Annotated in this window: 40 protein-coding genes, 3 tRNA genes and 2 pseudogenes (2 of these 45 cut by a window edge); 24 read left to right on the top strand and 21 right to left on the bottom strand. The window is 62.2% G+C overall.

What is annotated here, in order from left to right; genetic code table 11:
• The 3 genes from ACERK3_11000 to ACERK3_10990 all read left to right on the top strand — a co-directional run.
• On the top strand, window positions 1-627 hold the 3' portion of the coding sequence (locus ACERK3_11000; GenBank protein ID MFA9478820.1) for a type II secretion system protein. The gene continues 135 nt to the left of window position 1, outside the view; only the last 627 of its 762 coding nucleotides appear in the window; its start codon lies beyond the left edge, outside the window; its stop codon occupies window positions 625-627.
• A 134-nt stretch (window positions 628-761) separates the two neighbouring features.
• On the top strand, window positions 762-4001 hold the full coding sequence (locus ACERK3_10995; protein ID MFA9478819.1) for a DUF4838 domain-containing protein: 3240 nt from the start codon (window positions 762-764) through the stop codon (window positions 3999-4001).
• A gap of 2 nt (window positions 4002-4003) precedes the next feature.
• Complete coding sequence (locus tag ACERK3_10990; GenBank protein ID MFA9478818.1) at window positions 4004-4243, top strand: helix-turn-helix transcriptional regulator; 240 nt, start codon at window positions 4004-4006, stop codon at window positions 4241-4243.
• 203 nt (window positions 4244-4446) lie between these two features.
• Here ACERK3_10990 and ACERK3_10985 read toward each other — a convergent pair whose 3' ends face one another.
• On the bottom strand, window positions 4447-5115 hold the full coding sequence (locus ACERK3_10985; protein ID MFA9478817.1) for an NAD-dependent epimerase/dehydratase family protein: 669 nt from the start codon (window positions 5113-5115) through the stop codon (window positions 4447-4449).
• A 33-nt stretch (window positions 5116-5148) separates the two neighbouring features.
• Entirely contained in the window at window positions 5149-6165 is a 1017-nt protein-coding gene (locus ACERK3_10980) for a zinc-binding dehydrogenase (protein ID MFA9478816.1), read from the bottom strand.
• On the opposite strand from ACERK3_10980, the pseudogene ACERK3_10975 reads away from it, so the two are divergent.
• Window positions 6080-6565, top strand: a pseudogene (locus ACERK3_10975) (transposase). The gene ACERK3_10980 and the pseudogene ACERK3_10975 sit on opposite strands and share 86 nt — an antisense overlap.
• A 13-nt stretch (window positions 6566-6578) precedes the next feature.
• Here ACERK3_10975 and ACERK3_10970 read toward each other — a convergent pair.
• The 10 genes and pseudogenes from ACERK3_10970 to ACERK3_10925 all read right to left on the bottom strand — a co-directional run bounded on the left by ACERK3_10970 (window position 6579) and on the right by ACERK3_10925 (window position 19498).
• Window positions 6579-7289, bottom strand: coding sequence for an RraA family protein (locus tag ACERK3_10970; GenBank protein ID MFA9478815.1), 711 nt, complete (start codon window positions 7287-7289; stop codon window positions 6579-6581).
• Window positions 7290-7298: 9 nt separating this feature from the next.
• The gene (locus ACERK3_10965; GenBank protein MFA9478814.1) at window positions 7299-10172 is read right to left on the bottom strand and encodes a hypothetical protein; all 2874 of its coding nucleotides are present in this window, start codon (window positions 10170-10172) and stop codon (window positions 7299-7301) included.
• Window positions 10173-10196: 24 nt separating this feature from the next.
• Window positions 10197-11363: a hypothetical protein gene (locus ACERK3_10960; protein MFA9478813.1), complete on the bottom strand. Its 1167-nt coding sequence runs from the start codon at window positions 11361-11363 to the stop codon at window positions 10197-10199.
• Window positions 11364-11876: 513 nt separating this feature from the next.
• Window positions 11877-13025, bottom strand: a pseudogene (locus ACERK3_10955) (IS3 family transposase).
• 174 nt (window positions 13026-13199) lie between these two features.
• Window positions 13200-14501 (bottom strand): FAD-dependent oxidoreductase, encoded by a 1302-nt coding sequence (locus ACERK3_10950; protein ID MFA9478812.1) that lies wholly within the window; start codon window positions 14499-14501, stop codon window positions 13200-13202.
• Between the two features lie 415 nt (window positions 14502-14916).
• On the bottom strand, window positions 14917-15579 hold the full coding sequence (locus ACERK3_10945) for a type II secretion system protein (protein ID MFA9478811.1): 663 nt from the start codon (window positions 15577-15579) through the stop codon (window positions 14917-14919).
• A 78-nt stretch (window positions 15580-15657) separates the two neighbouring features.
• Window positions 15658-17010, bottom strand: a complete 1353-nt coding sequence (locus ACERK3_10940; GenBank protein ID MFA9478810.1) for a hypothetical protein — start codon at window positions 17008-17010, stop codon at window positions 15658-15660.
• 133 nt (window positions 17011-17143) lie between these two features.
• Entirely contained in the window at window positions 17144-17887 is a 744-nt protein-coding gene (locus ACERK3_10935) for a PEP-CTERM sorting domain-containing protein (GenBank protein MFA9478809.1), read from the bottom strand.
• Between the two features lie 99 nt (window positions 17888-17986).
• A complete protein-coding gene (locus tag ACERK3_10930; GenBank protein MFA9478808.1) occupies window positions 17987-19165 on the bottom strand; it encodes a LacI family DNA-binding transcriptional regulator in 1179 nt (392 codons plus the stop codon).
• Between the two features lie 260 nt (window positions 19166-19425).
• Window positions 19426-19498 (bottom strand) — tRNA-Ala (locus tag ACERK3_10925).
• Window positions 19499-19629: 131 nt separating this feature from the next.
• Here ACERK3_10925 and hpnE point away from each other — a divergent pair.
• Window positions 19630-21120, top strand: a complete 1491-nt coding sequence (hpnE, locus tag ACERK3_10920) for a hydroxysqualene dehydroxylase HpnE (GenBank protein MFA9478807.1) — start codon at window positions 19630-19632, stop codon at window positions 21118-21120.
• A gap of 62 nt (window positions 21121-21182) precedes the next feature.
• Here the strand turns inward: hpnE and murJ are convergent, their stop codons facing one another.
• Both murJ and ACERK3_10910 read right to left on the bottom strand, forming a co-directional pair.
• Entirely contained in the window at window positions 21183-22853 is a 1671-nt protein-coding gene (gene murJ, locus ACERK3_10915; protein MFA9478806.1) for a murein biosynthesis integral membrane protein MurJ, read from the bottom strand.
• Window positions 22850-23812 (bottom strand): VanZ family protein, encoded by a 963-nt coding sequence (locus ACERK3_10910; protein ID MFA9478805.1) that lies wholly within the window; start codon window positions 23810-23812, stop codon window positions 22850-22852. The genes murJ and ACERK3_10910 overlap by 4 nt, the downstream gene beginning before the upstream one ends.
• Before the next feature lie 165 nt (window positions 23813-23977).
• On the opposite strand from ACERK3_10910, the gene ACERK3_10905 reads away from it, so the two are divergent.
• Window positions 23978-24050: transfer RNA gene (locus ACERK3_10905), tRNA-Lys, on the top strand.
• 138 nt (window positions 24051-24188) lie between these two features.
• Complete coding sequence (locus ACERK3_10900) at window positions 24189-26045, top strand: ABC-F family ATP-binding cassette domain-containing protein (protein ID MFA9478804.1); 1857 nt, start codon at window positions 24189-24191, stop codon at window positions 26043-26045.
• A 68-nt stretch (window positions 26046-26113) separates the two neighbouring features.
• Here the strand turns inward: ACERK3_10900 and ACERK3_10895 are convergent, their stop codons facing one another.
• Window positions 26114-27154: a HEAT repeat domain-containing protein gene (locus ACERK3_10895; GenBank protein MFA9478803.1), complete on the bottom strand. Its 1041-nt coding sequence runs from the start codon at window positions 27152-27154 to the stop codon at window positions 26114-26116.
• 284 nt (window positions 27155-27438) lie between these two features.
• Between ACERK3_10895 and ACERK3_10890 the strand changes: the two genes are divergently transcribed.
• Window positions 27439-29004 carry a M17 family metallopeptidase gene (locus ACERK3_10890; GenBank protein ID MFA9478802.1) on the top strand — a complete coding sequence of 522 codons (1566 nt, stop codon included), beginning with the start codon at window positions 27439-27441 and terminating at the stop codon, window positions 29002-29004.
• A 42-nt stretch (window positions 29005-29046) separates the two neighbouring features.
• Here the strand turns inward: ACERK3_10890 and ACERK3_10885 are convergent, their stop codons facing one another.
• Window positions 29047-29586: a hypothetical protein gene (locus ACERK3_10885; GenBank protein ID MFA9478801.1), complete on the bottom strand. Its 540-nt coding sequence runs from the start codon at window positions 29584-29586 to the stop codon at window positions 29047-29049.
• A gap of 197 nt (window positions 29587-29783) precedes the next feature.
• On the opposite strand from ACERK3_10885, the gene ACERK3_10880 reads away from it, so the two are divergent.
• The 4 genes from ACERK3_10880 (at window position 29784) to ACERK3_10865 (ending at window position 34445) form a co-directional block, all read left to right on the top strand.
• A complete protein-coding gene (locus ACERK3_10880; protein ID MFA9478800.1) occupies window positions 29784-31424 on the top strand; it encodes a sigma 54-interacting transcriptional regulator in 1641 nt (546 codons plus the stop codon).
• A 468-nt stretch (window positions 31425-31892) separates the two neighbouring features.
• Window positions 31893-32072, top strand: coding sequence for a hypothetical protein (locus ACERK3_10875; GenBank protein MFA9478799.1), 180 nt, complete (start codon window positions 31893-31895; stop codon window positions 32070-32072).
• 630 nt (window positions 32073-32702) lie between these two features.
• Window positions 32703-33845 (top strand): hypothetical protein, encoded by a 1143-nt coding sequence (locus ACERK3_10870; GenBank protein ID MFA9478798.1) that lies wholly within the window; start codon window positions 32703-32705, stop codon window positions 33843-33845.
• 60 nt (window positions 33846-33905) lie between these two features.
• The gene (locus tag ACERK3_10865) at window positions 33906-34445 is read left to right on the top strand and encodes a hypothetical protein (GenBank protein MFA9478797.1); all 540 of its coding nucleotides are present in this window, start codon (window positions 33906-33908) and stop codon (window positions 34443-34445) included.
• Between the two features lie 35 nt (window positions 34446-34480).
• On the opposite strand, the gene ACERK3_10860 is transcribed toward ACERK3_10865, so the two are convergent.
• The 3 genes from ACERK3_10860 to ACERK3_10850 form a co-directional block, all read right to left on the bottom strand.
• Window positions 34481-35005 carry a shikimate kinase gene (locus tag ACERK3_10860; protein MFA9478796.1) on the bottom strand — a complete coding sequence of 175 codons (525 nt, stop codon included), beginning with the start codon at window positions 35003-35005 and terminating at the stop codon, window positions 34481-34483.
• 29 nt (window positions 35006-35034) lie between these two features.
• Entirely contained in the window at window positions 35035-35412 is a 378-nt protein-coding gene (locus ACERK3_10855) for a DUF721 domain-containing protein (protein MFA9478795.1), read from the bottom strand.
• A 94-nt stretch (window positions 35413-35506) separates the two neighbouring features.
• Window positions 35507-37279 (bottom strand): SLC13 family permease, encoded by a 1773-nt coding sequence (locus ACERK3_10850; GenBank protein MFA9478794.1) that lies wholly within the window; start codon window positions 37277-37279, stop codon window positions 35507-35509.
• Window positions 37280-37477: 198 nt separating this feature from the next.
• Here ACERK3_10850 and ACERK3_10845 point away from each other — a divergent pair, with 198 nt between their 5' ends.
• The 9 genes from ACERK3_10845 (at window position 37478) to ACERK3_10805 (ending at window position 52608) form a co-directional block, all read left to right on the top strand.
• On the top strand, window positions 37478-38938 hold the full coding sequence (locus ACERK3_10845) for a sodium/glutamate symporter (GenBank protein MFA9478793.1): 1461 nt from the start codon (window positions 37478-37480) through the stop codon (window positions 38936-38938).
• A 33-nt stretch (window positions 38939-38971) separates the two neighbouring features.
• Window positions 38972-39850 (top strand): TSUP family transporter, encoded by an 879-nt coding sequence (locus ACERK3_10840; protein ID MFA9478792.1) that lies wholly within the window; start codon window positions 38972-38974, stop codon window positions 39848-39850.
• Window positions 39851-40024: 174 nt separating this feature from the next.
• On the top strand, window positions 40025-40888 hold the full coding sequence (locus ACERK3_10835) for a zinc metalloprotease HtpX (protein ID MFA9478791.1): 864 nt from the start codon (window positions 40025-40027) through the stop codon (window positions 40886-40888).
• A 289-nt stretch (window positions 40889-41177) separates the two neighbouring features.
• A complete protein-coding gene (locus ACERK3_10830; protein ID MFA9478790.1) occupies window positions 41178-42320 on the top strand; it encodes a type IV pilus twitching motility protein PilT in 1143 nt (380 codons plus the stop codon).
• An 84-nt stretch (window positions 42321-42404) separates the two neighbouring features.
• Window positions 42405-44129 (top strand): GspE/PulE family protein, encoded by a 1725-nt coding sequence (locus ACERK3_10825; protein ID MFA9478789.1) that lies wholly within the window; start codon window positions 42405-42407, stop codon window positions 44127-44129.
• A gap of 112 nt (window positions 44130-44241) precedes the next feature.
• Entirely contained in the window at window positions 44242-45912 is a 1671-nt protein-coding gene (locus ACERK3_10820; GenBank protein ID MFA9478788.1) for a CvpA family protein, read from the top strand.
• Window positions 45913-45984: 72 nt separating this feature from the next.
• Complete coding sequence (gene murD / locus ACERK3_10815; GenBank protein MFA9478787.1) at window positions 45985-47490, top strand: UDP-N-acetylmuramoyl-L-alanine--D-glutamate ligase; 1506 nt, start codon at window positions 45985-45987, stop codon at window positions 47488-47490.
• Window positions 47491-47764: 274 nt separating this feature from the next.
• Window positions 47765-49495 carry a hypothetical protein gene (locus ACERK3_10810; protein ID MFA9478786.1) on the top strand — a complete coding sequence of 577 codons (1731 nt, stop codon included), beginning with the start codon at window positions 47765-47767 and terminating at the stop codon, window positions 49493-49495.
• A gap of 278 nt (window positions 49496-49773) precedes the next feature.
• Complete coding sequence (locus ACERK3_10805; GenBank protein ID MFA9478785.1) at window positions 49774-52608, top strand: PAS domain S-box protein; 2835 nt, start codon at window positions 49774-49776, stop codon at window positions 52606-52608.
• On the opposite strand, the gene ACERK3_10800 is transcribed toward ACERK3_10805, so the two are convergent.
• Window positions 52543-53139 carry a hypothetical protein gene (locus ACERK3_10800; protein ID MFA9478784.1) on the bottom strand — a complete coding sequence of 199 codons (597 nt, stop codon included), beginning with the start codon at window positions 53137-53139 and terminating at the stop codon, window positions 52543-52545. The genes ACERK3_10805 and ACERK3_10800 overlap by 66 nt on opposite strands.
• A 630-nt stretch (window positions 53140-53769) precedes the next feature.
• Here ACERK3_10800 and ACERK3_10795 point away from each other — a divergent pair.
• The 3 genes from ACERK3_10795 to ACERK3_10785 all read left to right on the top strand — a co-directional run bounded on the left by ACERK3_10795 (window position 53770) and on the right by ACERK3_10785 (window position 54931).
• Window positions 53770-53841: transfer RNA gene (locus ACERK3_10795), tRNA-Gly, on the top strand.
• 383 nt (window positions 53842-54224) lie between these two features.
• A complete protein-coding gene (locus ACERK3_10790) occupies window positions 54225-54512 on the top strand; it encodes a type II toxin-antitoxin system Phd/YefM family antitoxin (protein MFA9478783.1) in 288 nt (95 codons plus the stop codon).
• Window positions 54509-54931 (top strand): putative toxin-antitoxin system toxin component, PIN family, encoded by a 423-nt coding sequence (locus tag ACERK3_10785; GenBank protein MFA9478782.1) that lies wholly within the window; start codon window positions 54509-54511, stop codon window positions 54929-54931. Before ACERK3_10790 ends, ACERK3_10785 begins: the two co-directional genes overlap by 4 nt.
• A 281-nt stretch (window positions 54932-55212) precedes the next feature.
• On the opposite strand, the gene ACERK3_10780 is transcribed toward ACERK3_10785, so the two are convergent.
• Window positions 55213-57671, bottom strand: the 3' portion of a protein-coding gene (locus tag ACERK3_10780; protein ID MFA9478781.1) for an autotransporter domain-containing protein. Its footprint extends 1297 nt past the window's final position; only the last 2459 of its 3756 coding nucleotides appear in the window; its start codon lies beyond the right edge, outside the window; it ends in the stop codon at window positions 55213-55215.

Genomic DNA, 57671 nt, shown 5'->3' with positions numbered 1-57671 from the left:
CAATCCGCGGTCTGCATGAGCAACCTACGACAGATGACGCTTGGCACGTTGATGTACGCGGAAGACAATCAGAGACAAAAGCCTCACTTCGCCAGCGAGCACGGACATCCCGGGCCGTGGCTGACCTATGAAGGCGGCTATATCACAACCTCCATCATGCATTGCCCGTCAATCCTTCAAAGCGCCCCTGAGGATTTCGACGTACAGATGCGGGAAACGTACGGCATTCCGCACCATCACAATGCCGGCTTTCGCGACCCGAATGTTCAGCAGGAAGTGCAGGATCTGCTGGTCAATCATTACACCCCGAGTGGTGCAGGCATCTTGTTACGAACCATTGACTTGAACAGACTTGAGCAACTGCAGGATGCAAGCCGATTCATGTTCTTTGTTGACACGGTCAATGCTGCTTCCGGTCGACAGTCTTACCAGTGGTCGCGAAACACCTTTGATTCCGGATTCTTTTACCGTGGCATTCACCTTCGGCACGGTGGTGCCGCGAATGCGGCATTTCACGACGGTCGGGCTGAAAGCATGACGCCGGATCGCCTCTTGAGGTTCAGGCGAATCAACGTCAACTTGTTCAGCGTCCGGGACGACTCACTGAATATTGTTGTCCTGCCTTAAACGGCTGATGGACAACATACGTGGATCGCGCGCCACGGATACGCCTCGGGCTCGCCTGGGCGTGCTCAAACGACGATTTTATAAATATCTCGGCCTTCCCATGAAGGCATGCTATTTTAAGAAGGATCATATCTATGTCGACTCGGTTATTGCGCAAGCCAGGGATTGCCAGCATGATGATCTGTTGGATGATCTGTTCAAATGCGATCGATGCATCGGTTGATGGCGGCGACCTGTTGACGCTTGTTCAGGATGGACGTTCCGAGGCGACGATCGTGATCGCCGATCAGCCGCTTGTGATGGGGCCCTCGGATCAGCCCCAGTTGATCGTCCGGGAGGCGGATTCGAGACATACGCAACGGGTCGCGGCTGAGAAACTTCAGACATATATCAGCAAGGCAAGCGGCGCGACAATCCCGATCGTATTAGCTTCGGAGGCGCCGGCGGAAGGGACTTTGATCCTGGTCGGCCGAAGCGAGTTGACCGAGCGATACGACATACAGCCACCGAGCGAAACAGAAGGCGTCCGGATCAAAACGTTTCCACGCGGCGTTGCCCTGGTCGGCGAGGTCGCCCCGGTTGGTACGAACAACCTGGACTTCGAGCACGACCGCGGAACGATGCACGCGGTTACGATTTTTCTTGAAAAATACCTCGACTTCGGGTTCTACTTTGACAAGGAAGTCGATGGCGACGAAGACTTCGGCGTGGTGATTCCCCAATCCACAACGATGACAGCCCCAGCGTCAATCGATCATCAGGATGCGCCGGCATATAGCCATCGGTTCACATACGGGTTCTTCGGTTCGGAAATCAAGATGGGTAACCCTCGGCTGATGCCCATCGGGCATACCGACGACGGCTGGCGGCTCCGGTACCGGGAAAGCAACCCGGAGTATTTTCGCCTGAGGCCGGATGGAACGCGCGATTTCCGGTTTCTGTGTTACAGCGAGCCGGGCGTCATCGACCAGCGCATGGCTGATTATGCCGCCTGGTATGAAGAGGGGAAAGCACCACTGGGACATAACCCCAGCGCACATTACATTTCAGTATCACCTGCCGACAATCTGGCAGATTGCCATTGCGAACGGTGCAAGGAACTGAGTAAGTCGGAATTTAACCCGGTACAACGGTTTTCGCATCAGCCGCAAGGTTGGGGCAGGCAGTCGAACGTCTACTTCAAGCATATCAAGGACCTGGCATTGCGAGTGAAGGAGCAGTGGCCTGAGCGACGAGTGGTGACGCTGGCTTATCAGGGCTATACGCTTCCACCCGAGTTTGATTTGCCCGAGAACGTGGACATTGTGCTTGCCGTGCTCGCTCCGAGCCACATTTACAAGGAGCCGGAGTCGCGGCCGATCAATGATGAACTGATCAAATCATGGAGCGCGAAACTCGGCGGTGACCGGGATCGGCTTCTTATCTGGGATTACCCGGTCTGGCCTGGCCTCTGGACGGCGGCGCCGATCATCTACCCACATGTCAAGCAACAGTGGCTGCACGACTACAGTGAGTATGTTTCGGGCGAGTACCTCAACAGCAGAGGACGTTCGCCTCAGGAAGCTCACTGGTTCATCAATGTATGGTTTCGGATGCTCTGGAACCCGGACCTGAATGTCGATGAACACCTGACCGATTACTGCAAGCGATTCTTTGGCCCGGCAGCCGAGCCGATGGAGAAGTTTTATCGACTTGCGATAGACCGCTACCAGAATGTCAGGTGGTCGGAGAACGCGATTGATTACTCGGCTGGGCTTTTCAAAGGGCTGTATGGCGAAACCTATACGCCGGAGGTGCTTGATCAGCTTGAGAGTTACTTTCACGAAGCAATGGTGGCCGTCAATGCTTCGCGCGGCAGCACGCTGAGAGAAATCAAGCCTGAAGACGGGTGGGTGCATACCAACACCCTGGCCACGGACACCCAGTACGGCATCGAGATCAAAGCCAAGGGCTCTCCCGTCAACAACCCAACCATTCGTTGGGGCGATGGTGAAATTCGCTACCGGGGCGAACTGTACAACGGGCTCCGCCTTGTCGTTGAGCCAGGCATCGATGGCCCTCGCGCCCGGCTTTATCCGGTCAATCTCATTTCATCCGAGATGTCGGCTGACAACCCCCAAGGCGGAAACACGGGATACCGCCAGGCATCGAAATGGCTGCGCAACTATGCCAGCCCCGGAGCTGATTACCGAGTAACATTGACCGGGCGAACGGCTGATGACGGAAATCCCATGGTGGTCCTTTACTATGGTCTTACAGGCGATGGTAGACATGGCAACCAGTTCTTTAGCGGTCGACGCGTCTTTCCTTCGGACGGACAGTGGGCGACCGTCACGGATGTGTTCACCGTGCCAGATGACGTCGAAGGTTTCAATCGCATCGATTTCTTTCGACGGGATGGCGAGGTCTGGTTTGCAGATGTATCCATGCATCCGGACCTGCCCGAAGATGGCCTTGATGTAACTGATCGGATTGAAGGTTCGTTGCCGATGCTGAAGGCTGGTGAAACAGCATCATTTCAATTTACGGGTGACGCAAGCAATGATGATGCATCGGTACGCATCGCGTTGGATGTGCCTGAGCGAAATGCCGTACAGGATGACATCTACAAACGGCGTGTGTACTGGATGCGGGAATGGCTGGAAAACTTTTCGCCAGATCCGCTTCAACGTCGTGGAAGGATGGGCTTTTTTGTGGAAGCTCGACAAGCTCACCGATGGGTCGATCGCAACCGTGTTTATCATGCTGTTCGCGTTGATCAAAGTCCTGAAGCCGACTTTCAAGCATCGCAATGGCGCGAGGCGGCATCAACCCATCTCGTACAAGGCAAGGATGATCTTCGTGCCGGGCGAGATCCGTATGACCGACTTGGTTTCACGGCTGACTTTCCAACAAGGGTTCAAATCGTACACGACAACGAGCATGTGTATCTAGCCTTCCGTTGCAGTCAAACCCACGCTCCCACTTCAGAGGACGCGGTGGCCATGGCTTTCTATAACAATGACAAACTGCTATTTGAGGCCACCATCCACGCAGACAACAGCTTGGCGAGCGACACCTCGACGATCAGGTCAGAAACCGTGGCTGGTCAAGGGTGGTGGGGAGCGTTTGTGACGGTTCCCGCCGAATTGCTCTCGACAAATGGTCGTTTGGATCGCGTGCGGGCCAGTTTCACCCGAACCCGGACCCAGGCGCCGGATGAAGCTGGTCGTGCGACCGGTCAGGACGTCGTCGAATTACCCTTGCCGGTTGGAGCAGAATCGCCGAGCACCAGCGATGACATCATTTCCTACACATGGTCGCCACTTGTCGAAGGCAATCTCGGTTGGCGGGGCTACCCTTGGCATCGCCGCGGGACGGTGATATTCGAATAATCATGTGGCCAAGCAAGATTCTGCAGCAAGTGCCGCGGACATGGTCACCCCCACATCGCTGGCTCGAAGAGCGGCGTATCGAACTGGCAGCGCGTCACCTCCTGCACACGAACCTGCCCATCGCGGTTGTAGCACAGGAGGCGGGTTACGCTGACCAGTATCACTTTAGTCGCGTCTTCAAGCGTGTCACCGGCTATGCCCCGGCTCGATATCGCCGCACCATGCGCAACAGCGAAAAGTGAAGATCACACCCTCATTGGGCGCGACCCACGCATGCGTTGGCACCGAACTCCCTATGGGCAACCCGCCGGCCACCTATTCCAGAACCGCCCGCTTCACAACACATTACCACTTCCCCACTGGACACCACTCGCCGGCCAGGCGGGTCTTGTGCTTGAGCCAGCAGCCGCAGCGATCGCACTTGCAGTAGCGCTCCGGGTTTGCTTTACATGGCACCGCGTGCTCGCACGCCCGGCAGATCACGCGGCGCTGCTCGATGGTTAAACACATCGACCGCGTCGCGCAGACTCATTTGTGTCAGGCCTGCCAGCGCCCATGGCCCGGGCGTGCAGTCGGGTTCGGTCTCAGGCGGCTTGCCATCTGGATAGATCGCCGCCAGCCGAAGGTTCGTGGCGTCAATCTGCGGGTTTTGGCGATGGAAATAGCGTGTGACTTCTTCCATGAGATACTTTGAGAAGCCGTAGCCGTGGCGGTCATCGCAGGGATGCTCGTCGGCGATGGGAAAGCTGCGCGGGCGAAAGTCCGGCGACTGCAGGCCGACCGCCGCGATCGAACTGGCAAGGACGAACCGTCGGCAACCCCGGTCGATCAGGTATCGCATCAGGCAGCGCGTGCCCTCGACGTTGACGGCCATCGCGTCATGCTCACTGCAACCGCCGGTCACCGCGCCGAGGTGAACCACTGCTTCAATCTCATAGCGGTCCAGTTGCCGCAGGTCTTCAAAGCGGGCAAAGTCACCTTGCACGGAAGCGACATCGAGGTCGGCCCCCCGTCGGCTCATGGCCAACGGCGTGGTCCCACCGTTGGCGTTAAGCGAGGTCGACAACGCACGGCCGATCAAACCGCTGGCGCCGGTGATCAGGGTATAAGGCATGGTCTGCTCCTTGATGCGATGGCCGGTGCCGACTTACGCGTCGCTCCATTTGATGACCGCGCTCACGAGGTCGGCAGCCTGGTCCTTGAGCATTCGATGGTAAAGAGCCACCGCCTCGGTTGGCTCAACGCGGTGCGTGATGGTGTGCTGCCAGGGCAATGCGCCGACGGCCATATTCTTGAGTACCGCCTGCCGGCAAGGCGGGCCGCCATCGTCGCAAGGAAAGTACATCGTCAGTCGGCGAGCGTGCGGTTCGAGGAAGCGCATCTGGATGGGATGTTCGCCATAGTTGCCTTGCCAGACGAACGTGCCATACGGCCGACACAGGCGAATGGCCGGGTCGATGCACTGGGGGAGACCCGTCGATTCAAACACCACGTCTGCGCCGTTCGTCCCATCGGGCAGCAGATCGGCGATCTGTTCCTCGGCGGGGCGTTGCGAGCTGTTGATGAGATGGTCGGCTCCAAGCGCGCTTGCCCGTTCGAGACGATCGTCGTCGATATCGACCGCGATCACCCGGCAACCGCGATGAGCACATGCCGCCACGACGCCAAGGCCGATCGGCCCGCAGCCGTGGACGACGACGACGTCGCCCATGCGCGGGTTGGCCATGTCCACGCCCGCCAGTCCCACCGCCGGCATCACGAACAGGCTCGCCGTCGCCGGGTCGACGCCATCGGGAAGTCGTGTCACGCCCGCCTTGCCCGGCTGCACGACCGCGTGGCTGCAATGCGTACCGGAAACGGCAGAGATCGCGTCGCCCCTGTCAGACATCATGCCCACGTTGCTGCGATAGTACACGCGTTGGCCCGGCGCAAACGCCGATACGTTGTCGCCCACCGCTTCGATCACCCCCACCGCCTGGTAGCCGGTGCACAGTGGATAGGGACCCCACCTGATTTTGTTTTGCAACAGCGCCAGTTCCGTACCCGGACTCACTCCGCTATAGACCGTGCGGATCACGATGTCCTCGGCCGTGGGGGCAGGCAGACGCACGCGCGTCAGTGACAGGTTCTGTTGGGCATCGCAGACGATGGCGTTGGCGTCCATGAGCGATCCTGGGCGGTACAGGTTTTTCTGCGACAACGAACCATGCCGGTGGAAAACGTTCGCCGAACGGCTGCCGGAAGTGACGGCGGTGCGGTCGCGACGAATCCAGCGGCTGGGCGAAGCTGACCAGTGGATTGCGCTGGCCAATGGCGGCGAGGCGGGTTCGCGTCTGGCGGGTCGGCTGGGGATGCCGACCAGTCCTGACACGTTGCTGCGTGGTCTTCGAAGTCTGCCCGATCCACCGCAGGCTCCGCCGCGAATCATCGGCGTGGACGACTGGGCGCTGCGGCGCGGCCAGCGCTACGGCATGATCGTGTGCGATCTGCAACATCACCGGCCGATCGACCTGCTGCCGGAGCGATCGACTCAAGCGGTGCGTGACTGGCTGGACGAGCACCCGAGCGTGCGGTTGATCAGCCGTGATCGCGGTGAGACATACAGGAAAGCCGCGAAATCCCATACTTCTGGAACGCTTCCGTGCTGCTCATGCCGTTCTCGATCGCGTGGCGCACCGTCTTCTCGCCACGTGCTTTTTCCAGAGCCTTTTCGATCACCTCGGCTTCCACCTGCTGCGGGATCACGACGACGCCGTCGAGGTCGCCGAAGACCAGGTCGCCCGGCTGCACCGTCACCTGCCCCACCTCGATCGGCACGCGATAGTCGACCACCTGCGTCCGCACAGACGAATCCTGCGCGAACCGCCCTCGGCTGAACACCGGCCATTCCTGCTCAGGCACCTGCGGCGTGTCGCGATGAAAGCCGTTGACCACCGCGCCGACCGCGCCGCGCTGCCGCGCTGTGGCGGTAAGGATCTCACCCCAGTAGGCACAGCGCATCTCGCCGCCCGACGCCAGATACACCTCGCCCGGCTGAAGTTGATCGAGCGCTTCGGTGAGCTTGCCGAAGGGTTGCTTCTGCGGGCCGTAGACATCGATCATCAGCGCTGGCATCGCCCGCCCAACCAGCTTCATGCCTTCGCGCATCGGCTGAATCGGCTGCGGCAGGAACTGGTGCACGTATCCCAGCGTGTCGAGAATGTCGCCCACCACGGGCGTGTAAAGCTCCCGGCGGATTTCGGACAGCCATGCGTCGTCCTGCTGTTTGGGAGGTTGCGTTTGGGTCATGTGTTGGCCTTACCATGATTTTAGCTGCGCCCGCTCATCAAAGCCCTCGTCGGTGCCGACGAGCGCCTGGCGGGTGGGCCGGTTGTGCATCAGCGCTTTCAACGTGCTCGGCTCCAGGGCCCGAACGGGGGCGAACTCCTTGGAACACGCGTAGGCGATGCAGCCGGTCAACAGATGCGCGGCGGCGGGATCGTCCGGCTTCAGCCCCAGCGAACACACCAGCAGCCGCCCCTCGCCCACGCGCACCTCGAACAGCGCCGCCTGCTGCCTGGCATCCTTGAACGAGCTGACCACCTCCACGATCGGCTGCACCGGCGCGTCCAGCTCATCAAGCTCATCAAGCTGCACGGCCGCGCCGCCATCGATCATCTGCTGAAAGTCCCAGTCGCAAAAGCCGGTGTGCGGCAGTCGGCGGGTGATCGGATGATCCGCGATGCACGTGGCCACGTTCCCCTCCGCCCGGCCGGCACAGGCGACCTGGTAGACCGTCACTTGCGACGGGAAAGGCCCGGCCCCCAACAGCAACACCCGCCCCCCACGCACCAGCGCCTCGAGATCCGCTTCCGACAGATCGCTGACCACGCGCAGCGGTTCGCCTTCTTCGGCGCTTGATGCCGCAGCTTCGCGCAGGGCAGGCCATGCGTCGGCCACCGCGGTGTCGGCCGTGATCGGCTGATCCACCGCACGCATCGACGGATAGACCCACAGCGGCCAGCGATTGTCCAGTTGCAGTGTTTCGCCGGTCAGCCGTACTTCCAGCACCAGCGCCGCCGGCTCGGCCAGTTGCGGGGCGCTGAACGCGATCGTGCCCAGTTCACTGAGCTGCCCGTTGGCCAGTGGCGCAACCGGCCACGCCCCCTGCTTGTGAATGTGTCCCGTCTCATCGCGCAAGCACCACTGCACCTGCGCCGCATCGACGGCCGCTTGCTCGAACAGCGAGACGCTGAGCGTGGCGGCCCAGGATTCCCCGGCCGTGCACACCCAGCGATTGTCATGATCCAGCAGTAGCACGCTGGCGCCGTTATATCGGCGGACGTCCTCGGCCGTCTCGCCGGGCTTCATCTCGTAAAACTCGTTCATGATGCCGCACGGGTAGCCGGTGCGGTGCCAGTGGTGATCGACCGCGCCGAGCAGGTCGTAGCCAGCCACCCGCTGGCACCGCCGAACACCTTCCACAGTGTGCTTGCGCAACCGGCGCATCCACGCGCAGGAGTTGACGTAGTATTCGGCCGCACGATGTTCCAGACCGCGCTCGCGCAGATGTTCCCGTACGGCCGCATATAGCTGTGTGCCGATGCGCGTGCCCTGGTAACGGTGTTCGAGGTCCAGATCGATGTAGCTGCCGTGGATGCAGATTTCGTGCGACAGGCAGGGGCGCTCGTAGCTGCCCAGCCGATCGTCGATGAGCGCCGGGTCGCTGTCCGTACTACGGTAGCTGTGCAGGCCCCAGGCGAACTGGCCGATGCAGTCGCTGAAGGTCTTGAGCCGTTCCAGCCGGCGGGGGTTGTGCAGGTAAGGTTCTTGCTGCGCGTCGTCGCCGAGGTCTTCATCATTCCAGCCATACTCGATGCCGCGCAGCGCTTCGTGCGGGTTGAACATCGCCTCGGGCGCTAGCTCGCGCCGTATGGTCGCCCACTGCTCCAGTTGATCGAGCTTGGCTTCGTCGAGCAGTTCTTCGTTGCCGGCGCAGTAGATGACTACGCTGGGATGCCGTCGGCAGGCTCGCAGGACATCCGCCCACTGTTCATCGCCGGCCCCCATCGGCGGCTCGACCTGGATGAGCATGCCCAACTCGTCCGCCGCTTCCAGGTAGGGCTCGGGCGGGGTCCACGTGTGAAAACGCAGCCAGTTGAAGCCCAGCGCTTGCATCCGCTGAATGTTGGCGCGATAGGTGGCCCTGTCCAGTGGCATCGTGCACGTCAGCGGGTAGTAGGCATGTTCGGTGGCGCCGCGCAGATAGACGGGCTCGCCATTCAATCGAAGGCCGAAACCTTCCGCCTCGATCCACCGCAAGCCGAACATCTGTTCATGGCCATCGGACTGTACGCCATCGACGTGCAACGCCAGTTCGATCCGGTAGCGCTTCGGCACGCGATCCGACCAGCACGCCAGTCCCGCCGCATCGCTGTTCCAGGTATTCACCCCTGCCGTCACCGGCTGCACGCCTTCGTGCATCGCTTCGCTGGTTTCCGGATCAACCATCCGCCAAGCCAGGTTCATGCCACGCCCTTCGCCCGGCCGATCGACGTCAATCCGCCACCGCAGCGAAGCCTCGTTCTCGCTCGGCTGCACATAACAGTCGGCGATGCGCCCCGGCCCGGTCATGCGCAGTCGCACCGGCCCGGCAATGCCAGCCGAGTAGCCCTTGAATCCCCGGGTGATGCAGCCCATCGTCCGCGGCCGAGCGTTGCTGACCTGCAAGCTCAGCCGATTCGTCTCGCCAGGCTTTAGAAAACCATCCAGCACCACCGACCAGCGCGTGCTGTAGTGAGGCTGATGCGCCACGCATCGGCCGTTGACCCACAGCCAGGCCTCGACAAATGTGGGGCCACACTCGAACGTCACGCGTCCGTCCGCCGGCGCATCAAAGCGATGCTCGTACTGCCCCACGCCAACCAGGTAGGGCAGCGAGGCGTCCGGCGCTTCGCCGGTCATCGGGAACCGGATCGGCTGGTGGTCCGGGGTGAACCGCAACGTGTCTGAGAAACCGCCAGCCTTGAGCCGATCCAGATGATCGTCCCAGAAGCCGGGCATCGGCATCGAACCCCGCGCCGCCGCCTCCGGCAACAGCGCCGGCGTCGCGCCCTCGCCCGACGACGCCGCATAAGCGAAGGCCCATGAGCCAGTGAGATCAATGGTGTAGGGAAGAACGTGAATATGCATCAAGTTTCTCACTTGTCAGCGTTGTCAATCAATCAGCGGGCCCACGTCGATCGTGTACATGGCCCGCCGACCTTCATGCACCGAGTCGATACAGACCGCCCGACCATCCGGCCGCCAGCGCGGGTGCAGATCGCAGCGGATCTCCGCCTGATCGGGCATCGGACTGTAAAAACGGCCAATCTTGAAGATGGCCCCATCGCTCGCCCGCACCAGCATCAACGTTCGGCAACCATCCGCCGGATCCGGATACGTGTCGTTGAGCACCCATTGCCCGTCCGGCGAATAGCTGCAATGCCCGTCCTCCGACAACTGCCCCGCTGCCAGTTGCTTCGCCTCGGCCGTGCGATCGCGGAAGCAGAAAAACCCATCGCTCGCCCCATTATCGCCCGCCACCCGCGCATAGGCCAGCAGGTGCTGGTCATCCCGCCAGTCGTAGTGCGAGCACATCCCCGCATCGATCAGCGGATACACCTCGCTCCCGTCGACATCCATCGTCAGCATCCGCGTCCGATGCGGCGACGTTGCTTTCCCCGGATGCCATCGATGCAGCACCGCCAGCCGACGGCCGCCCGGTGCGAACTGGGCGTGGTTCATCCAATGCGACCCGCCTCCCCGGACCGCCTCAGGCAGCAGCCGCCGAGCCTCGGCAATCGAGCAGATCAGTTTGGCTTCGCTGGTTTGCAGATTCATTACCCACAGCCCATCGTCCTCGGGTGCATCCACGTCAGCCGTGGCGTCCGGCACCCCCGCGTAGCCATAGCCGGGCCGGAGCCGATGCAGCCGGGCGAAGTTCAGCGAACTGACGATGCCAGTCCGCGGACAGATGGTGTATATCGGCCGCGGCAAAGTTCGCCGCTCGCCACTGTGAATATTGAGGATCACCGCGACGCACCGCTCGTTCTCGCGGTCATTGAAAATAATGTGCGACGCGTCCAGCCACTGAAGCATGCAACCCTGCTGCCAGTTCCACGCCCTGGTCTCGGCCAGGGGCGTAAACGCGCAGTCGTTCTGCAGGTCGATGGTGCCGACGGCAAGACAGTCATCCGCCTCCGGCGGGCGACCCTGATACGCCGCCCGACACGCCAGCAGCCACCGCTCCGAGCGATGCCACGGCGACTTCTCGTAGTAGCCGAAAAAGTATTGCCCTGACGCCGGCGTTACGCAGCGCGACACACTTGTAGTAAATTCCATCTGACCATGTTCGGACGACAAATTCATTCTCACGGTTCCTACGGCAACATCAGTCCATTCTGGTCGCATGTCACACCTTTATCGCACGGAATTGTATGAAACACAATGCGATAACAACAAATACATACTCGTTATAATCGACATAAGCACGAACATCTCTGGCGCCATCCGCCATGTAGTATCCAACTCGATGATTGCGAATCTACATCTTCATTAGTGAATGCCCTCCTGTCGTTGAACGACTTGGATCGGTCGGTGTAGCGAAAGACTGTGACTGTATCCATTGGGCTGGTGTTGTTTGCCTTCTGCATCATGCCTCGCACACCTCGCTTTCCATGCAGGCACGATCGATCGCATCCGGCCGAAGCGTGGTGCCGGCACCGGATTGCACGGGGGTCACGAAACCCCATCCGCCACGGTGGCCGGCTCAATGAAACACGATCGAAGCCAGGGGATGTACTCCAGCATCGTACACGCGGAATGCGTGACCTACCCCCATGGTTTGTACCACCTCTATGTTAGTCGAACGGTTGCCCCGAGGGGATGCTGAGCCATGCCTCCGGGGCGGCGGTCGGAGCCCAGCGACGAATGCGGCCGAACCGTGTTGTAGTCCACCCGCCAACGCTCGATCAGCACCTTCGCCTCGTACAACGTGTCGAACACCTCACGCTCCAGCAGCTCATCCGCCAGTTTGCCATTGAACGACTCGATATAGCCGTACTCCCACCCCCGGAAGTGGACTGCCCGGCGCGATGAACAGCGTCTTCACGCCCACACGTTTGAGCCAGCGACGCACCGTCTTCGCCGTGAACTCGCTGCCGCTGTCTGAACGAATATGATCCGGCACGCCACGCGTCGCCATCAGCCACGCCAGCCGTTCGAGCACATCATCATGGTTCAGCTTCCGGCCCACATCGATCGCCAGGCATTCCCTTGTGTACTCATCGATGATCGTCAGCATGCGGAAGTTCCGGCCGTCACGCGTTCGCGCCTGCACGAAGTCATAGGCCCACACATGATCCCGACGCTCGGGCCGAAGCCGAATGCATGAACCATCATGCAACCACAACCGGCCGTGTTTGGGCTGTTTTGCAGGGACTTTCAAGCCTACACGCCGCCAGATCCGTTCCACACGTTTATGGTTCACCCACCAGCCTTCCCGTCGCAACAACCCGTGAATCATACGATTGCCCATAACGGCCGAACATCGAAGCCAACGCGATGACCCGACGCGTCAGCGGCGCTTCATCATCACGAACCGTCGGCAGATAACGCTGCGTCGCACGCGGCTGATTCAACAACTTGCAGGCCCGCCTCTGCGAGACCGCAAAGCGATCCGTCAACACATCGACCGCTTCACGCTTCTTGCGCGGGCTCAGAAGTTTCCCGCCGACACCTCCTGCAGCATCTGCTTGTCCAGGCTCAAGTCCGCTACCAGCTTTTTGAGCCGCCCCCGGAAGCGTTCTCCTTCTCCAGTTCCTTCAGCCGCTTCGCCTGGTCCAGCTTCATCCCGCCGTACTCTTTCCGCCAGCGGTAAAACGTCTGCTCCGAGACTTCTTCACGACGAGCCGCTTGCTCAGCCGTCATGCCCGAGTTGATGTGAACTTCGATTGCACGAAGCTTGCCGATGATCTGTTCCGCCGTGTAACGCTTCCTGGCCATGTGAATCCTGCCTTTCCCAAATGCGTCCAGTACAGCGATATCCTCGCATATTTCCTAGACTGGTTATTCGGGGGCAGGTCACGCCAATCATATCTTTGTCATACCCCCGATTACCTGCGATGGAATTTTCGAACAGGGCGGGCGACGCTCTCAGTGCGAAATCAACAAGCGCGATCATGCCGACATCAGCTCATCAAGCTGCGCCTTGATCTTCGGCCACGACAACGCATGCGGCAACTGCCCCTCACACGCCGCCACCGCCCCGGCGACGCCCGCCGCCTGCCCCAACGCGACCGCGTTCCCCGTAACGCGATAGCTGGCATGTGCGAAAAAGTCGCCGCTGATGCACCGCCCCGCCAGCAGCAGGCCATCCACATCGCGCGCGATCAACGCCCGGTACGGGATGTCGTAAGACTGTGCCTTGAACGGCATGGCTTCAATCGACTTCGTGCCGGACTTCACCGGGTTCGTCGCATGCACATCAATGCCGAACGTAACATGACATACCGCATCGTCGTGGCGTTTTCCCTCGGTGAGATCTGCATCGCTGACCACGTATCGGCCGTGCACCCGGCGACCTTCGCGCACGCCAATCTGCTCACCCGTCGCGACAATGCGGGCGTTGCACCACACGCCACCAGCAGCACGCAGCGCGTCAATAACCTGATGCACCTCCGCGCGGGCGTTGATCGTCGCCTCCGTAATCTGCTGCGCATCCATTGCCGAAACGCCATACTCGTGATTCACCATCACACCAATCAGGTCGCCTCGCACGGGAAACAGCGTCGGGTCGGCATACGAAGGCGAAATGCCAAGTCGGTTCATCTCCGCCGCGAGGTTGTCCTTCGCATCCCGGCTAGTGATGTCACCGCCACGACAAAACCCCTTCTCGTTCAACTCGGTAAACTCCATGCCGCCCACCAGACACATCAGCGTCATCGGCTGCGTTTCGCCGCTTCCGCCGCGCCCCACCTCAAACCCGCAACCGGCCTGCGCCGCAAGGTCGCCGTCGCCTGTCGCATCAATGAACACCTGCCCCGCCCACGCCTCTCGGCCGGACTTCGATTCGGTGATCACCACCGCCAGACGATTGTCATTGTCCCGCGCCGCAGCGCACACCCGCGTATGCAAGCGAACGACGACACCCGCCTCGACGCACATCTGTTCGAGCAGGCGTTTCATGATTTCAGGGTCGTATGCGTTGGACTGGTTGCGAGCGCCCGCCGCGTCGAGCCGGGCGAGGATTTCCTGCATCACGCCCGCCTTGTTGCGCATGTCGAGAATCCAGCACAGCAGGCCTGCCGTCCAGATGCCACCGAGGCAGCCATGCGTCTCGATCAGGCACGTGCGTGCACCACTGCGTGCGGCGGCAATCGCCGCGGCGACTCCCGCCGGCCCCCCACCCGCCACAATCACATCCGCATGCTCAACAACGGGAACCTCACGAGCCGACTCTGAAAAATGGGTTTTGTTCATCTCATCCTGCACGTATGCGTGCCTGCTAAATGATGCCAGTGACGTTACGACGAAAAAAACATCTTACAATCACGACAATCATAGAGATAGCGTGAACCGCTGGTACGGCCGGCCGCGATGAGGCATCATTTATGCCGTGGCCGATCACCCTTTCACCCCGGAGGCGCATCATGGCAACGTACGTGTGCGTCGACTACCACAAAGCATTCAGCTACTTGGCCATTCTCGACGAAGCCGCAGCAGCATCTCCGAACCGGACGAGGCACCGTCTCCGTGACAGGGTTCAAGAGGATCGCGACGCATGAGGCAGCTCACTGGTGCGGAGCGAGGCTCTGATCATCGCCGGTTGCCCAAACAACCCGCATATGACAGGCGTATGAGAGCACCGTCCATCGCTCGCATACCTGATCGCACATCAAGGCTCATGAAGGCCGAGGATGTTGCCCTCGACCTCCGGATCCTCGCCACTGCGCATCACATGTCCGTCAATATAGAGGTAATTGACCGTCTCGTTGTGACGTAGGTCGACATGGCGTGCAAAGCCTACGGCACTTTCCGACGCTTGTGGATTGCGATATTCGATCACAATGACCCGCCGTGCCACGTCGTCCAAACGCCAGAACCTTTGATTACGAGGGGGGGTACCAGTGGTGTTAAAAAGCGTAATTTCACGGTTGTATCCGTAGCTTCGAGAGAGAAGATGCGGAGCCCACGTCAGCGGCTCAACCTTATCCGGACAATGCCATACACCGTCTGGCGTGCTCACATATCTAAATTCACCAATATAGGGACTCAGTAACTGATACCAGAAGTTGACACCAGCCTGAGGGGGATTCGCCGCTGGAATATGTTCCGATGAATCAACCGCGTATAAATGCAAGCCCTGACCGATCTGCCGCATGTTGGACATGCACGTCACTGCGCGCGCTTCGGCGCGCACTCGTTGAAGGGCCGGGAGCAACAGACTGATCAGTAGTGCGATGATCGATAGTACCACCAAAAGTTCAATCAGTGTAAATGCATCGCGATGAGGCAGTCGGTTGTTCCTGATGTGCCTTGTCTCACAGTGTTCGTTCATGTCATTGGGCTCCACATCCGAGACATCAAAAATAAACTTGCCTGGATCAACAACCCAGACGACGGTCGCAGCATCTTCTTACCGCGCCGGGTCGATTCGCCAGACGATCGTATCCGCTTCGTTCATGACGATATTGATTGTGTCGCTTTGCTCGATGTCCCTGACGACCACTGGAATCCAGTCGTATTCAATGATCGTCTCCTGAGAGTTGTGCTCGATGACCGTGATAGCGTCCGGATACTGAACGACCCGTTTGAACTCGAACGGTAGCTCGATGGTGACGTTGACCTGCGTTTGATAGCCCGCGTTCACAAGTCCGATATAGAGGCTGCCTTCATGCATTCGCTTCCAGGCAACGATTTCGTTCGGCTCAGCATAGGAGCCTTCCGCCTTGCCCGATAACCATGAGCGATCCATCCGACGCTGTCGCGATTCGTAGTCCACCTCAATATTGACAGACGGCACCGGCTCGTTGGACTCAAGTGCGGGCAAGAGCGTTCGAAACTCCGTGCCCAGATCGACGAGCGAACGCCAGACCTGCGGTGTTTGCGTCCGGATATCCTGCCAGCGATTGGGGGCGAACCAGTAAATGGCTGCGTGTGATCCGCCGGCGATCATGCCGTGCCCCAGCGCACGTATCTCTTTCGGGCTTGGCCTGTGGGCCGCGTCGGGAACGGGCTGCCTGCCTTGCGCATTACGCCCCCATGCCAGTTCCGCGGTTGCACTGGCGACCAGCCAGACGGGCTTGTCCGGGTGTTGTTTTTGAACGCGATCGACGCTGTCGACCAATGGCATGATGCCCCACGGAACAGGATAAGCCGCGACCCAGAGCAGATCGGCCGCATCGCCGTGTACGCCGAGCCAGCGCACGTTGTCTACCAAGACGACAGGATGGTTTGGATCAAGCTCTTTGATCAGTGCATAGCATTGTTTTAGCGTATCAGGCTCAACCTTGGAGCGCGGCTCGTCCTTCAGGTACCAGAACCATAGAGCTGGCTTATCCCGGACGGCTGTAATAATCCGCTCGAGCGTGTCTAATTCGGCCCCTAACACCAAGTGCCGGGGCAAGCCAAGTGCGACACCCACCCCATGGCGATGTGCCAGGTCGAGGTACTCCCTGGCGTCGGCAATATATGCCTCCAGGTCGCTATCCGAGCGGATACGCGCCTCCTCGAAATAGTAGCTGTGGGTCAGGTTGGCATCGGTCTGCCTGATCCCGTCGAACCGCCGCCAATCATCGGAGGGATCACGATATAGGCCGTAGACAAATGTACGCTCGCCGTTCAGCAGCATCATGCCGTCCTGGTCGATCTCGACGACGGAACCAGGATTCTCCCCGTTTGCCTGCGCGATAGCGGGGAGGGGGCAAGCGACGGCACCAAGCACCACCAAACCAACGGCCACGTTAATCCAACTGTTTATCATAATCATAATCTCTTACTGAAAAACTTGTTCACACGTGCAAATACAATGTCAGATGAACATCAGAGGTTTCAGACCAGGCTACTCACTTCTCTTTTCTTGCGCCACAGGATTCAGCGACGAACCAAACGAGGCGGAACAATCATGCCTTATCACAGGCGCGACGACGACGTCCCAACACGAGTAAACTACCGAGCCCCATTAATGCAACTGCGCTCGGCTCCGGCACAACAGTGCCGTTAAGCACGACATCGGACGCGATGCGGACGATATTGGAGCCATCGGTACGTGAGCCGATATCCGTGACCATATATAGCCGGAAATCGATGGGATCTGTCAGATTTTGAAATGCCGCATCCGTCAGATCAAACAATGCGGAGCCGTCTACGTTTTCTACATCGCTGTCGCCCATCAGCGTCGCAGTGTCAATGTCACTCGCATAGTTATCGAGACTGCTGCGAAGATGGACAGTGAAAAACTCCGTATCAGCGCCGCGGGTGATCTGCATGCCGAATTCGAGTGAGCTCAGGTTTAGTAGCATACCTGGATCGACCGTGACTTCGAACTGGCCATACATATCATTGGCAATCGAGTCCGCAATTGTCGCCAGCTTGGCGGCATTATCACCACTATCCACACGAATAAAGTGAGTCTGGCTACTGCGTGAAATTTCGGTGCCGCCCAAAGCGTTGTAGTCCGAGGCCGTCACGTCAGGATGGACGGATCCGGCAGGCGCAGAGGTTTCGACTACGTTGCCACCACTCCAGTTAAGGGGGTAGCTTACAATCACATCAGCGTAAACGGGCGTACTGAGAGCAAAGGTGGCCATGCCCAGACAGAGTCCTGCAGTGCGGGCGATCAAACGCTGTGTGCGTGGAAGCTTCATCTCATTTCTCCTGAGAAAGGTAAAAGGATCAGACAGTTACATGGATACAAAACGGGTGGTAGTAGTGCTACGTTCTTTTTTAGAATGACTAGTGCCGCGTCACTTCTCATTTCTTGCGCCACAGGATTCAGCGATGACCAAACGAGGCGGAACAATGATGCCTCCACAGACGCGGCGATTGGCTCGTACGTCACCTTCGGCCATCTGGCAGACGGCCCGCGCTGCTTGTTTGGCGACCGCGCGCCCGCGCTGGTCGATGGCGGTGATGGAGGGGACAGCGGCGCGTCCGAAGGTCTGCCGACAGCCGCTGAGAACGGCAATATCCTCCGGCACGCGAAGACCTCGGTCGCGCAGACCACGGATCACCCACAATGCCGACTCGTCGTTGCTTGCGAAGATCGCCTCTGGCTTAAGATGTAGCACGTCGTCAAGGCAACGATTCACCAGCCGTGGGCGGTTGAGCCGAAGCGTCGGACCGTGCCAGACCAGTTCCGGTCGATAGGGATGTTCGCTTTCGTCCATTGCCCGCTGGTAGCCGGCTTTCCAATCCAGCATGCCCTCATATCGGCTCTGCGATCGCAACAAGACGATGCGCCGACATCCCTGTTTGAGCAGATGCCACGTGCCAAGGTACCCGACCTTCTCATAGTCGGGGGTAACATAAGACACGCTGTCAGAACTAAGTGGCTTATGAATGAAGATGGTGTTCGGAAGGCCGTTGAAAAGCGGAGGAATGCGGTGACCAAAATCAGGATAAGTGTGGGCTAGGCAAATGGCCCCCTCGACCCCGCGGCCGCAGAACTCCTTGACGTACTCCTCAATTTGCTCAAGACTCCCGTTGACGTACCCAACCAAGAGGCGGTAGTTCCGATCGGCCGCCACGCCCTCGATGGTCTCGAGCATGCGGGTGAACTGGGGGGGGGCTTTCGCGTCGAGGATGACCCCAATCAGACGCGTAGGCTTACCCGCAAGCTGCTGGGCGGCGATGTGCGGCTGATACCCCATTTCATCAGCGATCCGACGAACTCGCTTGACAGTCTCGGCGCCCACGCGCGTGTTGCTGCCGCCGGTATTGAACAGCACCTTTGCTGCCGTGGTACGCGACACGCGAGCTTGCTTCGCGACGTCCGCCATCCGAACTCGTTGAAATGTCGGTTCAACAGAAGCCGCCATCACCACAGCCTTTCGCAACGTGCGGAACCCCATGACGAAACAATCACGAGTCCCAACCATGACTTCCCGCGCAATCAAACTATCACAGCTTTGCGTGACGGTCAAGAAGATTCGGTGCTTTGATGATGGGAAGCAATGGAATCAGTATCTGGCCTGCCACGGGAAACTTGATCCAGCTTGAATGAGAAACAATGGAGCCAGCCTATCCCTCCCCGAGCAGGGCTCGAACCAGCAACCGTGTGGTTAACACTTCAATCAAGGTTATGGGCGCGCCGGCGGAAGCCAAGTCGACGTTGACTGGCGATGTGCCTATGCAAGCCAATAAAAAAGCCGCACTTGAGTTCAAGTGCGGCATGCGTGGAACATGGAGCCGAACGGGATCGAACCGTCAACCTCTGCCTTGCAAAAGCAGCGCTCTCCCAATTGAGCTACGGCCCCTCGCAGGGACGTGACATCATAACAACCGCTGACGACGAAAGCACCTGCAACCAGCCAACCGGCGAAAAACATTACACTACCCACCCATGAGCCAGATGACATCCGCAACCCCTGACCGCCGTGCAACCAACATGAGCCACCCTTCCTCCCATACGACCGGCACGACATCTTCCGCCCACGGCCGACGCGTGATTGTCGTCGGTGGCGGGCTCGCGGGCATCGCCGCGGGCGTCCGCCTCGCTGAGGCCGGCGTCGCCGTCACGCTTGTCGAGTCACGCAAACGCCTCGGCGGACGCGCCACCAGCTTCACCGACCCCGACACCGGCGAAGTGCTCGACAACTGCCAGCATGTCCTCATGCGAAGTTGCACACACCTGATCGACCTCTACCAGCGCCTCGGCGTCGCTGACCGCATCCGCTGGCAACGAGCCCTCTACTTCGCCGGCCGCGACGGACATATCGACACACTCGAGCCCGACGACGTGCCCGCTCCGCTGCACATGCTCCGCCCGCTCTGGCGGCTGGAAAACCTCACCGGCCAGGAGAAGTGGGCTATCGCCCAGGGCATGCTCAGCATCCTCCAGGTCAGCCGAAAGGGCCGCGACCGCTACGCGAACGAGAGCTTCGCCGACTGGCTGAAGTCGCATCGTCAGCCGGCCGGGGCGATCGAAAAATTCTGGTCCCTGATCATCACCAGCGCCTGCAACGAATCACTCGACCGCGTCGCCGCCAACTACGCCATCCAGGTCTTTCAGGAAGGCTTCCTCTATGAGGACAGCGCCTCGGAGATGGGTCTTTCCACCGTGCCGCTGGTCGAGTTGTACGACTCGGTCGAGCGTCGACTGCGCGAGGCTGCGGGCGGCGCCGGGGAAGTGCTCACCGGCACGAGCGCCGACAGTTTCGAATATTACAACGGCAAGGTGACCGCACTTCGGCTCGGCGAGGGCAAGCAGCTTGAAGCGGATGCGTACATCGCGGCAGTGCCTTTCGATCGACTGGCGAAGATGACCAGCGAAGGCATGGCAAAGGCGGACGCTCGGCTGGCGCACCTCAACGACTTTGAGTCGAGCCCGATCCTTGGCATCCACCTGTTCCTCCGTCGGCCGGACGGCGCGCCGGTGATGAGCCTGCCGCACCTGTCGCTGATGCAAAGCCCACTGCACTGGATCTTCAACAAAGGCGTCGGCCGACGGCGTCGCGATGACAACGGCCTCCCGGCCGACCGCGTGCAGCATCTGCACGGCGTGATCAGCGCAGCACACGACTGGGTCGAACGGTCGGCCGACGACATCCGCGACATGGCGCTGGCCGAATTGCGAAACGTCATCCCGCAGGCTCGCGATGCCGAGTTGGTGCATGCTCGCGTGATCAAGGAAAAGCGAGCCACCTTCTCCATCACGCCCGGTATCGACTCCATTCGGCCGAAGACCGCCGGCGCGATCCCCAACTTCTACCTCGCCGGCGACTGGGTGCAGACGCACTGGCCGGCGACGATGGAAGGCGCGACGCGCAGCGGGTACGCCGCCGCCGACGCGGTGCTTGAACAGCTCGGCCTCGAAGCCGCGGGCGAGCCGATCGAGACGATGCAGCCGGGCCTGCTCTACCGATTGATGTCTGGGTGAGGTCGGCCTGTTATAAAATATGAAACCGCTGAAGCCCACGGCGTGACGCCGTGGGCTTCTTTTCAAGTCGCCCGCCGTTTGATCAACCATCGCAACTCGTCGGCCTTCAGCAGCCACGCGCCGCCGAGCATGATGCCCATGCCCATCGCCACCAGCCCGAACACCGCCAACGCCAGCGGGCCCGTCGTCATGCTCGACGTATCGAGCAACCACAACATTGGCAGCAGCACTGCCGCCATGATCGCGCTGAGCGACGCGGTTCGCCCCCAGCTTCGCCAGACGTTCGCATCAATGGGGTGATCGACGTATCGCCGAATGCACCATAGCAGCAGTACGACCTGCATCGCCGCGCTGATCGCGGTGGACCACGCCAGCCCCGCAGCGCCCAACGGCCAGATGAGCACAAGATTCAACCCAAGGTTGAATCCCACCAACGACAAGCCGATCCGCAGCGGCGTGCGCGAATCTTTCATTGCATAAAACGCGCGGGTGAGCACGTGCATCATTGAATATGCCCACACGCTCGCCGCGTAGCCGGCCAGGATGGTCGCGACATAGATCGCATCATCCGTGGCAAACGCGCCGCGCTCATAGATCAGCCGGGTGACCGGCTCGCGCAAAATCAGCAGGCCCACGCTCGCGGGCAGGCCGATGAACACCGTCAGTTGCAGGCCGTGCCTTAGAATCTTGCGGAAGTTGTCCGTCATGGCGCCGTCGGCCTTCGTCGCCGCCGCCGCCGCGAGCGCGGGAAAGATCGCCGTCGCCACCGCAATGCCGAACACGCCCAGCGGGAACTGGTACAGCCGCTGCGCCCATTGCAGCGCCGCCACCGAGCCGGTCTCGATCGGGTACCGCATGTCACGTCCGAACACGCGAAACGTCTCCGCCCCCTCGCGTGGCGAAAGGCCGATCGCAATCAGGCTGTCCAGAAACGCATTGATCTGAAACACCGCAAGCCCGATGAGCATCGGCAGCAGCATCACCAGCGTGCTGCGCAGCGCGGGCCACGTCCCCGCAAATGTCGCGGTCAGCTTCGTGCACCGCAGCAGCACCGCCACCTGCCACACCAGTTGCAACACACCCGCCAGCAGCACGCCATACGCGACGATGAACGCAACCTGCACGCTGTCGCCGCCCGCGCCCCACGCGGCCCATGCCGCGGCTGCGATCATGACGATATTCAACAACAGCGGCGCCGCGGCCGGCGGGCCGAATCGGCCGTGCACATGCAGCACGCCGCCGATCAACGCCACCAGGCAGATCAGCGGCATGTAAGGCAGCATCAGCATCGTCAGTCGAATTGCCAACGCCGACGTGTCCGTCCACTCCCGCGCCGCAAGCAGGCCCGCCAGCGCCAGTTCGCCCAGCAGCGTAATGCCCACCAGCAGTACGGTGAGCAACCCCAGGCAAAGTGACGCGAATCGCTTCGCCAGTTCCGGGTCGCGTTTGAGCAGGTCGGTGTAATGCGGGATGAACGCGGCGCTGAGCGCGCCTTCGCCGAACAGTCGGCGGAACAGGTTCGGCACGAGGAAGCCGACAAAAAACGCGTCGGCGATCGCACTGAGCCCGAAGACCGCGGCAAGCACCGCGTCGCGCACGAGGCCCGTGATGCGTGACAGCAGCGTCATCAGGCTCACCAGCATCGCCGAGCCGACGAACCCGCCATCGCCCGCATCGCTGCCCGCGTCGGCCGCGTCGGCGTCGCGCGAAGTTGTCTCAACAGTTTCCGTCAATTCGTTGACTCATCACCCGGGTCAAGCCGATCCCTCGCCGCGTCATGCTCCCGCACCAGCGTCCACCACGCCAACACCACTGCCCAGACCATGATCGCTATCAGTATCCCCCACGAGTTTGCGTACACGTCCTCGACGTTATACGACCGGCCGGTGCGCGCCTGGATCATTTCAATCATCGGCCCGGCGAGCCCCATCCCCGCAATCGTCACCAGCGCGCTCAACGCCGGCCGACGCCGCCCTGCTACCAATCCACAAGCCAGCAACCATGTGCAACCCATCGCTGTAAAAAAGTGCAGCCACCACCCCGGCCCCGGCTGCGGCTGCGGCCCCAGAACCCGCCGGCCAACCCAAACCAAAAAGTCATGCCCCGCCGGCAGCACTGCCAGCAGGAACAGCAACGGCCCGCCCACCAGCAGCAACCCCCTCGCCGTCACCACCATCCACCTCGCCCCTGTCACCGCTGCCGCCCCACTGCTGCCCCGTCGAATCGCCGCCCGCGACCACAGCGACGCAAGTACCAGGTACATGCCCGTCACACCGATGAGGTTCGCCACGATGTCCGCCATGCTCGCTCGCCGATCAACGAACACCTGCGTCACCTCGTCTATGATCGAGTACACCCCCGCGATCGCCGCCGCCACCGTCGCCTGCACCACCCAGCCCCTCGGCCCGCCCCGCCGTCGGCCGGCCGGCATTGCCAGCGTCAAAAGCAACGTCAGCCCCGCAAACGCCGACACGTGCAACGCCTTGTTCACCTGCAACACCCCCGTATCCCCCTCCACCAACGTAAGGCTCGGCCAATGCGTTCCCAACGCGAGCGCCACCCAATACCCCACCAGCATCACCCGCACCGTCACCAGCGCCCGCGACGTCGGCCGATCCAGGCCACCCGGCCCCGGCTGCGCCGCAAGCCATCCATCAATCCGTCTGCCAAGCCATGCTTCCAAATCGATCACCAGTCACCCTGCCTTCTACTAAAACAGCCAGTCGTCCATGACATAAACCAATCCTGCGCCAGAAACCGCCCCCACTCTAAGGACAGGCATATACTTGACGAACCCCCCGCCAACCTTAGAATACGCTGTTTCGTCAGCGACGCACCAACCGCCCGCGACGTCCAGGCCTCCCTAGCTCAATTGGCAGAGCAGCTGACTCTTAATCAGCGGGTTGATGGTTCGAGTCCATCGGGAGGCATTCAAAATAGCAAGCACTTACGGCGAGTCACAAGGGCTCGCCGTTTTCTTTTGGGGCAGATTTGGGGCACTTTGACCTTCGGCAACAGCCGTCGTCCCCGTATCGACCAACCGCTCAAAGCCGACTACAGTTTCCCTTATGGCTCTGCTACTCACCTGCGAAAACCTCACCAAAACCTTCGGCACACGCTCGCTGTTCGAAGGGGTCGCCCTGTCCATTCAGGAGGGCGATCGCGTCGGCCTGATCGGGCCCAACGGCTCGGGCAAGAGCACGCTGCTGAAAATCCTCGCTGGCCTGGAAACCGCCGACGTGGATCAGCCCGGCGACGGCTCGGCCAAGGCGGGCATCACCTCGCGCAAGAACCTTCGCGTGGGCTACGTTGCCCAGCAGGATGCCTTCGACGAGCACGCCACGTTGCTGGACGTTCTCGCCGACGGCCTCACTGACCAGTTTCACGATGCGCACGACCGCGAACAGTTGGCCTACGTGGCGCTGTCGAAGGTGGGGCTGGATGACCCGTCCGTCACCGTCGGCTCGCTGTCGGGTGGTTGGCGAAAGCGGGTGGCGTTGGCACGGGAGCTGGCACGCGAGCCGGACGTGCTTCTGATGGACGAGCCGACCAACCACCTTGACGTGCGTGGCATCGAGTGGCTGGAGCAGATTCTCGCCAACCAACCGTTCGCGTCGGTGGTGGTGACGCACGACCGGTATTTTCTTGAGCGAGCGGTGAGCCGTGTGGTCGAGTTGAACCGGACCTACCCCGCCGGCGTGTTTTCGGTGGACGGGCCTTACAGTACGTTCCTGCAACGGCGGGCCGACTTTCTCGAATCGCAGCAGCAACAGCAGCAGAGCCTCGCCTCGAAAGTGCGCGAAGACATCCGTTGGCTCAGCCGGGGCGCGAAGGCTCGGCGGACCAAGAGCAAATCGCGCATCGACGCATCGCACGGCCGTATGGACGAGCTGGCCGACCTGAAATCGCGCAACGCCCCCGGTCGTGCCGCGGGCGTGCAATTCGCCGCCAGCGGTCGACAGACACAAAAGCTGCTCGTGGCGACGGGGCTGGCCAAATCGCTGGGCGGGCGATTGCTGTTTCGTGACCTGGACCTCATGCTTTCGCCGGGCACGTGCATCGGCTTGCTGGGCGAAAACGGCAGTGGCAAGACGACACTCATCCGCCTGCTCACCGGCGAACTGTCGCCGGACGAAGGCACGATCAAACGAGCCGACAACCTGCGTACCGTCGTCTTCACCCAGGCCCGTGAAGAGTTGGACCCCCGCCAATCGCTGCGCGACGCCCTCGCCCACGGCGGCGACTTCGTGACCTTCCGCGACAAGCCCGTGCACGTCAACGCCTGGGCCAGCCGATTCCTCTTCGACGCGCAACAACTCAAAGTCAGCGTCGGCGACCTCTCCGGCGGCGAGCAGGCCCGCATCCTCATGGCCCGGCTGATGCTCAAGCCGGCCGACCTGCTGATCCTCGACGAGCCGACCAACGATCTGGACATCGCGTCACTGGAAGTGCTCGAACAAAGCCTGAGCGACTTCCCCGGTGCGATCATGCTCGTCACGCACGACCGGTTCATGCTCGACCGCCTCTCGACCGACATCCTTGCATTGGATGGCGCGGGCGGCGCGAAGTTTTACGCCGAGCTTGCCCAGTGGCAGAACGCTCAGGACGAGGCCGAGTCGCGCCAGAAAAAGCGGGGTCGATCAGGTGAGGCCGACCGTAACGATACCGGCTCGGCCACCGCTGTCGCGGCGCCCGCGACAAAGGTCAAGCTCTCGTACAAAGAGCAACGCGAGTTGGATCAGATGGAGTCGAATATCACCGCCGCCGAGGCCGAAGTCGCCCGGCTGGAAGCGTTGATGGCGGACCCGGACGTGCTGGCGGACCACGCGAGGCTTACAGCGTGTTGCCGCGACTTGGAGTCGGCACAGGCGAAGGTCACGAAGTTGTACAAACGTTGGGAAGTGCTCGAGTCGCGTCGCGCTTGAGGCTTCGTACGACTCCCCCCCCTGCTCAGCTCACACGCTAACGTTGTAGCCGCGGCATTGGCGGTCAATTAGCTGGTGAGCGCGATGTCATCTTCAGAGAGGTTGAACGGGGCGTTCTGAAGCAGCGAACGCCACTGGTCGGCGTTGCGCTGAATGCCCGCCCAGTCGCCGCGGCCGATCAATGGATCGATCGACGAAGGCACGCCGCTGGCGTTGAGGCTGTCGGCGGTGAATCGCAGCGCTGCGTTGCACAACTGAAGGATGCGCTCGTAGCTGTCTCGTACCGTATTATCAACATCGCCATCTCTCAGCCGCTGCGCCGCGAGATCCTGATAGCGCACCGCAGTGCGTGCCAGTTGGCGAAGCTCCTGCTCGTTGGGTGACCCTGTCCCGGCAAGGTGCTGGTACACGCTGCGCATGGCGGAGTGCTCGGCCTGAAGCGAACGGCCCGCCTCCTCCAGATGTTCGTCCAGCCGCTGGTTCAACAACGACAACCCACGCATACGTGCATCGCTCAGGTCCAGCCCGACCAGCGCCAGCATCGCCTGCTCGACGACAGCCACCACCGGTTCCTGGTCGATGTGTTCAACCAGCCGTTCGATCAATTGGGTTTTCTGGTCATCTGCAAAGGTGATGGACTGGATAGCCTTGACTGCCCAGTAACGGACAGCAGCGTTGTCGTCCATCATCGCCTGCTCGACCAGCGGCATCGCGTCATCGCTGCGCAGCCGGGCCACGACGATCATCGCGTTGACCCGGGTCGCAGACTGCTCGTGTTCCAGGGCGTTCGGCACGCGCTGGGCCACCTGAGCACTGTAATATTGCACGAAAGCGTCCGAGGGCGTGCCCGCACGAAGCGATTCAAGCAGTTGCCGACGCGCCTCGTTCACTCGACGAAGGTCGCCATCCATTAACTGCTCAGCCCACCCGCTGACATATTGGTCAATCTGGCGACGCTGGTCATTACTCAGGTTTTCAGCGGTGGTCACCTCGGGCCGTAGCCGATCAACGGTCTGGGCATGGGCGCGAGGGATGAGCCAACCAGCCGACCCGAGCACCACGGCGATAGCCATCGCCAGCACAACGGGTACGCCTCGGCTGCATTTCATAAGAAACGTCTCCGAACAGGAACTTCGCCCATGACAGGTACATATGCTCAGCGAGACCGCCAGCACAATGACGCAAATTAGCAGTGCGTTACGGGAGTGTCAAACAACGTTCGCAGGCAAATCACCCCAAACATTGCCATTCCAACACTTTGCGACCGCTTGTCATGCTGCTTGCGAGCCAGCGACAATCGCCGGGACTCTGCGTCTCGCGGGATGGGGGTGGGTTCATCGTGCGTTCCTTCCTACACTGTCGGGAAATCGATGACTTCTCAGGAGTAGTGAGGATGTATCGCGATATCCGACGTGCCCGCCGAGCCGGACGAAGCAAACCGGACGCCGTGGCGGTCTTTCTATATGAACGTGCCGACGTGGTGTCGGCGGCCTGCCGGGAGCTGGACCGTCGGCTCGACGGAGCGATTGCCGACGCGCTCAAACGGCGGGAGGTGAGCACCGCACGCGGCCGCGTGTCGACACTCTACCCCGCCGCCGGTGCCGACCGGCTGCTGATCTGCGGCTTGGGCAAGGCCGAGGCGTTCGACGCCAACGCGCTGCGACTCGCCGCAACGCGACTGCTGCGAGCGGCTGACGCTGCGGGCGTGCAACGGCTGGAAGTGTCCGCCGCCGCACTGGCTGACGACATCGAACCCGACGCGGCTGGCGCTGCCATCGGCGACGGCTTCGCGATTGCCCGGTTCGACTTCAACGCCTTCAAGGGCGCCGCCCACTCAGACGATAGCTCGAGCGCGAAGGCGGCCGAGCTGAATGTCATGCTCGACGACGAGCTGGCCGAGGGCTTTGATCGCGCCCTCGCTGTCGGGCAGGGCCAGCGCACCGCGCGTGAGTTGGCCGCCACACCGCCGAACGTCGCCAATCCGGCCTATGTGGTCGACCGCTGCCGCAAGCTTGCCCGCGAGGTTGGGCTGCGGTGTACGGTGATTGATGCGAAAAAGGCGGAAAAGCTGGGCATGGGCGGCATCTCGGCCGTGGGGCGGGCGGGCTCGACGCCGCCGGCGCTGATCGCCCTGGAATGGCCCGGCCGATCGCGTTCAACCAGTCGCAGCAAGAACAAGAAGAAGACGAGCCAGCGGATGCCCTCTCACCCGGTCATGCTGGTGGGCAAGGCGGTCACGTTCGACACGGGCGGCTACTCGCTGAAAGTCGGCGGCTCGATGCAGGGCATGAAGTACGACAAGTGCGGCGGCATGACCGTCATCGGCGTCATGGAAGCCGTCGCCCGCCTGAAGTTGGACCTGCCCGTCGTGGGCCTGATTCCCGCGGTCGAAAACATGATCGACGAGCAGGCCTACCGCGTCGACGACATCATCAAGCTCTACAACGGCGTCACGGTGGAAGTGACCAACACGGACGCGGAGGGTCGGCTGATCCTCGCCGACGCCCTGGCGTATGGCACGGAGCACTACCAGCCACGGGCCGTGCTCGACCTGGCGACGCTGACCGGCGGCGTGGTGGTGGCGCTGGGCTCGTACTGCGCCGGGCTGTGGTGCAATGACGACGATCTGAACCGTCGGCTCGAAACCGCCAGCACCGCCGCGGGCGAACGGCTGTGGCGGATGCCGCTGTGGAATGAGCACCGTGATCAGATGAAGAGCACGCACGCCGACCTCACCAACTCCGCCGACCGGGAGGCCCACCCGATCCAGGGAGCGGCGTTCCTCAGCTACTTCGTGGGGGACAAGGCGGCGACAGAGATGCCCACCCTGCCATGGGCCCACATCGACATTGCCGGCGTCGCCTCGGTCAAAGGCGACGCCGACAAAAGCGGGTTGTATGGCAAGGGACCGACGGGCTTCGGCGTCCGCTTGCTGACCGAGCTGCTGCGCGAGTGGTGAAACCTGGTTTGCACGCAGCAGCCACTGTTCGCGGAAGGATCGTCAGGCGCTGGAAACCTTCTCCGCGTCGCATTCGTCGAAGGTGTCCTGGACGACCTTCTTCTGATCGGAGGTCTCGTATTCAACGCCCACAAGCACCGATCCCCGTTCGAGGGCATCTTCGTAATGCTTCACCTCATGCTCGGGAATCGCCACGCCGACCAGGCCGCCGAGGATACCGCCCCCGGCCGCTCCAGCTCCCGCCCCTGCAAGCGCCGCGGCAAGCGGCCCCGCGATGAGCAGGCCCGCGCCGCCCGTGACGATCGTGCCCACGGCAGTAAAGCCAGCTACCAGCGCCCCGACGGCACCCCCGGCGCCCGCCCCGATCGCGACGCCTTCGGGAAGTTTCGAGTGGGTGTCCACGCCAAAAGCGTCCTTGTCCAGCTTGTCATTGGCAATGACGCTGATCCGGTCAGCGGGGATGCCCCGGGCCTCTACTGCGTGCACGGCACGTGCCGCATCGCCGGGCGTTTTGAACAATCCTGTGATAACGGTCGACATTTGAGATTCTCCCTGGTGATAAAAACGAAGCGTTCGATCCATCTGATTCACACCTTACCCTGACGATTGGGGGGTGAGAAGCCGGATGAACCGGCCGTGAGCATCCGGCTTCAGCCCTTTATGCACTCCGGCTGCTTCCCCGCACCACAAGCCAATTGCTGAGCGGCAACGAACACGCTTCAGCCATACCCTCACGGACGCTTGCCAGACCGACAGTGTGGTGATAAAAATAGCAGCCAATGGACCGACCTGAACAAGAATTAGACATTCTCGAAGAGATAAGCCAGATTCTCGGCGACGGCCTGGAGCTAAGCCAGGTCTTTCAGCGGGCCACGGCCGTGCTGACCGAGCGGATGGATATTCAGCGCGCCGCCCTGGTGTTGCTGGATCGCACCTCGGACCAGCTGCAGACGATCGCGTCGATCGGCCTGACGCGGGCCGAGCAGGAGCGCGGGCGGTACGCCGTGGGCGAGGGCGTGACGGGGCAGGTGCTCGCCAGCGGTCAGCCGGCCGTTGTGGCGGACATTGCACGACACCCGGAATTTCTCAACCGCACCGGCGCCCGTCAGCTCAAGGGAACTGGTGGGAACGAAAAGGCCGACGCCGAGCAAGGCGAAGCCGGGGCCGTGGCGACGAGCTTCATCTGCGTGCCCATCCGTGACAGCGAAGAGATCGTGGGCACGATCAGCGTCGACAAGCCGTTCGTCTCCGACGCCCGCCTTCAGGCCGACGCACGGCTACTTAAGATCATCGCCGGCTGCTTCGCCCAGGCCATCCGCATCCACAACCTCATCCAGGTGGAAAAGGACGAATGGCTCGCGGAGAACCGCCAGCTCAAAGACAACCTTCGCAGCAAGTATCGCTTCGACAACATCATCGGCTCCAGCCCGGTGATGCTCGACGTGCTCGCCACCGTCAGCCAGGTCGCCACCAGCCGGGCCACCGTGCTGCTGCTCGGCGAGACCGGCTGCGGCAAGGAGCTGTTCGCCAAGGCCATCCACTTCAACAGCCCGCGACGCGACAAGCCGCTGATCCGCATCAACTGCGGCGCGCTCTCGCCCCAGCTGCTTGAATCCGAACTGTTCGGCCACGTTAAAGGCGCCTTCACCGGCGCAATCAAAGACAAGATCGGCCGATTCGAGGCAGCCAGCGGCGGCACGATTTTCCTCGATGAAGTCGGCACGCTCGACGCACAGTTGCAAGTCAAGCTGCTGCGCGTGTTGCAGGAACGCGAGTTCGAACGCGTGGGCGATCACCACACCGTCAAGGTCGACGTCCGCGTCATCGCCGCGACCAACCTCGACCTCGAAGAGGAAGTCCGCAAGGGCAACTTCCGCGAAGATCTCTACTACCGACTCAATGTGGTCACGCTCAACCTGCCCGCGCTGCGCTCCCGGCGGGAAGACATCCCGAAACTCATCGACCATTTTCTCGATCGCTACAACCGCGAGAACAATCGCGATCTGCGCAAGCTGAATCGCGATGTGTTGAACACGTTGCTGCGCTATCCATGGCCGGGCAATGTGCGCGAGCTGGAAAACGCCGTCGAGCGGGCGGTGGTGTTGAGCAATGGGGAAGAGTTCACGGAAGACCTCCTGCCCTTGCAGATCCGCATGTACGCCCAGCAGACGCGAGGCGACGGCGGCGACGAGTCGATCGAAGCCTTGTGCGCCAAGTTGGCTGAGCAAGCCATCGAGCAATACCAGGTGCACGAAGGCGAAGTCTATAACCTGCTCACGCACGAAGTCGAGCGCCACCTCATTCGCGAAGCGCTTGCGTTCAATGACGGCGTGAAACTCCGCACCGCTGACTTTCTTGGCATCAATCGCAACACGCTGAACAAGAAAGTCAAAGACCTCGGCATCGACACGGCGGACTGACGAGCCGCTTGTCGAGTTCAGGTTGCCCCCCCTGACCTGCCCCTCCCCGCCCGGGCCTGCGGACGCCATCGGTGGGCTTCGGTTGTTTCATGGGCTGCCGTGCGCATGGGCGATGCAGCCCGGTGGTGCGATGTGCGCATGGGGATTCGGTTTTACCGCGAAGAGGCGAAGGCCGCGAAGCAGCGAAGAAAGCTGATGAAGCGGCCAAGGGAGTGGTGTCTGCGCAACCCCTTTTTCTGCCTTCGCGTTCTTCGCTTCTTCGCGGTGAATGCATTGCCTGTCCAGGCGACCGCCCTACGCCTTCGGTTCAATTGCAAAGCGGCTGCCACGTCTGTTTGCGGGTGCCGGTGCGCACGGTGACGTCGGGGCGGGCGTGTATGACGCCGCGACGGTGGTCAGGCGATGCGTGCCTGGTGTGGAGCGAGCCGCGCGTCGGCCGGCCGTGGGAAGGCGGAAAGGTGAGTAAGCATGATGACCAGCTCGTTCGCGTTCGTCTGTTGTGCTGCCTGCTGGGCGGTGGCGAAACATCTGTCCCCGATCCTCCAGTCGCTGGTGTGGCGCTGGTGCCACGGCCCTGCCCGGTCGCTGGAACTGGAGCGGCTGCGCCTTGAACAGGTGAAAAGCCGAACGCAAAGCACGCAGCCGTAACGACGGCGGTTCGATGTCGACGTGCCTGGAGCATTGCTGATCCAAGTGGAGCGGGTGCAACATCACTGGTGGACAAGCCACACAGTAGCGCCCGGCAGGCCCTAGGTAGTGTCACAATTTCGTTTCCACCTGATTAGAATCATGGAATAGCCCAGATTTGATTAACTCTCGCAAAATAGTGTTTGTTTTCACCGCGACGGCCGCGAAGGGGCGAAGGGCTAAGCAGGATTAAGTTTGGTTTTGCTGGCAGCCGGGAAACCACGAAGGGCACGAAGAACACGAAGAAGACGGGGAGAATGGGTTTTTGATTTTGTGGTCTTTGTGAACGTTGTGGTCTTTGTGAGTGGATCGGTCTTGCTGAAATGCCGCGACTTTCAGATGCCCCTTTGCACCCTTCACGGCTTCGCGGTGAATCAGGTGTAAGTTCCCTTTGAATGAACGATGAAAAGCACGAAGGCACGAAGCAGACAGAACAAACCCGTTCTCAACTTTGTTCTCTTCGTGCTCTTCGTGCTCTTCGTGACCTTCGTGGTTGAATCGAACCACGTCCACGGTGCGATTACGCCTGACTCCTGATCCCTGACTCCTGACCCCTGACCCCTGACCCCTGACCTATTCCGGAGCATCATCATGTCAGACATTGTGCGATACGAGCGGGCGTTGATTGCATTTGCGGGGCCGCGCGTGGCGGGTGTGCGTGTGCGGGCGGCGACGGTGGCGGATGTGCCGTTCATGGATCAGCTGCAGAAGCTGCACAACAAGCAGGTGGGTTGGATGCCGACGAAGCAGTTTGAAGGGCATGTGGAGAAGGGGAATGTGCTGATTGCAGAGCAGAGTTTGGCGTTTCAAGTTTCGCGTTCCGGGTTGGACAACTCGAAACGCGAAACGCGGAACCCGGGACCGGCGCAGCCGATCGGGTATTGCATTGGGGTGGATCGGTATTTCAAGCGGGATGATGTGGGGGTGATTTATCAGATGAACGTGCAGCCGGGAGTGCAGCGGGGGCTGGTGGGGGCGACGTTGTTGAAGGCGATGTTTGAGCGGTCGGCGTGGGGGTGCAAGCTGTTCTGTTGCTGGTGTGCGCAGGATATTGAGGCGAATTACTTCTGGGAGGCGATGGGGTTTGTGCCGTTGGCGTTTCGGACGGGGAGTGCGAAGCGGTCGCGGATTCATATTTTCTGGCAGAAGCGGATTCGGCGGGGTGATGCGGAGACGCCGTGGTGGTTTCCGAGTCAGACGGGCAGTGGTGCGATTCGGGAGGATCGGATCGTGCTGCCGATTCCGCCGGGGACGCACTGGCGGGATGCGAAGCCGATGGTGCTTCCGGGGGTGCCGGGGGTGGAGGGCGAGGAAGGGGCCGGGGGTGGAGCGGGGTTGATTGAAGGTGGAAGTGAGGGTGAGGTGACGCCGGCGGCGCGGCCGCGTCGGAAGCGGCAGGCGAAGGCGCCGGTGCGGGCGGCGCGGCCTGAGGCGGCGAATGCCGGTGGGCTGTGGTTTGGCGGGACGCCGGAAGCGGCGGCGGAGGCGGCGGGCGATGCGGAAGCGGTGAAGCCGAAGCGTGTGAAGAAAGCGGCGGTGAAGAATGACCCGCGGCTGGTGGCGGCGGCGCGGGAGTTGCGGGATCGGTGGCTGGAGGAGGTGAACGCGGGACGCTGCATGATCGAGGCGGAGGCGGGGAAGTATGAGGTGAGTAAGGCGGTGGAGGCACAGGAGCGCGCGGCGTTGGCGGGGAGGCTGGATGGCGTGGCAGCGCGGGCGTTGCCTGCGGCGTGAGGGGGAGGCGACAGCGGAAAACAGTTGAACCGGGGATGGGTCGTTTCTATGCTTCACGTCATGCTGTTTTCTTTTGGTGATGTCAGGCGAGGTGAGATGTGTGGGTGGCGAACGCTGGTGAGCGTGGGCACGGTTGTCGTGATGATGTGGATGGTGGGCTGCGAGTTCAAGGGGATGCAGGGCGGCGAGCGGGTGGCGGTGGAGGGCGAGGTGTGGCAGCCGCGGCCGGAGTCGTTGCGGGTGCATCCGACGACGCGCTTCGTCCAGCGCGGTGGGGACGAGGTGACGCTGCAGGCGCGGATCGAGTTTCACGATGCGATGGGCGACTCGGTCAAGGGCGTTGGAGCGTATCGGCTGGAGTTGTTCGCAAGTGATGAGATGGGGCGGAACGTCAGTCGTCGGCTGTACCAGTGGCAGATTGATGTGCGGACGCTGGCAGCGCAGCGTAGCTACTACGATGCGGTGACGCGGTCTTACCTGTTTCGACTGCGGCTGGACGATGCCGCGCCGCCGACGCAGCCGACGTTGTTGCGCGTGACGTTTATCCCGGCGGATCAGGGCGAGCGACTTGAAAGCGCGACGGTGCTCACGGCATCTTGATCGTGTGTCGGCAAGTCGGTTTCATCATTGACAATTTACAGGTGCTTGGTGACCAGCAGGCGGACGGCTTCGTCGGGCGTGATGTCGGTGACGTTGAACACCACGTCGGCGACGGCCCGGTAGACGGGGTCGCGGTCGTTGAGCACAGCTTTGACTTCGTCCAGGCCGCCGCCCTGCGCGGTGAGGGCGGGACGTGTGGCGGCGGTTTGCGCGTCGGCTTCGATGCGGCGGTGCAACACGGTGGGGTCGGCGTAGAGGTAGATGCGTTTGGCGTCGGCGGCTTGCTCGACGGCCTCGCGAGCGCCGGGCTGCATGAGCGTGCCGCCGCCGAGGGCGATGACCTGGTTAGTGCGGTGGATCAGTTCGCGGGTGACTTCGACTTCGACTTCGCGGTAGCGTGGCTCGCCGTGGGTTTGCCAGATGTCAGCGATGGAGCTGTTGTCGAATCGCTTGCAGATTTCATGGTCGACGTCGACGAAGTCTTTCCAGAGCTGGTTGGCCAGCTTTTTGCCGATGGTGGTTTTGCCCGAACCGCGGTAGCCGATGAGGATCACATTCATGGGCAGCATGATAACGGCTGGCGCGGCGGTCAGGCGTGGTCGTCACGATGGATGGGGCGTTGGGTGATTTGCAGCTTGATGCGGCGGAAGGCGGGGCCGGTGTGCTGGCGAATGAGATCGCGCTCGAGGCCGGCGCGGAGCAGGTTGTCGAGTTCGTAGAGGTGCGGGCTGGAGTCGACGACGATGCGGAGCACACCGCGGCTGAGCGACTCGAGGCGGGTGTGGCGGGCGAGGTCGGGCGGGACGAGTTGGGACCAGAGTTCGACGAGTTGGGCGAGCTGCTTGTGCGGGCGGGCGATGTCGCGTTGGAACTGTTTTTCGAGGAAGCGCAGGGTCAGGTCGGGGTCGGGGCGGTTGCGCGACGCGCGGAGGCGGTCGAGTCGTTGGCGGTGCGGGTCGTGAGGCATGGGGGCATTGTAAGTGATTGAGGGTGGGCCCCACGGACGGCGTCCGTGGGCTTTCGGGGGAGGATGAAGATCTGAGGGATCGGGGTGAGAAGAATTAGAAGGGCCAGATGAGGGGGGCGAGGGTGACGGTGACGAGCATGACGAGGAGGTTCAGCGGAACGCCGAAGCGGACGTAGTCGGTGAAGCGGTAGCCGCCCGGGCCGAGCACCATGAGGTTGGTCTGATAGCCGATGGGGGTGGCGAAGGCGGCGGAGGCGGCCATCATGATGGCGATGGCGAAGGGGGTGAAGTTGACGTCGAGGCTGGTGGCGGAGGCGAGGGCGATGGGGAAGACGAGCACGGCGGCGGCGTTGTTGGTGATCAACTCGGTGAAGATGGAGGTGACGATATAGACGGCGAGCAGCGTGAGCCAGGGGTTTTCGCCGACGACGTTGATGAGGAAGCCGGCGATGCCGTCGGCGGCGCCGGAGTTGGCCATGGCCTGCCCGATGCCGAAGGCGGCGCCGATGACGATGAGGACCCGCCAGTCGACGTTACGGCGGGCCTCGGTGCCGGTGCAGCAGCGTGTGACGATCATGGCGACGGCGGCGAGCAGCGCGGCCTGGAGCATGGTCAGGTAGCCGAGCGTGACGACGGCGACCATGCCGACGAGCAGGCCCATGGCGAGCCAGGCGCGTTCGTGTCGCGGCGGGGTGGAACCTTCGACCTGGCTGACGAGGAAGAAGTCGCGACTGTTGCGTTGCTGGCGGGCGAAGCTGGGGTGGGCTTCGATGAGCAATGTATCGCCGGGCCGGAGGACGATGTCGCCGATTTTCATGTTGAGGATGCGTTGGCCGTTGCGGGCCACGGCGATGACGGCGGCGTTGTAGGTGGAGCGGAACCGGCCTTCGCGGATGCTCTTGCCGACGAGCGGGCAGGAGTCGGAGACGACGGCTTCGAGCATGGTGCGCTGCGTGCGGGGGGCGTCGAGCTTGAAGACCTGGTTGGTCGCGGGGAGGAGGCCTCGGATTTTGCGCAGGTCGACGACGGACTCGACGATGCCGACGAAGACGAGGCGGTCGCTGCCGTGGAGGCTGGTGGTGGGCGCGACGGCGGGGAGGACTTCGCTGTTGCGTTCGATCTCGGCGAGGTAGAGGCCGGGCAGGTGTCGAAGGCCGGCCTGTTCGATGGTCTGGCCGACGAGGGGGCCCGCGGGGTCGACGATCATTTCGACGGTGTACTGGCGGGGGTCGTCGCCGAGGTCGAGGGCGCTGCCGCGGTCGGGCAACAGCCAACGGCTGGTGAGCAGGATGTAGCTCAGGCCGACGACAAGCGCGGGCAGCGCGACCCAGGCGATGTCGAAGAGGTTGAAGCCTTCGAGGTCGGGGGATGCGAGGAGCATGCCGTTGACGACGAGGTTGGTGCTCGTGCCGATGAGGGTGCAGGTTCCGCCGAGGATGGCGGCATAGCTGAGCGGGAGGAAGAGCTTCGCGGGGGCGATGCCGGTTTTTTTGCACCAGTCGCTGAGGACGGGGAGGAACATGGCGACGATGGGCGTGTTGTTGAGAAACGCGCTGAGGCCTGCGACGGGGAGCATCAGGCGTGCTTGCGCGACGGGGACGGTGGTGGGCCTGCCGAGCAGGGGTTGGACGATCATGGCCATCGCGCCGGTCTGCGTGAGGCCGGTGACGACCATGAACAGGGCGGCGACGGTGACGAGGCCCTCGTTGCCGAAGCCGGCGACGGCTTCACCTGAGCCGACGATGCCCATGGCGGTGAGCAGTGCGAGGCCGCCGAGGAGGATGATGTCCGGCCCGCCGACGTTGCGCGCAAGGGCAGCGATGCAGAGGACGACGACGGCGATGGTGGCCCAGGCTTCCCAGCCCATAGGGAGTATTTCCATTGGTGCGAGCGGTTGAGGGCGGCATTGTATCGAATGGGACTCGGGTGAAGCGGGCCGTGTCACTGAAGTGACACGGCCTTGGTTGGGAACGTTTGGGTTGACAGGGGGTGGGTGAGTTATGAGGATTGCCGCTGCATTTGAACTTTGGCGCGGCGGGGGGCGTCGCTTGATGAGGAGGCGGGCATGTCGATGCAGGATGTTTTCTGGGCATTCGTATTGCTGGGGATGCTGCTGATTGTCAGTCGGCTCATTCGGCAGAACGTGGGTGTGCTGCGACGAATCTTTTTGCCCAGCTCGATCATCGCGGGCGCGCTGGCGTTGGTGCTGGGGCCGCAGGTGCTCGGTGCGATCGCGGGGGAAGACAACTGGTTGGCGAACGGGTTGTGGCCGAGCGAAACGCCGGGCGTGTGGGCGGCGTTGCCGGGGCTGCTGATTAACGTGGTGTTCGCGGCGCTGTTGATGGGTCGGCCGATCCCGGGGCTGCGGACGATCTGGAACCAGGCGGGGCCGCAGGTGTGTTTCGGTCAGACGCTGGCATGGGGGCAGTATGTGGTTGGCATCTTGCTGACGATGCTGATTCTCACGCCGTTTTTTGATATTCCCGCGGTCGCAGGGGCACTGATCGAGATCGGGTTCGAAGGCGGGCATGGCACGGCGGCGGGGATGCGCGAAGCGTTCATCGCGGCGGATTGGGAAGACGGAGCCGACCTCGCACTGGGGCTTGCGACGATCGGCCTGGTTGGTGGCGTGATCATTGGCACGATCCTGGTCAACTGGGCGGCACGGAAAGGGCATATCAAGCTCGACGAAGACATCGCACCGCTGGATGAAGTCGACCTGCACACCAGCGACGTGACGACTGGCGAGATTCGCGAGTTGCAGCGGGACAAGCAGCAGGAGTCGCAGCCGACCGATCCGCTATCACTTCATCTGGGGCTGGTGGCGGTGGCGATCGGGCTGGGTTGGCTCATTCTTGAAGGCTTGAAGCTGCTGGAAGCGAACACGTGGGGCTACGCAGCGCCGGACGCGACGGAAGATCCAGTGCGGGTGTTTACGCACGTGCCGCTGTTTCCGTTGGCGATGATCGGTGGTGTGATCATCCAGATCACATTCGATCGGCTGGGCAAGAGCGATCTGATTTCGGATCGGCTGATGAGTCGAATCTCCGGCGCGGCGTTGGACTTTACGATTGTCGCGGCGTTGGGGGCGTTGTCGTTGCAGGCGATTGGTGCGAACCTCGGGCCGTTCGTGCTGCTGGCGGGCGCGGGCATTGCGTGGTCGGTGTTCGGCGTGTTCGTGCTGGCGCCGCGGATCATTCCGACGGGCTGGTTCGAACGGGGCGTGGGCGACTTCGGCCAGTCGATGGGCGTGACGGTGACGGGGCTATTGCTGATGCGTGTGGCCGACCCGCCGAACAAGAGCGGCGCGATGCAAAGTTTCGGCTATAAGCAGTTGATGTTTGAGCCGGTGGTCGGCGGCGGGCTGTTTACCGGCGCGTCGGTGGGGCTGATCGTGGCGTTCGGCTCGGGGGCGATGCTGACGGTGACGCTGGCGGTTACGATTTTCTGGATCGTGTTCGGCTTCCTCGCCTTCGGACGCGCCGCGCGGCAGAACCGTGCCGCCGAGGCACAAGCCCGCCAATAGCAGACGCATCATCCCTGCGGCCGATTGGCTGACGTGCCCCGGCTGGGCTATAACCGCCGATCGATGGAGGATGCGCTATTTCATATCGGGCCGTTGCTGGCGATCGCCCTGCTGGGGCTGGTCGCGGGCGTGCTGGGCGGCCTGCTGGGCGTCGGCGGCAGTGTGATCATGATCCCCGGGCTGGTGCTGCTGTTCGGCCACGGGCGGTTCGAGGGGTTGAACCAACATGCGTACCAGGCGGCGGCGATGATCGCGAACGTGGCGGTGGCGCTCCCGGCGGTGATGCGGCATCACAAGGCCGGGGCGGTCGCGCTGCCGGTGCTCAAGTGGATGATGCCGGCGGCGGCGGTGGCGGTGATCGTGGGCGTATGGCTGAGCAATCGGCCGATGTTCGCCGGGGCGGGCGGCGGCGTCTGGCTGGGGCGGATACTCGCGATATTTCTGCTCTATGAAGTGATATTGAACCTGCGAAAAGTGCTCGGCCCGCGCGAGGCGACGTTGCAGGCGATGGAAGGCGCACGCATCACCCGCCCCCGCGCGGCGACGGCCGGGGGGAGCATGGGACTGATCGGCGGACTGCTGGGCGTGGGCGGCGGCGTCATCGCGGTGCCGATTCAGCAACTGCTGCTCGCTTTGCCGTTACGGACGGCGATCGCCAACAGTGCCGCCGTGATGGTGCTCAGCGCCGCGATCGGAGCGACATATAAGAACGCCACGCTCAGCCAGCACGAAGTGCCCTGGTACGCGGGTCTGCTGCTGGCGGCGCTGCTGGCGCCGACGTGTGTCATAGGCGGCCGGTTGGGCGCATCGCTGACGCACAGTCTGCCAATCCGGCAGGTGCGATTCGTGTTCATCGTGATCATGAGCCTCGCGGCGTGGCGGATGGCGGCGCTGCCCTGGCCGACGCTTTAGCGGTAACTGTGACCTATAATGGCTTTGCGGCCGACAGCGGGGAATCGAACCCGAGGGCACGCCATTTGCGTACAGGATGCTGTTGAAACACCGCTCCACGCTTTCACGCGAGGGGCTGGCGATACGAGTACGATGCAACGGGCCTGAAGCAGGCCTTTGATGAGGAATCGCACGATGAACAACTTTGCCAATTGGACCAAGACCGCCTTCCTGCTGGGGCTGATGTTCGGCCTGATCCTGCTGGCGGGCTACATCATCGGTGAAGCCACCGGCATGGGAGCCGTGCAGGGCCTGACGATCGGCCTGCTCCTCGGCGGGGTGATGAACTTCATTGCCTACTTCCACAGCGACAAGATCGCCATCAAAGCCATGCGCGGGCAGGCGGTGGACGCCAAGTCCGCCCCCGACCTGGTGAATATGGTCGAACGGTTGGCCCGCAATGCGAATCTGCCGATGCCGCGGGTCTATATCTGCCCGCAGCAGGCCCCCAATGCCTTCGCCACCGGGCGGAACCCGAAAAACGCGGCCGTGGCGGTGACCAACGGGGCGCTGCGCCTGCTGAGCTATGAAGAGCTCGAAGGTGTGATGGCTCACGAACTGGCGCATGTGAAAAACCGTGACACGCTCATCAGCACTGTCGCGGCGACGATCGCCGGTGCGATCAGCTACCTCGGCTGGATCTTCCTCTTCAGCGGCGGCGGCGGGCGGAACGTGCACCCGCTGCTGATGCTCGTGCTGTTCATTCTCGCCCCGATCTCCGCGGCGCTGATTCAGATGGCGATCAGCCGTAACCGTGAATACGGCGCGGATGCCGAGGGCGCTCGCATCGCCGGCACGCCGGCGGGCCTGATTTCCGCGTTGCAGAAGCTCGAAGCGACCAACCGCCGGGTGCCGATGGAGAACGAGATGCCGGCCCAGAACCACATGTTCATCGTTCAGCCCCTGTCGGCCGGGCAGGCGTTTTCCCGCATGTTCTCGACGCACCCCCCCACCGAAGCCCGCGTCGCGGCGTTGCAGAAGCTCGAAGGCCTGATCTGATTTTAGGACAAGGTTTCTGGTTTCTCGTCTCTGGTTTCTGGTTTCTGGTTGGGAATGATCGTGCCGCCTTCCTTTTGGACGGGCGGTTAGCGGTCCGAGCGTTCCCCCAAACCCACCGCGCAAACGGGTCGCAACAGGCGTCAACCCGGAACCAGAAACCACTTAACCCGAAACCTCCCGCGCCCTTCCGCATTTGCCGCGACGGAAGCATGTCGTAAGATGGTGGTACTGTGGCGGTTCCAAGTCCGGACGCCACGCCCCGATATGCTGCTGAGCGAGAGGTGCGTACGTGAGCGAAGTTGAAAACGCCGAGGTGTCGACGCCATCGAGCCTGCCGACCACTCAAAAGACGTTGGCCGACACGCCATTGCGAAAGTTTTTTGAAGCGACGGTACGCTTCGAATCGTCCGACCTCATCTTACGTGGCGGCCAGATTCCTCGTCTGCGTCTGCGAGGCAAGCTCAAGAACCTCGACACCCCACCGATCGAGGTCAACGAGTTTGAGCAGTGGATCAACGAAGCGATTACGGACAAGCAACGGCAGGACTATCTCGTCAACGGTTCGCTCGACCTGGCAGTCGACCTCGACGGCGAGAACCGCTTCCGTGTGAACATCTTTCGCACGCGTGGCCGATCGAGCCTCGCCGCCCGCCGCGTGAGTGCCGAGATTCTCACCTTTTCGGATCTGCATCTGCCGCCGGCCTGCGCCAAAATCGCCGAACTGCACCAGGGCATGGTCATGCTCTGCGGTGTCACCGGCTCGGGTAAGAGCACGACCATCGCGTCCATGCTCCAGCACATCAACAACACGCGCGCCTGCCACATCGTTACGCTCGAAGATCCCATCGAGTACCTGTACAAAGACGACAAGGCCATGATCAACCAGCGGGAAATCGGCATCGACGTGCCGGATTTTCCCACGGCGCTCAAGGCTTTGATGCGTGAAAACCCCGACGTCGTCCTCATCGGCGAAATGCGCGACAAGGAAACCTTCGAAGCCGCGCTGCAAGCCGCCGAGACGGGCCACCTGGTGTTCTGCACGATTCACGCTTCCAGCGCCAGCCAGGCGTTCGGCCGTATTTACGACCTGTTCCCCGAAGCCGAGCGGCAGGCGATCCGCAACCTGCTCGCGCACCAGATGCAGGCGTTCATGTATCAGCGGCTGCTACCGACGATTCGCGATGACTTGCAGCGTGTGCCCGCGGTGGAGATCCTGCTCCAGAGTCCGCCGACGCGGAAGTACATCATGGAAGGCCGTGAGCACGAACTGAACGAGGTGATGAAGGACAATCGCGACACGGGGATGCAGACTTTTGTCGACAGCCTTGTGAAGCTGGTGGAGCAGAACTACATTCACCCGCGTGTGGCGCAACAGGCGGCCCCGTCGGCCGAGGAAGTCAAGATGCGGCTACGCGGCATCAGTACCGGATAAGCCTCACAAGCTACGATGCACAGCGGCCTGTTTCGCGTTTCTGCGAAGTCGTTGGCCGTTGGTCGAAAAAACTGGGAATCACCAATGATCTACGTTGTCGCTGAAGCTCAGGCGGTCATGTTGATGAGCGTGGTCAAGCCACTGCTGGCCATCGTCCTGCTGGGTGTCTGGGCCTGGACCGTCAGCAAGCTGGATAAAGACGCGGAATACTTTCACCTCAAGCGACAGATGTGGAACCTCGCCCATATTGGCGCGGCCGTCGTTGGCTTCGGCCTGCTGCTGCTGATTCCGATCTACCTCGTCGGCCTGCTGCTGTGCCTCGTGATCGTCGGCGGCGAAATCTTCGGCTACGCCTACCAACGCAACCAACTCGTCCCCGCGAACGCACGCTGGACCTTCTCCCTCGAATCATTCACCCGACGCCTGGAAAGCTACCAGGAAGCTCAGGCCCTTCGCCGAGCCAGCATCTCACTCGTCGGCAAGGACGGCAACCCGAAATCCGTGCCGCGCGGTGATGATCAGGACGCCGGCGCTCACCAGGTGCTCGAATCCGTGCTCGACTTCGCCCTGCCACGCGGCGCGCAACGCGTTGAGATCGCAGTGGACTCCAAGCAGGCTGCTTTTACCGTGAGCATCGACGGCGTGAAGTATCCTCAGCCGACCATCGAGCCGGAGATGGCGATGAAGTTCATCGACTATCTCAAGCGTGCCGCGGGCCTGGACGTGGACGACCGCCGAAAGAAGCAAATCGGCCGAGTAAAGATCGACGCTCACGAACTCGGCGGGCATCGGCTGGAAGTTGAAACTGCCGGCTCGACGCGCGGGCTCGTGATGACGCTGGACATCGACCCGCATCATCGCATGGATACGCCGATCGAGAAGCTCGGCATGCTCGAAAGTCAGCGCAAAGTACTCCAACCCGTACTCGAAGAACGAGGCGGTGTCGTGCTCGTCGCTGCGCCACCCCGCCAGGGAACGACAACGACGCTTTACAGCCTGCTTCAGGCACACGATCCCTACACCTCTAGCATCAACGCCTTTACCGAAGATCCCGACTTTGAAATCGAAGGCATCAGCCACAAGGCCCAGCCTGAGGGACAGGCCGCCAACGACTACAACGAGCAGTTGGCTATTCTTCTGCGCAGCGATCCGGACGTGGTGCTCGTTTCCCGTCTGGCCGACCGCCAGACCGCGAAGCTGTTGACGCAGAACTACGAGCACGGCCGATTCTACGTGCCGCTCGCCGCTGCCGATACGCTCGAAGCACTCAAGATCTGGATCAAACAGGTGGGCGAATACCGCGCCGCCGGCGAATCGATCTCGGCGATCATCTCGCAGCGGCTGGTGCGCAAGCTCTGCCCGACTTGTCGAATGGCCTACAAGCCCGACCCGGCGGCACTGAAGAAGCTCAACCTGCCCGTAGACAAGGTCAGCAAGCTTTATCGTGCCTCGGGCAAGGTGATGGAAAACAACAAGCCGGTGGAATGCGATACCTGTTTCGGCCTGGGCTATCGCGGCCGCGTGGGCGTGTTCGAAGTGATGGTGATCGATGCTGAGGGGCGAAAGCTGATCGCCAACAACCAACTCGATCGCCTGCGATCGCATGTGCGCAAACAGAAAATGCTCTGGCTGCAGGAAGCAGCACTGGCGAAGGTCGCCTACGAGGGTGTGACGGACATCAAGGAAATCACCCGCGTGCTGGGCGACAAGTTCGGCAGCGGCGGCAGTCGCGGCCGAAGCGGCGCGCCCGTGGCGGACAGCAGCGGCAGCGGCAGTGCAGCGCGCCAGCCGGAAGTGAAACAAGGGTAACAAAGGGCGTTTCGAATTTCGGGATTTCAGAGTTCGAATAGGGGCAGCGATCGCGGCTGACGCATTCGAAATTCGAAATCCCAAATCCGAAATTCTCCATTGGGAGGCAGTCATGATCACCAACCTGATCGTCGTTGGTTTCGTCGGCATGATGGCGTTCTACTGGTACACGCAGGGGCTTTTCTCCGCATTTCTGCACCTGGCGGCGGTGGTCGCGGCGGGCGCGCTGGCGTTTGCGCTGTGGGAGCCGGCCGCATACTGGCTGCTGGGCACGGGCACGGTGGCGAGCCATTACGCCTGGGGCATTTCGCTCGTTAGTCTGTTCATCATCTGCCTCTCGTTGATTCGCACGATGCTGGACAAGTTCGTGCCGGGCAATGCGCAGTTTCAGAACCTGGCCAACCTCATCGGCGGCGGGCTTTGCGGGCTGGCCAGCGGCTTGCTGACGGCGGGCGTGATGATCATCGGCATCGGCTTCATGCCCTTGCCCATGTCATTGGGCGGCTACCAGCCTTACAGCATCGGCCCCGATGATCGGCCACAGAAAACCGGCAGCGACCTCTGGGTGCCGGCCGACCAGCTGGCGGCGGGTTTCTTCGGCGGGCTCTCAAGCGGCGCGTTCGCCCCCTGGGGCACGCCGGCGAGCCTGGAAACACATCGGCCGAACCTGGTTGCCCAGTCCGCCTTGTTCCGCTTCCGCTATGACGAGCACGCGTCGCTTGTCGTCGATCCGGACATGGTCGAGATTCAGCAACTCATCGAATACCGCCTGCCCGGCGAAGCGCTGCCTGAAAACCTGGCCGAAGCGCTCGGCCAACGTGCTCAGCAGGCCGGCCAGCAGTTGATCGTGCTCGATACACAGTGGGAGCAGCACGCGGCCGGTTACGACCGGGGCACGATCCGCATCGGCCCGGCACAGGTGCAACTGGTCACCCGCGGCCGCGAGACGGACCAACTCCGCCTGCAACCGAACTTCCCCGTCGCCTTCAGCAAGGACGATGTAGCCGGCGATCGGCGGGAGCTTTACCCCTTCCTCGACGAACGCGTGGTCGCATACACCAGCGACCAGAGCGCGAACTTCGCCTTCGCTTTCATCGTTCCCGCTGACCATGAGCCGGTGTTCGCCCTGATCCGTCAGGTTCGCTACCCGCTGCGCGGCATTTCACCGGTCAGTGAGGCCGACACGCTGCTGGCCGCCCTCGGCCAGCCGACGCGGACCGAATCGGCCGACGCGGACGACGACACTGACACCCGCCCCGCCCCCAGCCAGGCCGAGGGGCCGCTGGAACAGACGAACCGTCTGGACCGTCAGTTCAGTAAGAACTATGCCCCACGCTTTAACTACGATGGCACGAGCATCGTTTCCGGCACGGGCGAAGTGCGACGCGGCGGCGGCCGACTCACCGACGCCACCCGCGTCGACAGCATTCACGAGCCCAGCCATCAGCGCATGGTCCGCCTCCGAGCCGACGTCCGCGCCGCCCGCTCCCTGCTGGGCCAGATCCACCAAGCCGCCGAGCGCGTGCATGGCATTCAACTCGAAGACCACCGAGGCCAGCGCATCGACCCCGTCGCCTACGTCTGGTTGAAGTCGGGCGGCGACCAGGAAATCCGCGTCGACCTGGACAGCCGTATCCGCTCTGCCACGCAACTGCCCCGGCCCGCGTCGATCGGCAGCGATGACGAGTTGTACCTCTACTTCCTCGTCAGCCCCGGCATCACGATCCAACGCTATCACCTCGGCCCCAACGACAGTCACGATGTTGAGTTCGAGGTTCAGTAACCGGGAGAGCAATCGCATCCGACTCGAAGCGTGCAAGCAACTTCACCATCCTCCGCAAGTGAGGGGGGAACCATGACGGGACGGCGAACGTCGACATCCGACCGCCTCACGCAAGTCGCCGGCCGACGGGTGGTGGTCATGGGGCTCGGACGCTTCGGCGGCGGCGTGGGGGTCACGCGGTTTCTCGTCAGGCAAGGCGCGCGCGTACTGCTGACCGATCGCGAGCCAGCCGAGCAGCTAAGCGAGAGTCTTGCGAAGCTGGACGACCTTTCGGGCGTGGACTATCGCCTGGGCGAGCATCGCGAAAGCGACTTCACCAACGCCGACCTGATTGTGGTCAACCCGGCCGTGCCGGCGCATCGCGACCCCTATGTGCAGGCCGCACGGCAGGCGGGCGTGCCCGTGACCACGGAGATTCGCCTGCTCGTCGAGCGCCTGCCCAACCGCCAGCGTGTCATCGGCGTCACCGGCTCGGCAGGCAAGAGCACCGTCACCGCCATGATCGGCCATATCCTGCGCAAAGCGGTCGCCCAACAACACGAACGCACGCCCTGCGTCTGGCTGGGCGGCAACCTCGGCGGCTCGTTGCTGCCACATGTCGACGGCCATGCCGAGGCGATCGACGTCCACGACTGGGTCGTGCTCGAACTGTCCAGCTTCATGCTCGAATCGCTTCGCGAGGCCAGTTGGTCGCCGCACATCGCCGTTGTCACCAACCTTCAGCCGAACCATCTCGACTGGCACGGCTCACTGGAAAGCTACGCCGCAGCGAAGCAGGCCATTTTCGATTATCAGCGTCCGGGCGACGGGGCCGTGCTCGGGCCCGCTGAGCAGTTTGCCGTGCCGCTGGCCACGCGCGTCCGCGAGCGGATCATCGAGCCGGTCGGCGATGACTTCCCGCCGCTGAGCGTGCCGGGGGCGCACAACCGCATCAACGCCCTGCTCGCGATCGCCGCCGCCGACTTTGCCGGCGCGCCGTTTTGCAATGCCGACCACCTGATCGAATCGCTCGCCGACTTCGCCGGCCTGCCGCACCGCCTTCAGTTTGCTGCCGAGCACGTCGGCGTGCGCTTCTTCAACGACTCGAAGTCGACCACGCCCGACGCCGCCCGCCGCGCGATCGACAGCTTCCCCGCCGGCACGGTCCACGTCATCCTCGGCGGCTACGACAAGCAAAGCGACCTGACCGACCTCGCCCATCACGCCGCACGCCACTGCAAAGCCATCTACACCATCGGCGACACCGGCGACACGCTCGCCCGCGCCGCGGCCACGCTCACCACCGACGACGACTGGGCGGACGTGCACGGCCCGTCCGCCTCATTCGAATCCTGTGGGGCCGCCGGCTGGCGCGATGACCCCGCCGAGGTCGTCCGCTGCGGCGAGCTTGATCACGCGGTCCGCGAGACCGTCCGTCGAGCCCGGCAAGGCGACGTCGTCCTGCTCTCGCCCGGCTGTGCATCGTGGGACCAGTTCACGCACTTCGAGCAGCGGGGCAAGCAATTCGTCGAAGCTGTGCTCCGCTGGACCACCGAAGCCGGCGTGCCTGCAACGCCAGACTCCAACTCGCCGTCCTGACCCTGGTTGCACCTCAACCGTTCGATAGAAAAGTGTCGCTTTTCGCCCAAGCGTGCATTGCGTCGAAAAAATGATGACGCTCGCGCGTGGTTTTCATTGGTGCCGTCGACAGAATTGCTTAGACTCGTAAGCTGAAAGGCCTGTCCAGCGGCTGAGAGTCTCGACCAATCTTTTCAGGCTGCGCGTGCCAAGGGGCGCGGGGGGTCGAGAGTATCTAAAGATTCGCCAGGGCTCTCCGCCAGCCACTTTTCTTTTTCCGCGCAGGGGGCAACCGATGTTGATGGATCGCGTGTTTGGGGTATGTGTACTCGTGGCCGCGTCGTTTGCGATGACTGCCGCCGACGCGGTGCAGGCCGACTTCATGCTCGACCACGTGCCGGATGACGCGATGCTCTACTTCGGCTGGCAGGGCACGGACGCGATGGGCGAAGCGTTCGAACAGTCGCATTTCGGGTCGGTCCGACGCGACACCAACGTCGACCAGGTTGTCGTCGGCCTGCTGCCGATCGCGGGCATGTTCCTCGGCGAACACGCCGGGCAGATCTTCCGCCTCATCACCCAACTCGAACGCGTGCTGTGGCAGCGGCCGTGGGTCATGTTCGTCGGCGACCCGGCGTCCGTCACCGAAAGGCTCGGCGCCGGCCCCGACGTCGCCGTACCGACGTTACGCATCGGCATCATCGTCAAGCCCGGCCAGCACGACCGACAGGTCCGCCAGGCGCTCCAGCAATGGGAACGCGCCATGACCGACGACAACACCCCGGCTACCTGGATTGACGACGGCGAACGGCTCGGCCTGATGGTCGGCTATGACGAACAACAGGTGCGCGATATCCACATCGTCTGGCGATCGCTTAGCCGCGATACTCATTTCAGCCATGCCCGCCGACAGGTCATGAACAGCCCCGCCCTGCTCGCCTACATCAACATCAAACGAGTCGCCCGTCGGATAGGCGACGGCGCCCCCCTGCCGGGGCTGATGGTCGACCCCTCGCATCTGGACGCATTCATTACGGAGCTGGACCTCAACGGCATGCAACGCGCCGTCTACGCCGGCGGTTTCCAACAACGCTTGTGGCAAGGCCAACTGTTCGTCGACGCGCCCGCGCCAAGGCAAGGCCTCGCCCGCCTCTTCGACGCTGAGCCGATCAACGACCGCGAACTGCGCGCCATCCCCCGCTCCGCATCGTGGCTGTCGGCCTATCGGCTTGACGCGCAAGTCATCCTCAACGCGGTCGACAATGCCCTGCACCGACTCCATCACGAGGCCGACCCGGTCAACGCTGAAATCCGCAAAGCCCTTACCGCCGGCCTCGGCGAACTATGGCTGTTCTACAGCGACCCGACCTTCATCAGCCCCGCCGGGCCCGGCGTCAGCCTCGTCCACCAGTTACGCGACGGTCGGCCGATCGAAGCAGTCATGCCCCAACTCGTCGAACAACTCAACGGCCACGACCCCGAACAGCCCGCCGTCGAGCAGACGCAACGCGATGGCATGACCATCTACCAATACACCACGCCCAGTGGCAACTACACCTTCGCATGGGCAATCGCCAGCAATCGGCTATACGTCGGCACGAGCGTGCAAACCGTCGCCGCCGCGCATGCCCACACCCTTCGGCCGGGCAACGCCCTGCCGCAAAGCAGCCAGTTCCAACGTGTCCGCGAACGCCTGGGTAACCCGCCCGCCGGGGCACGCCTCGCCTTCGCCGACCTGCAGTCCACCGCGCCGTCGATGTTCCAAGGCTACGCCCATGCCATGCAACTGAACCTCGGCGGCCTCGACATGGGGCCCAACCTGCCCAACCTTCGTCGGCTGATGCCCTACCTCATCCCCGCGGGCAAGTCCGGCTGGGCGGACGATCGCGGCTGGCACGCACGCAGCATTGAGCCGTTTCCCGGCGCAAACCTGCTGAGCCCGAGTGCGACCATCAATCTGGGCACGGGGACCCTCGCTGCGACGATCCTTTTCAGCGTCACCCCTGCCACCGCCGCCGGGCCCTAGGCCGCTCCCATGGCAGCTGAACGCCTCGGGTCGGGCATGAAAACACAAGCGACTGGCGATTGATTGCCCGGCGATCTATCCGTGGATGGTGCCCGACTGTCCAGGCAATATCATTGTCATGGCCGAGCGGTTGCGTGCTTCTCGCTCTTGTTCCTGTGTTCACGCGGAGCAAGTGAGTTATGGCCGTTGCGGGGCTATACTTTGGCTAACCTCATTGCCAACCCAGTAATGCGTTCAATACCGGTCCAGCATGAGCATCCAGCGAGTTCTACAAAGAGATGGCTGATGATTATTCGTTTTTAGCCGGGGGCGGCGAGATGGGCCAACGGCTCCGCTCGCACGATTGGACAGCCACGGCCATCGGGCCTCCGAAGCACTGGCCTCAGCCGCTGCGCACACTCGTCAGCGTGATGCTCGGATCCAACCAGGCGATGTTCGCCCTCTGGGGCCCCGACCATGCACTGCTCTACAACGACCGCTATGCGGAGATCCTTGGGCAAAAGCATCCCAAAGCTCTGGGCCAACCGTTCCTGAAGGTCTGGGAAGAAATCGTCGATGATCTGACCCCGCTGGTCGACCGTGCCTACGCCGGCGAGTCCATTTACATGGACGATATTCATCTGATCATGCACCGCCACGGCTACCCGGAAGAAACACACTTCGACTTCTCCTATACACCGATTCGTGACGAGCGCGGCGACGTCGCCGGCGTGTTTTGCCCTTGCACGGAAATCACCGACAAAATTCAGGCTGAGCGGCGTCTGCGGAAAAGCGAAAAGCGCTTTCGTCAGCTCGCCGACGCGATGCCGCAACTGGTCTGGACCGCCAACGCCGACGGCGTGGTCGAGTATTACAACTCCCGCGTCCAAGACTTCGCTGGGATTAAACAAGACGCGGATGGGAACTGGCAATGGCAACCCGCGCTGCATGCCGAAGACGAGGATCGCACCATTGCGGCGTGGCAAAACGCGATCACAACCGGCGGCATATATGCATGCGAACATCGCATTCGAATGGCAGACGGCTCGATGCGCTGGCATCTCAGCCGCGCCACGCCGATGACCGAAACCGACGGAACGATCAAATGGTTCGGAACCGCCACCGACGTGCACGACCTGAAAATCGCCCAGGAAGCACTGCGCGAGAACGAAGAACGCTTCCGACTGGTCAATCTCGCGACAAACGATCTGATCTATGATTGGGATATGGTAGCCAATCACCTTGATTGGAACGACGCGATTGTGACGCAGTTCGGCTACACAAAGGAGCAGTTCGGCTCGACGATCGAACAGTGGGAAAATGCCATCCACCCTCAGGATCAAAAGCGGGTGGTCAAAGGCATGGAGGCAGCGATCAATGGCGGCCGGGACAGCTGGTCCGCGGAATATCGCTTCCGCAAACGTGACGGCTCATATGCGATGTTTCTGGATCGCGGCTACATCGCCCGCGATGACACGGGCACCGCGTACCGCATGATCGGCTCGATGTTCGATCTCACCGAACGCCATCAGGCCGAGGAAGCGCTGCGCGAAAGCGAACAGCGGTTTCGCATGATGGCGGACACCGCGCCCGCCATGCTCTGGATCACTGACAGGGACAATCAAGCCGTGTTCCTCAGTCGAGGCTGGTTCGAGTACACCGGGCAGAGCGAAGACCATGCCCTTGGCTTGGGATGGACTCAGGCGGTGCATCCGGAGGATCGCGAGCGGGCAATTCGCACGTTTCTTGGCGCCGCCGAAAACACCGAGCCCTTCTCGTTCGACTATCGCCTCCGCCGTCACGACGGCCAGTACCGCTGGGCGATCGATGCGGGTCGGCCCCGTTTCAGCGCGAAAGGCGAATGGCTCGGCTACATCGGCTCGGTCTTCGATGTGCATGACCGCAAACTCGCGGAAGAAGACCTCCGGCGATCGCGTGATGAACTGGAACAGCGCGTCCGTGAGCGAACCATCGAACTGCAACACCGGGCCGACCAACTCGTCCGCCTGACGTCACAACTGACCTTGACTGAACATCGCGAACGACAGCGGCTGGCGAAAATTCTGCACGATCACCTTCAGCAAATCCTCGTCGGTGCCAGTTTCAGACTGGCGATTCTGGCTAAGCATCTGCCCAAGAATAATCAGGATGTCGCGCAGCTCGAATCGCTGTTGAACGAATCGATCAACGCTTCGCGATCACTCACCGTCGAACTGTCGCCACCCATCCTGCACGAGGCGGGCCTCTCCGCTGGACTGAACTGGCTCGCCCGCTCGATGAAGGACAAGCACGGCCTGGCGGTCGAACTGAATGTCGATGATTTCACGCCCATCGACCGTGACGACATCAAGCTGTTGATCTACGAAGTGGTCCGTGAACTGCTGCTTAACGTTGCCAAGCATGCCGGCGTGAAACAGGTTGTCGTGAGTCTGAGTCAGTACGACAACCAACAGCTTCGCGTCGTGGTTGAAGATCAGGGCGTGGGGTTCGATTTCAAAGCAGTCATCAGCGACACGGATCCGGAGCGTACCAGCTTCGGCCTTTTCAGCATCCGTGAGCGATTGGATCACCTCGGCGGGCGCATGGAAGTCGACAGCGCCATCGACCGCGGCACGCGTTTCACGCTGTTCGTCCCGTTGCTGACGGATCAGGCAAGCCCTGCCGTGCCCGGCTCACACTCGGCAACACTACACACTGGCGTATCCGAGCCATTCAAGACGCCCGCTGCCCATGCAACAGACGGAAGCAGCATTCGGGTTTTGATCGTCGACGATCACGCGGTCATGCGCCAAGGCCTCGGGTCATTACTGGAAGCAGAGCCTGACATCGAAGTCGTCGGCCAAGCGGCGGATGGTATCGAAGCGGTCGCCGGGGTGCGCCAACTTTGCCCGGACGTCATCCTGATGGATTTTTCAATGCCACAGATGGATGGCGTGGAAGCGACACGCATCATCCACGCCGGTCAGCCGCATATCCGTATCATTGGCCTGTCAATGTACGCTGAAGAAGACCGGGCGAAAGCCATGATCGAAGCCGGCGCAGCTGTCTATCTCACGAAGACAGGCCAGTCACACGAACTGCTGACAGCGATACGGCAATTCGATCCAGCAATCTTGCGCCGCAAGTGCGATTGATCCACAAAGGCCTGTATCGTCCCGATCAAGCGGCCGAATGTTCAACGGCTGGCCGGCGGGGAATGTCGTCGCGATGCTCCGTCGGCTTTGGCAGGAGCGTGTCGCACAGTCGCCAAAGCTCACCAAACGCCGCTTCCCACGTCCACTTTCGAGCCCCGTCGAGTGCGTTCTGACGAAGGCGATGCCGTACGTCGGTGTAGGTATACAGGCACGCTTGCCGCTTCGGCCGATCTGATCCTGAGCACAGGCGAAGCGTGCGGCCGTCGCCTGCAACAGTGGTTCGTCCTTGTGCTGTGTCTTCATCGCAGCGATGTATGGCGCAACGCCCAATGCGACCGGGCCCAGCGAAGCGACTGATTTCAGACTCTCCAACAGCTCGCCACGACGAAAATGCTCGACCAGCCGACATGCGAAACTGTAGCCGAGTTGATGACTGATCCGGCTGGCGAATTTGAATGTGCGATGGTCATCAAGCTCATCGCTAAAGTTCGTTTCGCCATAGGCCAGGTCGCGGAACTCATCGACGAGCAAACGTTCGAGATCACCGAGCTTGCGTCGAGGATGAGGTAAAGCGCCCGCTGCTTGGCCCGGCCCGTGCTGGCGTTGTTCTTCTCGTACGTAGCGATCAGTTCCTCAATCGCGATCAGGGGCTTCGGCATGAGCAGGCGCCGGAGGTTCGCCAACTCGGGAATACCGACCATCACTGCAACGTAAGCGGGCTGCGAGATCAACTCGCGTAGCCCCCCTGAGTACCCGCTCCCCGGCGTTTCGGCGTAGCGTCACCCGGGAGAAGCCATCGGTGGTCAGGCGAAACGCTGGTTGGAAGTGCGACGGCATCTCTACCATGCCCAGCTCGACCATGGTGCGAAACCAGGCGATGGCCCGTCGCTCATCGGCTTCTGTAAACCTCGTGCCTGTCACCATGACCCGCCAGCGGCCGTCGGTGCCCGGACCAGCCTCACAATGGGTTCGCCCCAACTGGTCGTGTACGACTGCGTCGGCCTGCCGCGTCGGCCTTGTTTTGCCATTTTCCGCCTGCCTCGCTATTATGTGCTCCCTCGCATGGTCAAGCTTATGCGAGCAAGGGAAAAAGTGGCAAGAAATCTGGCAAACAATGGATTTCGGCCGAACGTAAACCCTTGATAGCAAATAACTCCCTATGCGGGTGTAGCTCAGTGGTAGAGCGTCACGTTGCCAACGTGAATGTCGAGGGTTCGAATCCCTTCACCCGCTTTCAATGAACAGCCCTGTGGAAACCCTCCACAGGGCTTCTTTTTTGTCCATTTCACCCGGCGAAAACGCTATTCTCGGCCTATTCCCACGGGCTCGGAACCTGGCGTGGCAGTCGACCACCACATCGAAAAACCACCCAAAGTCGACACTCTCACGATTTGCGGCAGGCCCCGTTTGTTAGGTATCGGGAGGGCCGCTGTGGATGCGCCGTGGATGCGCATCCACGGCAACGCTCCGGCTGGCGGACAACCGACAAGAGCCATCTGGGGAAGGTCGCCGGCGTCGAGGGTCGACAGGATCGTGGCAAAAGTATAGCCTTCTGGGTGACGATTGCGTACACTATTGTGTTGCAGTCGTGAACCCTTTGAACGGGAGTCTACGCCGTGAAGTTTGTCTCCGTCCGTGAACTGCGTGGGAAATCAGCTGAGGTCTGGCGGGAGCTGGCCCGCGAGGGGGAGCTGGTGTTGACCAGCAACGGCAAGCCCATCGCCATCGTCAGTGCCACCGACGAAGCCCACTTCGAGCAGTCACTACAGGAGTTGCGGCAGGCCCGAGCCCTTCGGGCGGTCAAGCAGTTGCAGGAACAGGCGACCCAGGCCGGTCGGGACCAGCTCTCGGCGGCGGCGATCGAGCAGGAGATCACCGCAGTCCGTAAGGACCGACGCCGATGAGGATCGTGCTGGATACCAACGTCCTGGTCGCGGGGCTGCTGTCGCCGAACGGGCCGCCGGCCCAGGTGCTGCAACTGCTGCTCTCCGAGCGGGTACGGCTCTGCTACGACGCTCGCATCCTCGGGGAGTACCGCGAGGTGCTGGCTCGACCCCGCTTCGGCTTCGATCCCGAGGCGGTCGCCGAGGTGCTCACGTTCTTGGAGCAGACGGGCGAACTCGTGGCGGCGGTGCCGCTGGGGGTGGTGCTGCCGGGGGCGGTGCTGCCGGATCCGGACGATGCGATGTTTCTGGAAGTCGCTGCGGCCGGTCGGGTGGATTCCCTCGTTACCGGCAACATCAAGCACTTCCCCGCTCGGCATCGCCACGGCGTCCGCGTGATGAACCCGGCGGCTTGGGTGCGAGCCGTCTTATCTTCATGATGGGGAAGGGGCGAATCATCCCAATGTTCGGCTATTCGCCGGAACTGCCAGAGGGGCACCACACAGTTTATTCTCAAGTAGGTCCTACAGACAGCGAAGGCTGAGGTCGTGGGGCTTGGGTGATGATCGGCCTCTGAGCAACACCATCTTGCGGCCACTTGGTTGAATCGGCCCATCGCATTGACGAGGTTTCGTTTCACTCGAATAAAAAAAGCGTCACGCCTCGGTTGGAGACGTGACGCCGCGAGATTCATGCTGATTTCGATTCGCTTATGGTGGCTTTACCACGCGAAGCTGAGCGTCGCCATGCCGTGGTGGGCGTGGTAGCGATCGTTGAACTGCACGTCGTAGCCGACGTGCAGGTTCGTCCGCTCGTTCATCTGCCAACCGATGCCCGCGCCGAGTTGGCCGCTGTGTCGGCCAAGCTCGGCCGAGTCGACGCTGAACGCATCACCGCCGCTGCCGGCGAAGCGGGCGCTGACCGTGCCACCATCATCGAGAAACTCATAGTTGTAACGAGCCCGCAGATGAAGCTGTGCATGCGTGTCGCCGTGGTCGAACAACGCACGGGCAAGGTTGACGCCCAGGCTCGACTGGAGCGAGTGCGTGTCGTCGTGGCCCAGTTCGAGGTTGGCCGCGTCCGCACCGGACTCGGTGTAGGCTTCGCGATGCACGAAGACGTACTGCACGCCGGCGAGCGGCTGAATGGTCCAGTTCGACTTCTCATACGTTCGGCCAAGCTCGACGGCCGAGCCGATCTGCCCGCCGCTGAACGTGGCGTCTGCCTGGCGGTCGATGCCGCCGAAGCGGAGGTTGCGTTCGTTGTCGTATCGCTGGTAGCCGGTGAAGACGCTTGCCAGGCCGTACCAGCGGTCGCGGTCGTAGCGGGTGTGCAGGCCGAGCAGGTAGTGGTCGATGTTCATCTTCTGTCGGCCGCCGTCGCTGCTGACGCGTGAGCGGGCGTAGCCGCCGTAGAGGCCGACGAGCCAGTTGTCATTGAGGCTGCGGTCGACGCCCGCCATCGCTCCGCCGGTCCAGTAGTCGAAGCCGGTGGTGGTATTCGAACCGTCGACGTCGCCGTACTCGCCATAGCCTTGCACCCAGGCGAGCCACTGGCGTTGGTCGCGCATGTCTGCGAGCAAACGAGCCGACTGCTGGGTGTCGGCACTGGCGAGCGAGAGCGAGCCGCCGTCGAAGCTGGTTGCCGGGCCGGGGAGGGCGAGGCTGCCGACGGCCGGGCGCATACGGTTGAACACGGTGTTGCGAGCGCCGGTGGTCGCCTGCACGACGGCGGTCGAGCTGGCCCCGGTGGTTTCGCCGGAAAGCTGCTGGATGGCGTTGCGTGCGTCGTTGTCGTCGAGGCCCGCCAGTTCGTTGAAGAGGACCGCGAGGTCGCCGGTGGCGGTGGGGAAGAGGTCGTCGAGCACCTTGCCGACGCCGCGCTGGTCGCCGCTGAGGCCCAGCGATTCATATTCGGTGTCGTTGAGCAGGAGCGTGAAGTAGGCGGTGTGGTGGGTGTAGCCCAGTTCGGCGGTGAAGAGGTGGGCGAGGTTGACGGTGATCTGGTCGTACGTGCTGACGACGGAGCCGTCGGCGTGGAGGAAGGTGTATTGGGTGCCATCTTTATAGTTGCCCGGCTCGGCGAGGACGCTGACCGTGCCGCCCTGCAGCGTGGCGTCGCCGGTGACCTCGACGAGGTCGTTGTTGACGCCGGGCTGATTGCCACCGTCGTTGATTTCGATTTCGAGCGTGGCATTGCTGGTGTGAATGTAGTCGCCGTCGACGGTGAGCGTGCCGATGGAGTTGCCGGGCCGGAGCGTGCCCTGGCTCAAAAGCAGGTTGCCGACCGTGCCCGTGCCGCCGAGCGTGCCGCTGCCGGTGACTTCGAAGTCGGAGTCGGCAATCGAGCCGTTGACCACGAGCGTGCCAGCGGAAACACGGGTATCGCCGGTGTAAGTGTGCGTGCCGAACAGCGTGGTCGTGCCGGTGTTGTGATGGTTGACGCTGGTGCTGCCAGCGATGATGACATCATCGCCGTCGGCCGTGCCGTCGCGGGTGAAGCGATAGTCGCTGTCGGTGTGGTTGAAGTTGACGGTGGCCGTGCCGTCACCGGTTGTGATGGTTTCGGTGTCGATGATGCCGGCCGCGCCACCGTCGCCGATGTTCAGCGTCGCGTAGGCATCGACGCCATTGGCCAATTCGAAACTGGTGCGACCAATCAGCTTGCCGCCGTTGGTGACGGTCAGCGTGTCATCGTGATCTGCTTCCCAGCCGATGTACCATGCATCGGCCGCGAGTCTGGAGCCTTCGCCGTCGACGGTGATCTGGCCGCCGGTCGACCAGATGTCGTTGACCACGTCAATCGTGCCACCATCTTCCACGAAGATCGTGTAGTTGCCCTCCCATCCTGGGTACATCCAGTCGGTGGTGAGGGTGGTGTTTTCGCCGGCGACGATCAGCGTGCTGTCGGCGTCGGCGGCAGCGCCGAGTTCCGTCGAACTGACAGTGACGTGGCTGCCATTGATCAGTTCCATCGTGGTGATATCGCCAACGTCCACGTTGGCGCGCAGCGCTTCGGTGGATTCAAAGGTGGCGTTGTCAAAACGCAGTGTGCCACGATTAACGTCAATGCGCCCGGTGTACTGATCCGTCACCTGCCCGGTGAGGGTGGTGGTTCCCGTCTGGTTGTGCTCGATCATGACGCGGCCGGCCAACTGGATGGTCTCGCCGTCGCCGGTCC

This window comes from Phycisphaerales bacterium AB-hyl4 (genome assembly GCA_041821185.1).
GTDB lineage: Bacteria > Planctomycetota > Phycisphaerae > Phycisphaerales > Phycisphaeraceae > Natronomicrosphaera > Natronomicrosphaera hydrolytica.
Note: the sequence above shows the minus strand (reverse complement) of the source record. Positions and strands in the feature narration are given on the sequence as shown.

Coding starts and splice junctions, on each gene's coding strand:
- ACERK3_10820 (MFA9478788.1), top strand. CDS start 44,242: ATGATCACCAACCTGATCGTCGTTGGTTTCGTCGGCATGATGGCGTTC.
- ACERK3_10970 (MFA9478815.1), bottom strand. CDS start 7,289: ATGACCCAAACGCAACCTCCCAAACAGCAGGACGACGCATGGCTGTCC.
- ACERK3_10865 (MFA9478797.1), top strand. CDS start 33,906: ATGCTGTTTTCTTTTGGTGATGTCAGGCGAGGTGAGATGTGTGGGTGG.
- ACERK3_10935 (MFA9478809.1), bottom strand. CDS start 17,887: ATGAAGCTTCCACGCACACAGCGTTTGATCGCCCGCACTGCAGGACTC.
- ACERK3_10895 (MFA9478803.1), bottom strand. CDS start 27,154: ATGAAATGCAGCCGAGGCGTACCCGTTGTGCTGGCGATGGCTATCGCC.
- ACERK3_10785 (MFA9478782.1), top strand. CDS start 54,509: ATGAGGATCGTGCTGGATACCAACGTCCTGGTCGCGGGGCTGCTGTCG.
- ACERK3_10990 (MFA9478818.1), top strand. CDS start 4,004: ATGTGGCCAAGCAAGATTCTGCAGCAAGTGCCGCGGACATGGTCACCC.
- ACERK3_10810 (MFA9478786.1), top strand. CDS start 47,765: ATGTTGATGGATCGCGTGTTTGGGGTATGTGTACTCGTGGCCGCGTCG.
- ACERK3_10965 (MFA9478814.1), bottom strand. CDS start 10,172: ATGCATATTCACGTTCTTCCCTACACCATTGATCTCACTGGCTCATGG.
- ACERK3_10825 (MFA9478789.1), top strand. CDS start 42,405: ATGATCTACGTTGTCGCTGAAGCTCAGGCGGTCATGTTGATGAGCGTG.
- ACERK3_10900 (MFA9478804.1), top strand. CDS start 24,189: ATGGCTCTGCTACTCACCTGCGAAAACCTCACCAAAACCTTCGGCACA.
- ACERK3_10980 (MFA9478816.1), bottom strand. CDS start 6,165: ATGGACGCCAACGCCATCGTCTGCGATGCCCAACAGAACCTGTCACTG.
- ACERK3_10855 (MFA9478795.1), bottom strand. CDS start 35,412: ATGCCTCACGACCCGCACCGCCAACGACTCGACCGCCTCCGCGCGTCG.
- ACERK3_10940 (MFA9478810.1), bottom strand. CDS start 17,010: ATGATTATGATAAACAGTTGGATTAACGTGGCCGTTGGTTTGGTGGTG.
- ACERK3_10850 (MFA9478794.1), bottom strand. CDS start 37,279: ATGGGCTGGGAAGCCTGGGCCACCATCGCCGTCGTCGTCCTCTGCATC.
- ACERK3_10985 (MFA9478817.1), bottom strand. CDS start 5,115: ATGCCTTATACCCTGATCACCGGCGCCAGCGGTTTGATCGGCCGTGCG.
- ACERK3_10960 (MFA9478813.1), bottom strand. CDS start 11,363: ATGGAATTTACTACAAGTGTGTCGCGCTGCGTAACGCCGGCGTCAGGG.
- ACERK3_10835 (MFA9478791.1), top strand. CDS start 40,025: ATGAACAACTTTGCCAATTGGACCAAGACCGCCTTCCTGCTGGGGCTG.
- ACERK3_10880 (MFA9478800.1), top strand. CDS start 29,784: ATGGACCGACCTGAACAAGAATTAGACATTCTCGAAGAGATAAGCCAG.
- ACERK3_10945 (MFA9478811.1), bottom strand. CDS start 15,579: ATGAACGAACACTGTGAGACAAGGCACATCAGGAACAACCGACTGCCT.
- ACERK3_10950 (MFA9478812.1), bottom strand. CDS start 14,501: ATGAACAAAACCCATTTTTCAGAGTCGGCTCGTGAGGTTCCCGTTGTT.
- ACERK3_10870 (MFA9478798.1), top strand. CDS start 32,703: ATGTCAGACATTGTGCGATACGAGCGGGCGTTGATTGCATTTGCGGGG.
- ACERK3_10890 (MFA9478802.1), top strand. CDS start 27,439: ATGTATCGCGATATCCGACGTGCCCGCCGAGCCGGACGAAGCAAACCG.
- ACERK3_10860 (MFA9478796.1), bottom strand. CDS start 35,005: ATGAATGTGATCCTCATCGGCTACCGCGGTTCGGGCAAAACCACCATC.
- ACERK3_10995 (MFA9478819.1), top strand. CDS start 762: ATGTCGACTCGGTTATTGCGCAAGCCAGGGATTGCCAGCATGATGATC.
- ACERK3_10845 (MFA9478793.1), top strand. CDS start 37,478: ATGTCGATGCAGGATGTTTTCTGGGCATTCGTATTGCTGGGGATGCTG.
- murD (MFA9478787.1), top strand. CDS start 45,985: ATGACGGGACGGCGAACGTCGACATCCGACCGCCTCACGCAAGTCGCC.
- ACERK3_10805 (MFA9478785.1), top strand. CDS start 49,774: ATGGCTGATGATTATTCGTTTTTAGCCGGGGGCGGCGAGATGGGCCAA.
- ACERK3_10885 (MFA9478801.1), bottom strand. CDS start 29,586: ATGGATCGAACGCTTCGTTTTTATCACCAGGGAGAATCTCAAATGTCG.
- hpnE (MFA9478807.1), top strand. CDS start 19,630: ATGAGCCACCCTTCCTCCCATACGACCGGCACGACATCTTCCGCCCAC.
- ACERK3_10875 (MFA9478799.1), top strand. CDS start 31,893: ATGATGACCAGCTCGTTCGCGTTCGTCTGTTGTGCTGCCTGCTGGGCG.